53 protein-coding genes (1 of these 53 running past the window's edge) are annotated in these 57671 nt (G+C 43.8%); 22 read left to right on the plus strand and 31 right to left on the minus strand.

What is annotated here, in order from left to right; translation table 11 throughout:
* Positions 1-135 precede the first annotated feature (135 nt).
* On the minus strand, positions 136-1101 hold the full coding sequence (gene cysK, locus LHL20_RS13055; RefSeq protein ID WP_226433611.1) for a cysteine synthase A: 966 nt from the start codon (positions 1099-1101) through the stop codon (positions 136-138).
* 214 nt (positions 1102-1315) lie between these two features.
* On the opposite strand from cysK, the gene LHL20_RS13060 reads away from it, so the two are divergent.
* Genes LHL20_RS13060 through LHL20_RS13070 form a run of 3 tightly spaced genes read left to right on the plus strand, consistent with a single transcriptional unit; the run spans position 1316 to position 4058 of the window.
* A complete protein-coding gene (locus LHL20_RS13060) occupies positions 1316-2152 on the plus strand; it encodes an AAA family ATPase (protein ID WP_025255415.1) in 837 nt (278 codons plus the stop codon).
* Positions 2152-3333, plus strand: coding sequence for a vWA domain-containing protein (locus tag LHL20_RS13065; RefSeq protein WP_226433612.1), 1182 nt, complete (start codon positions 2152-2154; stop codon positions 3331-3333). The genes LHL20_RS13060 and LHL20_RS13065 overlap by 1 nt, the downstream gene beginning before the upstream one ends.
* Positions 3330-4058: a nucleotidyltransferase family protein gene (locus LHL20_RS13070; RefSeq protein WP_226433613.1), complete on the plus strand. Its 729-nt coding sequence runs from the start codon at positions 3330-3332 to the stop codon at positions 4056-4058. Before LHL20_RS13065 ends, LHL20_RS13070 begins: the two co-directional genes overlap by 4 nt.
* 65 nt (positions 4059-4123) lie before the next feature.
* On the opposite strand, the gene LHL20_RS13075 is transcribed toward LHL20_RS13070, so the two are convergent.
* The 9 genes from LHL20_RS13075 to cmoA all read right to left on the minus strand — a co-directional run bounded on the left by LHL20_RS13075 (position 4124) and on the right by cmoA (position 14314).
* A complete protein-coding gene (locus tag LHL20_RS13075; RefSeq protein WP_226433614.1) occupies positions 4124-5488 on the minus strand; it encodes an MATE family efflux transporter in 1365 nt (454 codons plus the stop codon).
* Positions 5489-5599: 111 nt separating this feature from the next.
* Positions 5600-6814: a molybdopterin molybdotransferase MoeA gene (gene moeA, locus LHL20_RS13080; protein ID WP_226433615.1), complete on the minus strand. Its 1215-nt coding sequence runs from the start codon at positions 6812-6814 to the stop codon at positions 5600-5602.
* Positions 6815-7008: 194 nt separating this feature from the next.
* Entirely contained in the window at positions 7009-7674 is a 666-nt protein-coding gene (locus LHL20_RS13085) for a phosphoglycolate phosphatase (RefSeq protein ID WP_226433616.1), read from the minus strand.
* A gap of 120 nt (positions 7675-7794) precedes the next feature.
* A complete protein-coding gene (locus tag LHL20_RS13090) occupies positions 7795-9549 on the minus strand; it encodes a sugar phosphorylase (protein WP_226433617.1) in 1755 nt (584 codons plus the stop codon).
* A gap of 5 nt (positions 9550-9554) precedes the next feature.
* Positions 9555-10778 carry a glycosyl transferase gene (locus LHL20_RS13095; RefSeq protein ID WP_226433618.1) on the minus strand — a complete coding sequence of 408 codons (1224 nt, stop codon included), beginning with the start codon at positions 10776-10778 and terminating at the stop codon, positions 9555-9557.
* Between the two features lie 12 nt (positions 10779-10790).
* Positions 10791-11600, minus strand: coding sequence for an HAD-IIB family hydrolase (locus LHL20_RS13100; protein ID WP_226433619.1), 810 nt, complete (start codon positions 11598-11600; stop codon positions 10791-10793).
* The gene (locus LHL20_RS21310; protein WP_226433620.1) at positions 11597-12469 is read right to left on the minus strand and encodes a kinase; all 873 of its coding nucleotides are present in this window, start codon (positions 12467-12469) and stop codon (positions 11597-11599) included. The genes LHL20_RS13100 and LHL20_RS21310 overlap by 4 nt, the downstream gene beginning before the upstream one ends.
* A 94-nt stretch (positions 12470-12563) precedes the next feature.
* A complete protein-coding gene (gene cmoB / locus LHL20_RS13110; RefSeq protein WP_226433621.1) occupies positions 12564-13562 on the minus strand; it encodes a tRNA 5-methoxyuridine(34)/uridine 5-oxyacetic acid(34) synthase CmoB in 999 nt (332 codons plus the stop codon).
* A gap of 20 nt (positions 13563-13582) precedes the next feature.
* On the minus strand, positions 13583-14314 hold the full coding sequence (gene cmoA / locus LHL20_RS13115) for a carboxy-S-adenosyl-L-methionine synthase CmoA (protein WP_226433622.1): 732 nt from the start codon (positions 14312-14314) through the stop codon (positions 13583-13585).
* Between the two features lie 171 nt (positions 14315-14485).
* Here cmoA and LHL20_RS13120 point away from each other — a divergent pair, with 171 nt between their 5' ends.
* On the plus strand, positions 14486-15121 hold the full coding sequence (locus LHL20_RS13120; RefSeq protein ID WP_226433623.1) for a response regulator: 636 nt from the start codon (positions 14486-14488) through the stop codon (positions 15119-15121).
* Positions 15122-15251: 130 nt separating this feature from the next.
* Here the strand turns inward: LHL20_RS13120 and fadE are convergent, their stop codons facing one another.
* The 4 genes from fadE to purM form a co-directional block, all read right to left on the minus strand.
* Positions 15252-17717, minus strand: a complete 2466-nt coding sequence (gene fadE / locus LHL20_RS13125; RefSeq protein WP_226433624.1) for an acyl-CoA dehydrogenase FadE — start codon at positions 17715-17717, stop codon at positions 15252-15254.
* 373 nt (positions 17718-18090) lie between these two features.
* Positions 18091-18834, minus strand: a complete 744-nt coding sequence (locus LHL20_RS13130) for a DUF3108 domain-containing protein (protein ID WP_159624746.1) — start codon at positions 18832-18834, stop codon at positions 18091-18093.
* Positions 18794-19444 carry a phosphoribosylglycinamide formyltransferase gene (purN, locus tag LHL20_RS13135; protein ID WP_159624744.1) on the minus strand — a complete coding sequence of 217 codons (651 nt, stop codon included), beginning with the start codon at positions 19442-19444 and terminating at the stop codon, positions 18794-18796. The genes LHL20_RS13130 and purN overlap by 41 nt, the downstream gene beginning before the upstream one ends.
* Entirely contained in the window at positions 19441-20481 is a 1041-nt protein-coding gene (gene purM / locus LHL20_RS13140; protein WP_159624742.1) for a phosphoribosylformylglycinamidine cyclo-ligase, read from the minus strand. The genes purN and purM overlap by 4 nt, the downstream gene beginning before the upstream one ends.
* A 334-nt stretch (positions 20482-20815) precedes the next feature.
* On the opposite strand from purM, the gene LHL20_RS13145 reads away from it, so the two are divergent.
* Together LHL20_RS13145 and hda are read left to right on the plus strand one after the other, a co-directional pair.
* Positions 20816-22258, plus strand: a complete 1443-nt coding sequence (locus LHL20_RS13145; RefSeq protein ID WP_226433625.1) for a DUF2066 domain-containing protein — start codon at positions 20816-20818, stop codon at positions 22256-22258.
* Between the two features lie 6 nt (positions 22259-22264).
* Positions 22265-23002: a DnaA regulatory inactivator Hda gene (gene hda, locus LHL20_RS13150; RefSeq protein ID WP_226433626.1), complete on the plus strand. Its 738-nt coding sequence runs from the start codon at positions 22265-22267 to the stop codon at positions 23000-23002.
* 17 nt (positions 23003-23019) lie between these two features.
* Here the strand turns inward: hda and LHL20_RS13155 are convergent, their stop codons facing one another.
* Genes LHL20_RS13155 through arsC form a run of 4 tightly spaced genes read right to left on the minus strand, consistent with a single transcriptional unit; the run spans position 23020 to position 26350 of the window.
* Entirely contained in the window at positions 23020-24966 is a 1947-nt protein-coding gene (locus tag LHL20_RS13155) for a hypothetical protein (RefSeq protein WP_226433627.1), read from the minus strand.
* Between the two features lie 10 nt (positions 24967-24976).
* Positions 24977-25396: a DUF2069 domain-containing protein gene (locus LHL20_RS13160; RefSeq protein ID WP_226433628.1), complete on the minus strand. Its 420-nt coding sequence runs from the start codon at positions 25394-25396 to the stop codon at positions 24977-24979.
* 1 nt (position 25397) lies between these two features.
* The gene (gene wrbA / locus LHL20_RS13165) at positions 25398-25997 is read right to left on the minus strand and encodes an NAD(P)H:quinone oxidoreductase (protein ID WP_226433629.1); all 600 of its coding nucleotides are present in this window, start codon (positions 25995-25997) and stop codon (positions 25398-25400) included.
* Positions 25997-26350, minus strand: a complete 354-nt coding sequence (gene arsC / locus LHL20_RS13170) for an arsenate reductase (glutaredoxin) (protein WP_159624731.1) — start codon at positions 26348-26350, stop codon at positions 25997-25999. The genes wrbA and arsC overlap by 1 nt, the downstream gene beginning before the upstream one ends.
* A gap of 183 nt (positions 26351-26533) precedes the next feature.
* Between arsC and LHL20_RS13175 the strand changes: the two genes are divergently transcribed.
* Entirely contained in the window at positions 26534-27058 is a 525-nt protein-coding gene (locus LHL20_RS13175; RefSeq protein ID WP_226433630.1) for a TlpA disulfide reductase family protein, read from the plus strand.
* Between the two features lie 8 nt (positions 27059-27066).
* On the opposite strand, the gene LHL20_RS13180 is transcribed toward LHL20_RS13175, so the two are convergent.
* Complete coding sequence (locus tag LHL20_RS13180) at positions 27067-28530, minus strand: M48 family metalloprotease (protein WP_226433631.1); 1464 nt, start codon at positions 28528-28530, stop codon at positions 27067-27069.
* A gap of 301 nt (positions 28531-28831) precedes the next feature.
* Here LHL20_RS13180 and LHL20_RS13185 point away from each other — a divergent pair, with 301 nt between their 5' ends.
* Entirely contained in the window at positions 28832-29908 is a 1077-nt protein-coding gene (locus LHL20_RS13185; RefSeq protein WP_159624725.1) for an AI-2E family transporter, read from the plus strand.
* A 46-nt stretch (positions 29909-29954) separates the two neighbouring features.
* Here the strand turns inward: LHL20_RS13185 and LHL20_RS13190 are convergent, their stop codons facing one another.
* A complete protein-coding gene (locus tag LHL20_RS13190; RefSeq protein WP_226433632.1) occupies positions 29955-30863 on the minus strand; it encodes a LysR family transcriptional regulator in 909 nt (302 codons plus the stop codon).
* Between the two features lie 100 nt (positions 30864-30963).
* Between LHL20_RS13190 and LHL20_RS13195 the strand changes: the two genes are divergently transcribed.
* Entirely contained in the window at positions 30964-31686 is a 723-nt protein-coding gene (locus LHL20_RS13195; RefSeq protein WP_226433633.1) for a CPBP family intramembrane glutamic endopeptidase, read from the plus strand.
* Between the two features lie 42 nt (positions 31687-31728).
* Here LHL20_RS13195 and LHL20_RS13200 read toward each other — a convergent pair whose 3' ends face one another.
* The 3 genes from LHL20_RS13200 to LHL20_RS13210 all read right to left on the minus strand — a co-directional run bounded on the left by LHL20_RS13200 (position 31729) and on the right by LHL20_RS13210 (position 33195).
* Positions 31729-32010 (minus strand): hypothetical protein, encoded by a 282-nt coding sequence (locus tag LHL20_RS13200; protein WP_202265582.1) that lies wholly within the window; start codon positions 32008-32010, stop codon positions 31729-31731.
* Between the two features lie 179 nt (positions 32011-32189).
* Entirely contained in the window at positions 32190-32654 is a 465-nt protein-coding gene (gene bcp, locus LHL20_RS13205; protein WP_226433634.1) for a thioredoxin-dependent thiol peroxidase, read from the minus strand.
* A complete protein-coding gene (locus LHL20_RS13210; RefSeq protein WP_159624717.1) occupies positions 32632-33195 on the minus strand; it encodes a glycine cleavage system protein R in 564 nt (187 codons plus the stop codon). Before LHL20_RS13210 ends, bcp begins: the two co-directional genes overlap by 23 nt.
* A 448-nt stretch (positions 33196-33643) precedes the next feature.
* On the opposite strand from LHL20_RS13210, the gene dapA reads away from it, so the two are divergent.
* From dapA to LHL20_RS13235, 5 genes are all read left to right on the plus strand, one after another.
* A complete protein-coding gene (gene dapA / locus LHL20_RS13215) occupies positions 33644-34528 on the plus strand; it encodes a 4-hydroxy-tetrahydrodipicolinate synthase (protein ID WP_159624715.1) in 885 nt (294 codons plus the stop codon).
* A 12-nt stretch (positions 34529-34540) separates the two neighbouring features.
* Complete coding sequence (bamC, locus tag LHL20_RS13220; RefSeq protein ID WP_202265588.1) at positions 34541-35644, plus strand: outer membrane protein assembly factor BamC; 1104 nt, start codon at positions 34541-34543, stop codon at positions 35642-35644.
* A gap of 12 nt (positions 35645-35656) precedes the next feature.
* Positions 35657-36370 (plus strand): phosphoribosylaminoimidazolesuccinocarboxamide synthase, encoded by a 714-nt coding sequence (gene purC, locus LHL20_RS13225; protein WP_202265590.1) that lies wholly within the window; start codon positions 35657-35659, stop codon positions 36368-36370.
* Positions 36371-36482: 112 nt separating this feature from the next.
* Complete coding sequence (locus LHL20_RS13230) at positions 36483-37370, plus strand: DMT family transporter (RefSeq protein ID WP_226433635.1); 888 nt, start codon at positions 36483-36485, stop codon at positions 37368-37370.
* Positions 37371-37496: 126 nt separating this feature from the next.
* Positions 37497-39842, plus strand: coding sequence for a sensor domain-containing phosphodiesterase (locus LHL20_RS13235; protein ID WP_226433636.1), 2346 nt, complete (start codon positions 37497-37499; stop codon positions 39840-39842).
* 111 nt (positions 39843-39953) lie between these two features.
* Here the strand turns inward: LHL20_RS13235 and LHL20_RS13240 are convergent, their stop codons facing one another.
* The 3 genes from LHL20_RS13240 to LHL20_RS13250 all read right to left on the minus strand — a co-directional run bounded on the left by LHL20_RS13240 (position 39954) and on the right by LHL20_RS13250 (position 42668).
* Positions 39954-41048, minus strand: coding sequence for an NADH:flavin oxidoreductase (locus tag LHL20_RS13240; RefSeq protein ID WP_226433637.1), 1095 nt, complete (start codon positions 41046-41048; stop codon positions 39954-39956).
* 103 nt (positions 41049-41151) lie between these two features.
* The gene (locus LHL20_RS13245) at positions 41152-41466 is read right to left on the minus strand and encodes a hypothetical protein (RefSeq protein ID WP_226433638.1); all 315 of its coding nucleotides are present in this window, start codon (positions 41464-41466) and stop codon (positions 41152-41154) included.
* 80 nt (positions 41467-41546) lie between these two features.
* On the minus strand, positions 41547-42668 hold the full coding sequence (locus LHL20_RS13250; RefSeq protein ID WP_226433639.1) for an alkane 1-monooxygenase: 1122 nt from the start codon (positions 42666-42668) through the stop codon (positions 41547-41549).
* A 154-nt stretch (positions 42669-42822) separates the two neighbouring features.
* Between LHL20_RS13250 and LHL20_RS13255 the strand changes: the two genes are divergently transcribed.
* Entirely contained in the window at positions 42823-43863 is a 1041-nt protein-coding gene (locus LHL20_RS13255; RefSeq protein WP_226433640.1) for a helix-turn-helix transcriptional regulator, read from the plus strand.
* A gap of 101 nt (positions 43864-43964) precedes the next feature.
* Here LHL20_RS13255 and LHL20_RS13260 read toward each other — a convergent pair whose 3' ends face one another.
* Entirely contained in the window at positions 43965-44714 is a 750-nt protein-coding gene (locus LHL20_RS13260) for an SDR family NAD(P)-dependent oxidoreductase (protein WP_226433641.1), read from the minus strand.
* Positions 44715-44807: 93 nt separating this feature from the next.
* Here LHL20_RS13260 and LHL20_RS13265 point away from each other — a divergent pair, with 93 nt between their 5' ends.
* Positions 44808-45740, plus strand: a complete 933-nt coding sequence (locus LHL20_RS13265; RefSeq protein ID WP_226433642.1) for a LysR family transcriptional regulator — start codon at positions 44808-44810, stop codon at positions 45738-45740.
* A 75-nt stretch (positions 45741-45815) separates the two neighbouring features.
* Complete coding sequence (locus tag LHL20_RS13270; protein ID WP_159624696.1) at positions 45816-46058, plus strand: DUF2164 domain-containing protein; 243 nt, start codon at positions 45816-45818, stop codon at positions 46056-46058.
* A 4-nt stretch (positions 46059-46062) separates the two neighbouring features.
* Here LHL20_RS13270 and yfaE read toward each other — a convergent pair whose 3' ends face one another.
* From yfaE to ubiG, 4 genes are all read right to left on the minus strand, one after another.
* Positions 46063-46335: a class I ribonucleotide reductase maintenance protein YfaE gene (yfaE, locus tag LHL20_RS13275; RefSeq protein ID WP_202265610.1), complete on the minus strand. Its 273-nt coding sequence runs from the start codon at positions 46333-46335 to the stop codon at positions 46063-46065.
* Between the two features lie 12 nt (positions 46336-46347).
* On the minus strand, positions 46348-47478 hold the full coding sequence (gene nrdB, locus LHL20_RS13280) for a class Ia ribonucleoside-diphosphate reductase subunit beta (RefSeq protein WP_159624692.1): 1131 nt from the start codon (positions 47476-47478) through the stop codon (positions 46348-46350).
* A 122-nt stretch (positions 47479-47600) separates the two neighbouring features.
* A complete protein-coding gene (nrdA, locus tag LHL20_RS13285; RefSeq protein ID WP_226433643.1) occupies positions 47601-49922 on the minus strand; it encodes a class 1a ribonucleoside-diphosphate reductase subunit alpha in 2322 nt (773 codons plus the stop codon).
* Positions 49923-50525: 603 nt separating this feature from the next.
* Positions 50526-51230: a bifunctional 2-polyprenyl-6-hydroxyphenol methylase/3-demethylubiquinol 3-O-methyltransferase UbiG gene (ubiG, locus tag LHL20_RS13290; RefSeq protein WP_159624688.1), complete on the minus strand. Its 705-nt coding sequence runs from the start codon at positions 51228-51230 to the stop codon at positions 50526-50528.
* 304 nt (positions 51231-51534) lie between these two features.
* Here ubiG and gyrA point away from each other — a divergent pair, with 304 nt between their 5' ends.
* The 5 genes from gyrA to rpsA all read left to right on the plus strand — a co-directional run.
* Complete coding sequence (gyrA, locus tag LHL20_RS13295; RefSeq protein ID WP_159624686.1) at positions 51535-54249, plus strand: DNA topoisomerase (ATP-hydrolyzing) subunit A; 2715 nt, start codon at positions 51535-51537, stop codon at positions 54247-54249.
* Positions 54250-54345: 96 nt separating this feature from the next.
* Complete coding sequence (gene serC, locus LHL20_RS13300; RefSeq protein ID WP_226433644.1) at positions 54346-55431, plus strand: 3-phosphoserine/phosphohydroxythreonine transaminase; 1086 nt, start codon at positions 54346-54348, stop codon at positions 55429-55431.
* Between the two features lies 1 nt (position 55432).
* Positions 55433-56716 carry a 3-phosphoshikimate 1-carboxyvinyltransferase gene (aroA, locus tag LHL20_RS13305; RefSeq protein WP_226433645.1) on the plus strand — a complete coding sequence of 428 codons (1284 nt, stop codon included), beginning with the start codon at positions 55433-55435 and terminating at the stop codon, positions 56714-56716.
* 156 nt (positions 56717-56872) lie between these two features.
* Entirely contained in the window at positions 56873-57544 is a 672-nt protein-coding gene (gene cmk / locus LHL20_RS13310) for a (d)CMP kinase (protein ID WP_159624682.1), read from the plus strand.
* 120 nt (positions 57545-57664) lie between these two features.
* Positions 57665-57671 carry the start of a 30S ribosomal protein S1 gene (gene rpsA, locus LHL20_RS13315; protein ID WP_159624680.1) on the plus strand. Its footprint extends 1664 nt past the window's final position, so the window shows 7 of its 1671 coding nt (coding positions 1-7); its start codon is at positions 57665-57667; its stop codon lies beyond the right edge, outside the window.

Consider the following 57671-nt stretch of genomic DNA (forward strand, 5'->3'; position numbering starts at 1 on the left):
CGAGAGGATAGGTTATATCCACGATGTGTTAAACCCAAACCAAGTAAGTACCCCGCCAAAAAGAAAAATGCCAGTCAGCTTAACTGACTGGCATTAGGCCTAAGCCTCGTTTTTCAATGTAATCAGAATAGGTGCTTATTGCACTTCTTCTTGCTCGTCGAACGCGCCAGCGAACAGTGGGCTACTTAGGTAACGCTCTGTACCACTTGCTAGAAGTACTACAACAACCTTATCTTTGTTTTCTGGTCGCTCAGCAAAACGCTTAGCGGCAACTACCGCTGCACCAGATGAAATACCCGCAAGAATACCTTCGTCGGTCATTAGCTTGCGCGCCATGTCCATACATTCTTCGTTGGTAACTTGCTCAACTTCGTCGATTAAATCTAGGTCTAGGTTGCCAGGAATAAAGCCTGCACCAATACCTTGAATTTTGTGCGGGCCAGGAGTTAGTTCTTCACCCGCAAGCGCCTGCGTAATAACTGGTGAGTCAGTAGGCTCAACCGCAACAGAAGTAATTGCCTTACCTTTGGTGTTTTTAAGGTAACGGCTAACACCAGTAATTGTGCCGCCTGTACCTACACCTGCTACAAACGCGTCTACTTTACCATCTGTGTCTTCCCAAATTTCTGGGCCAGTGGTTTTTTCGTGAATAGCTGGGTTTGCCGGGTTATCAAACTGCTGCAGCAGCACGTATTTGTCTGGGTCAGAGTTCACAATTTCTTGTGCTGCCGCTACTGCACCTTTCATACCTTTTGGTGCTTCAGTAAGTACTAGGTTTGCACCTAGCGCTTTAAGTAGTTTACGGCGCTCAAGGCTCATGCTGCTAGGCATGGTAAGCGTTAGCTTGTATCCACGCGATGCAGCAACAAACGCAAGAGCAATACCTGTGTTACCACTGGTAGGCTCTACAATTTCTTTACCTTCAGTAAGGACACCGCGCTTTTCCGCGTCCCAAATCATGTTGGCACCAATACGGCACTTAACGCTGAAGCTTGGGTTGCGCGATTCAATTTTCGCGTACACATTACCTGATGTAACGCGATTAAGTTTAACGAGTGGCGTACGGCCAATCGATAGGGAATTATCTTCAAATACGTTCATTTTCAATCCTTACCTCGTTCCTTAATTTCTAGGAAACCCCGTTCTGTCGTGATCTGTACGACCTTTTTAATAGTTAATAATTCATAGCGTGAATTAGGGGATTTCGTCATACCCCTATATCATTGGCCCCAAACGCAAAAATGCAAAGTGTTTTTTAGCTATATGTTATTGTTAAAATACATGAAGACGAAGAATTATACGGAGTACAACATCCATGGCTTTTAGTGGCACGTCTAATTACATCGCAACCAAAGACTTACAATTAGCGGTTAATGCCGCCATTACGCTAGAGCGCCCGCTGTTAATTAAGGGCGAGCCAGGCACAGGTAAAACCATGTTGGCCGAGGAACTGGCTGAAAGTTTAGGCACCGAGCTTATTCAATGGCACATTAAGTCAACCACCAAAGCGCAGCAGGGTTTGTACGAATATGACGCCGTATCGCGTTTGCGCGACTCGCAGCTTGGTGATGATCGTGTGCACGACATTGGCAACTACATTGTTAAAGGTAAACTTTGGGAGGCGTTTAGTGCAGAAAAGCGCCCGGTACTATTGATAGATGAAATAGACAAAGCTGATATCGAGTTTCCAAACGATTTGTTACTAGAGCTCGATAAAATGGAGTTCTTTGTGTATGAAACACAAGAGCGCGTTGTGGCAAAGCAGCGTCCTATTGTTATTATTACGTCGAACAATGAAAAAGAACTGCCTGATGCATTTTTGCGCCGCTGTTTCTTCCATTATATTCAGTTCCCGAACCCTGACGAAATGCAGGAAATTGTGAATGTGCATTTCCCTGATTTAAAGAAAAAGCTGCTTGATGAAGCGTTAAAAGCGTTTTTTGAAATTCGTGACGTACCTGGACTTAAGAAAAAGCCATCTACCTCTGAGCTTATCGACTGGCTGAAGCTGTTAGTTGCAGAAGATATTCCACCTGAAGCGCTACATTCGAAAGACGGTAAAGCAGCTATTCCGCCGCTTTACGGTGCACTGCTGAAAAACGAACAAGACATTCACTTGTTTGAAAAACTGGTCTTTATGGCGCGCCGCTAATGCTTATTCAGTTCTTTTTCACGCTACGAAAGTATCAGGTTAAAACCACGCTTCGCGAGTTACTTGATTTACTCAGAGCTCTGGAAAAGCATGTGGTGTACGCCGATATTGAGTCGTTCTATAGCCTAGCGCGTACCATTATGGTGAAAGACGAAACCCAGTACGATAAGTTCGATAGGGCGTTCGCTGAGTACTTTGAAGGGGTAGAGTCGGTTGATTTGTTTGGTAAAGACATTCCAGAAGAATGGCTTCGCAAAGAAATAGAGAAAAATCTAAGCCCCGAAGAGCGCGAGGCGCTTCGTAAAGCTGGCGGCCTTGAAGAGTTAATGGAAACCTTGAAAAAACGCTTGGAAGAACAGGAAAAGCGTCATCAAGGTGGAAATAAATGGGTTGGTACGGGCGGTACATCGCCGTTTGGCGCCTATGGTGATAACCCAGAAGGCGTGCGTATTGGCCAAAAAGGCAATAGAAAGTTCTCTGCGGTTAAGGTGTGGGATAAGCGCGAGTTTAAAAACTTAAGTTCTGACGTTGAGCTGGGTACGCGTAACATTAAAATAGCTCTGCGCAAGCTTAGAAAGTTTGCGCGCACTGGTGCCAGCGAGCAGCTTGATGTGCCAACCACCATTGGTGAAACAGCGAAAAAGGGCGGTTTGCTAGATATTCATATGGCGCCAGAACGCCATAACGCGGTAAAGGTGTTGATGTTTTTTGATGTGGGCGGCTCTATGGACCCTCACGTAAAAAGCACCCAAGAATTGTTTTCTGCCGTACAGTCAGAGTTTAAATACTTAGAGTATTTTTATTTTCACAACTGTGTGTATGAAGAGGTATGGAAAGACAACCTGCGCCGCAACAAAGAGCGCATTCCTATTTGGGATATCATTCATCGCTACGGTAAAGACTACAAAGTGATTTTTGTTGGCGATGCCACCATGGGGCCGTATGAAATTACCTACCCAGGCGGCAGTGTAGAGCACTGGAATGAAGAGCCGGGCAGCGTTTGGCTGCAACGTTTGCTTAATCACTTCAATAACGCGGTATGGCTAAACCCGCAGGCTGAAAACTATTGGCCGTATTATTCGTCTATTAAGATCATTCGTGAAATCATGGAAGACAGAATGTACGGTTTAACCTTAGAAGGGTTAACCGACGCTATTAAAGGGTTAAGTCGCAGCCGATGAGCTATCGATTAGGCTGTATTTTACTGGCAGGCGGGCAAAGTGCCCGCTTTGGCGGTAACAAGCTAGTGTCGGTTCACCCAGTGTCTAACAAACCGTTAGTGGCGCATAGTGCCCAGCAGCTAGTTGAACTGCCCAGTGTGACAAATTCCCACGCCACCCTCGCAACACACACAGACGCGATCCATTACTTACCTCAATCTGTCGTAGTCACGGGCAAATGGGATCTTAGCGTGCGTGAAGCATTAGCGCATGTACCCGTTAGCCTTGTCACCAATAGCCTATGGCAAGAGGGCATAGCGTCAAGTATTCGCGAGGGCGTTAAACACCTTTTAGGCAACGCATCACCAAGACTTGAAGCTGGCAAGGTAAATCCCAGCCATATACTCATTACCCTTGCAGACTTACCTCGTTTGACGGCACACGATTTAGCCAATTTGGTCGCGGCTTCTTGTGCTAATCCAACGCATCTTGTGTGTAGTGAATGGTGTGATGATGGGAGTGGCAATAGCGCTTTTAAGGCAAAGCCAGAGACGAAGACAAAGCTTACGGTTCCTGCCATATTCCCTGCGACAGCATTTAAAGCATTATTGGCCTTAACGGGCGATGTAGGTGCAAAGCCTGTTATCAAAGACTATGAAAAAGAAGGGAAGGTTACTGCGGTGTCTATACCTAATGCGCAATTTGATATAGACACCCCTCAAGACTGGACGCCGCTGGCAGATTAATCTGCGTGTAGCGACGCTTCTAGGTTATTTTAGCGCTGTGCACACGCGTTGTGGCAATACCGATACTAAGCGCGCAACGTCGCACCGGGGCGCTGAATATAAAGCAAACGTGCGCCCAACATCACAGCCGCTGCACTTAGCCCTACGATAAACCCAATCCAGAAGCCGGCTGCTGCCATGGGCTCAGCAGTCACCCAGTTGGTTCTGCCTAAGATCACGCCCGTGGGTAAGCCAATTAACCAGTACGATACAAACGTAATGATAAACATTGCTGTGGTGTCTTTATAACCACGAAGCGCATTGGCTGAAATAACCTGCACAGCGTCAGACAGCTGAAACAGTGCTGCGTAAATCAGGAGCGCATTAGCTAGGGTATATACGGCTTCATCACTGGTATAAAGGCCAATAATAAAGCCCTTTGCTAATAAGGTGAACGTAGCGGTGCACGCTGCAGTGCAAAAGCCAATTAAAATAGCCGTACGTGCTGCTATTTTGGCTTGTCGCCCGTTATTTTGACCTATGCGATAACCAATACGAATTGCTGCTGCCATACCAATGCTCATTGGGAACATAAACATTAACGCCGAGAAGTTAAGTGCTACCTGGTGCGCGGCTACTGTATTAGCGCCAAATGGGGCCAGCAGCAGTGCCACTAATGAAAATAGCGTTACTTCAAACAAAATGGTCATGGCAATGGGTAAGCCCATTTTAAACGTACGGTTTATGGTAGTGAAATTAGGTTTATATACCTTGCCAAATAGGTTGTACTTTTTAAGAGCAGGGGCAAAACGCACGTACACAAATGTTGCAATAAGCATGGTGTAAATAACGATGGCGGTGGCCACTCCACAACCTGCGCCACCCATTGCGGGTATTGGCCCTGCACCGTAAATAAACATGTAGTTGCCTACAACGTTAGCCAGCAAACCAATAACAGTAATAGTCATGGTGGGTTTAGTTTTACCCAAACCTTCACAATAGTTACGTAGCCACTGGTATAGCGCAAAGCCAGGCATGGCCAGAAGCACATAGATAACGTAGTCTACAGTAATGGTATAAAGCTCTGGTGCCATGGGAAATAGCGCTACTACGCTTTTGGTAAACGGTAATAAAGCGGTAACCACTACACCCACAAAAAATACTAAGTAGCCAGCCTGCTGCGACGCATCGGCAATACCTTCTATGTTCTTGTTACCTTGCAAGCGCGAGATAATGGGCGGTAAAGCCAGCGCTATACCTTGAATAAAGCACAATAGCGGTACTGTAATGCTAAAACCAAGGGCAACGGCAGCCATGTCGGTTGCGCTGTAACGCCCCGCCATAATGGTATCGCTTACGCCCATAAGCATTTGTGTAATTTGCGCAACCAATAATGGCCATGCCAGTTTTAATATATCTCTACCTTCCAGTAGGAAGCGTTTCTTGTTCACGAGTGTGTAGTCTCAAATAGTCGCCGTGTGCACACAATGTACTGCAGCACGCTTTTAAGTTTGTATGCCGCCGCGAGCGTTGAAACGCAGCCGCTGCAGCTAATTCGTTGTTTATAGGTGAAAGGGCATCACCGGTACGCTGTCGCCTTTGTTCAGAGTGGCAATATCTTCGTGGATCACCATTAAACAATTGGCCGAGGTAATTGACGTCATTACACCAGAGCTCTGCGATTTAAACGGTGTCACTTCCCATTCGCCTTTTGTGTTTTTCACCATGGTTGCGCGTTGAAAATCTCGTCGACCAGCGCGGCGTTTTACCTCTCGGGTAATGCTAGCGTTGATGTAAAGCGGTTCGTAGTTGCCGTTTTGCCCCTGAAGCTTTTTAATTACGGGCACTACTAGCAGCTTTGCCGTAACAAATGACGACACAGGGTTACCAGGTAAACCGCAAAATAGCGTGTTGCCAATCTTCCCAAGGGCAAATGGCTTACCGGGTTTAACCGCTATTTTCCAAAAATCAATGTTGCCTAGTTCGCTTATAATGTCTTTTACATAGTCAGCATCGCCAACCGATACGCCGCCACTACTTACCATTACATCTACTTTGGTGCTAGCTTCTGTGAAAAGCGCGCGTAGTGAGGCTTCGTCATCTTCAACAATACCAAAATCGATAATATCCACGTTTTCGTTTCGCAAAATACTGCTTACGCCCACGCGGTTCGACTCGTAAATTTGTGTGCTGGCGCGCTCGCTGCCAGGGTGTGCCAATTCAGACCCTGTAGCAACAACACCAACGCGAAGTTTACGATACACGGTAACGTCGCTTTTGCCTTGCGAAGACAATAACATAAGGTGCTCTGCGCACAGCTGCGTGCCTTGTTTTACTAGCACATCGCCAACGGCAATATCATTGGCTTTTTTACGAATATTCTCACCAGAGGAGGGCACTTTCGCAATGCAAACTTTGTCTTTGCCACCGTCGGTGTTTTCAATCATTACCACGGCGTCGGCCTGTGGTGGCAAAGGAGCGCCAGTCATTATTTTAAACGCATAGCCCGCTTGTAGTGGGGTGCTTGCCTCCATGCCCGCAGTAATCACACCTTGCACGTTAAGAGGCATTTCGCCGTCAAGCAATGCGGTATTAACGGCGTATCCGTCCATAGCGGAATTGTCCCAAGGCGGTACGTCTACAGTGGCCACAACATCATCGGCCAGTATGCGGTTGGTGGCATCAAAAATACTCACTTGTTCAGTCTCGCTAATAGGCGCAGCGGCATCGAGTGCTTTAGACAACGCTTCTTCTAACGAAAGCCATTTAGATGACATACCAACCACCTTATAAACTGTTGTTCTGTATATTAATGAACAGCGGATGTTACAGAAAAACCAACGTTATACCAAAGATTAATGTTGGTTTTAACCGGGGTTTTGTGAAACCGCGTGAAAGGATGGAAAGTTGATTACCCGTTTTGACAGTCACTTTGTGCTGTTGGAAGGGGCATCACGGCTATTTTAGTCTTTTATAACGTCAACAACTGGGTAAAACAATCAAACACCCAGTCGGGTTCATGAATGGCAATATCTTCGCCGTAGTTGTAACCATAGGTTAACCCTACACATCTCATATTAGCGGCCTTGGCGGCCTGTATATCGTTTTTTGAATCGCCCACCATAATGCACGCTTCAGTATTCACGTTAAGGGTATCGCTAACGTATAACAAGGGCAGGGGAGATGGCTTTTTCTCATGTAAAGCGTCGCCGCCAACCGTAACCGAAAACATGTCATTTAATGAATATGCGTTAAGAATTGGTGGAATAAACTCCTCGGGTTTATTCGTTACCAGCGCAAGGTTGTACTGCTTGCGCTTAAGCGTTGCTAGTGTGTCGAATACCCCTTTGTACAAATTGGAGTACTGGCATACCAATGCGCGGTAATGCACTAAAAACTTATCAAGCGCCGCGTCTACTAGTGCATTACTTTGGCCGTGGGAAATGCTCGTACTTCCACTTAAACCCCGCTCAACCAGCATTCGCGCACCATTACCAACCCAATGTCTTATTGTGGTTTCAGGGTACGTCGGTAAGCCCATGTCATGAAGCGTAGCGTTTAGTGCGTGAGCGAGGTCGGGTACCGAGTCTACTAAAGTACCGTCAAGGTCAAAGATAAATGTGGAAATATTGTGCATTACTGCCCTGTGCGTTGATGGAACTTCGAAAAGTACTATACCGCAGCTTCCCTTCCGCGGTCAGTGTTTGGTTATGCGTAGGCTTTTCGTTTACTAGCGCAAGTACTACTTACGTACTATTTACTCAAAGTCTTGGTTACTTATCCAAAGCGTTTGGTAAGGCTTCATTTGCAAACTGCCACTTGCTAACGCAATTTCATCTCGAGAGATAAGATCAATCCAGTTATCGGTGCCAATTAAGTTAATATCTGACAACAATACGGTTTGGTCTTCATCGCTAATGTTACTTATGCAGAACACGCTTTGTTTTCTGTCTAGGCTTTGTCGCCAGTAACCAAATAGCTGTGTGCCTAACTGCAACGTAAACTGTGTAGCGTTAGGGTGAAACGCCGGTTGTGCTTTTCTAATGCGAATAAGCTGCGACAAACGGGTTAATACTTTGTGATGCTGCGAGAACGGCGAATCAAGTAGTGCTTCTAGTTCTTTTAAGTCCCAGCGACGTCGGTTTATAGAACGATTTTGCCCCGTATTAGCAACTTTCTCATAGTCGTTTGAAGTACCCAACAAACTGTGAATGTAAAGCCCTGGGATCCCTTCCATACCCAGCATGATGGCATGAGCACAAATAAAGCGGTCTACTTGATGTTTATCTGGGCCCTTGGTGGTGCCTTGAAGTGCATCGAACAAGGTAATGTTTATTTCATAAGGCTTTTGCTGACCGTGATCAGACGCACGCCATGAAATTTTACCCCCAAAGTGCTGCATGGTATGCACCAACTCAGATATTTCTTCTTCACTTAGCAAACCCTCAGCAGGTCTAAGCCCAATACCATCATGCGAAGCAATAAAGTTGAAATACGCAGTACCATTTTGTGCAGGAGGCATGCTCATCATCCAGCTTTTCAAATACGTGCAGTCACCTGTTACCAAGGTATTTACCAATAGTGGCGGTAATGAAAAATTATAAATGGCGTGCGCTTCATTGGCGTTACCAAAATAGGTTAGGTTCTCGCGGTTGGGAATATTGGTTTCAGTAATAATAATGATTGAAGGGTCGACATGTTCAATCAAAGTGCGCAGTAAGCGAATAACTTCGTGCGTTTGCGGCAAGTTAATGCAATTCGTGCCCACAATTTTCCATAAAAAGGCGACGGCATCCAGTCGAAACAACTTTGAGCCTTTGTCTATGTATAGACGAATGATATCAACAAAAGCCAGTAGAACCTTGGGGTTTCTAAAGTCAAAATCTACCTGGTCGTGACTAAACGTACACCAAACGTACTTAGTTCCATTAGCCGTTTCGGTTTCACGCAATAATGGCGATACCCGTGGTCGGGTTACCATCGACAAATCATCAGTCGGATCCGCCGTAAAAAAGTAGTCAGAACCCGGCCCTTCACCTTTAATAAAATTATCAAACCACACGCTTCTTGCTGAACAGTGATTTATCACAAGGTCAGCCATTAGCCCGTAGTCTTTGGCAATATCTTCAACGTCGTCCCACGAACCAAGCGCTTCATTAACTGTCGAGTAATCTATAACCGAAAAGCCATCGTCAGAGCTATACGGAAAGAACGGCAGTATATGCACGTTATTTATCGTATTCTTGCAGTAGCGATGTAGAAAGCGGTTAAGCGTCACAAGCGGGCGCTCGTCATCATCTATCACGCTGTCACCATAGGTGATCATCACGATGTCTTCCTCATCCCAATAATTGTGATGAGATTGAGGCGAGGCAATATCGGCATCTGACTTGATGCCGATAGTATTCATTAAATTGGTCGCTAATGTCTCGTACGAGACATCAAGCGCAACATCGGCATAAATACTTTCAAGATGGTGTTTTACTTTGTCATGGAGAAGGTCCCATGCCATATTACTTACTCCATAAATTCTGCAGTATCAGCTTCAACCGCCTCTAAAAGACGCTCTAAAATATCGGGTACAGCACTGGTTACGCGGTTCCAGCTTGGTATAAACGGTGTTTCCATGGGGTTTTCTAAAAAGTTTTGACCCGCTTTCATAATGTTGCTGGCAAACATTTCTACCGCTTTTTCTTCGCTGTGAATGTCAAGGCTAAGCCCGTTCATGACGGCGTCGTTGTGATAGGTTTCAATAAAGTCTAGCGCAATGCGGAAATAGGTTGCTTTAATCGAGCGAAACATTTCATTACTGAAAGTATAGCCTTGTGTAGCCAACTTTCTGAAAATGGCTTTGGTAATGTCGATAGACATTTTCGATAAGCCGCCTTGGTCGTTGTTAAGCGATAAATCTTGATGCTTGTGGTCGTAAATGTCACAAATATCTGCCTGACACAGTCTGTTGTGAGAATAGTTGCGGTGCATTTCAGACAGTACGCCAATTTCCAAACCCCAGTCGCTTGGAATGCGAATATCATTAAGCACGTCGCGTCTAAACGAGAATTCTCCCGCTAGTGGATAGCGAAAGCTGTCCATAAACTCAAGGTACTCGTTGTCGCCCATTATGCGTTTAAGTGCACGTAGTAGAGGCGTTACTAATAAACGAGAAACACGGCCGTTAATTTTGCCATTAGCGACACGCGCGTAATAGCCTTTACAGAATTCATAGTTAAACTGCGGGTTGGCCACTGGGTAGATGAGGCGGGCAAGTAAATCTTTCTCGTAAGTCACGATATCACAGTCATGCAGTGCAACCGATTCTGCACGATTCGACGCCAGTACATAGCCCATGCAGTACCATACGTTACGCCCTTTACCCAACTCTTTAGGCGCTAGACCTTGTGCTTGAAGTTCTTCGTCAAGTGCTTTAAGCCTAGGGCCATCGTTCCATAATATGCGGTGGTGCTGTGGTAGTTTTCCAAAGAATTTAAGCGCGTGTTTGTATTGTTCTTGATTGGCTCTATCTAAACCAATAACAATTTCAGACAAGTATGGCACTTCGGTGAGTTCATTAACGATATGCGGAAGCGCTTCGCCTTCGAGTTCTGAAAATAATGAGGGCAAAATCAGCGCCATAGGGCGTTTTTGCGAGAATTGAAGAAGCTCTGCTTCGAGTTCTTCGGTAGGACGTCGAGCCAAATTATGTAACGTTGTCACCACACCATTTTGATAAAAATCAGCCATGTGTCCTCCTGATCAAAGGGATAAAAATTGAGTAAGCATTTCGTTCCAGCCTTCAGGGCCAGTTAGGGTGCTGGTATATACCTCTTCTTTTTGTACTTCGGGTGGAGGATTTACCGGTGATAATATTCTTATAGGGGTATGCGCTGCCTCTAACATCGCCACGTCGTTCTTACCGTCACCAAGGGCTACTGTGTTCACTTTGGTCACGTGCTGTTTTTGGTATTCACTGGCAAGCCACTTAAGCGCTTGACCTTTGTCACAGTTGCCTGAGACGTGAATGAATCGGCCACCTTCTAGTGGGAAGGCGCCTCTGTCTTTAACCGCTTTTAAAAAGCGCTGCTTTTCATCATCGCTTCCTAGCCACAAAATGGGTTCACCAAATTGCCGTTTAGCTGCAAGCGACGCGGAGTGTTCGTCAAGGTCAGTACATTCTTGAATTTCATCTAGCGACATTTTTGAAAATTGTTTGTACTTACCATCAAAGTCGCTGCCCATTTTCTCAAGCAACTTAATCCAGTAATTCTTATTAGAGATAAAGGCTTTACACCAATAGCCATCTACCCACACGGTGCCACTAGGCTTTTGCTTAAAAAAGCCATGAGGAATAAAAATCGCAGCACCATTTTCGATAATAAAGGGGCCATCCAATCCTATCCGCTCTCGCAATGGCTCCAATTCAGCAAAGGTTTTGCTGGTAGTGGGTATTACGGGAATGTCTTTTTGTTTTAATGCCGCTAAAGCCGGTTTCGCCGCCTCAAAAGAGTAGGTATGGTGGTCTAACAGCGTGCCGTCCATATCGGTGAAAACAAGCGTTTTCGTCATTGTTTTACATCCTGTTCTGTTATCGTTCTTGTTGAATCTAATATAAAAACCGTATCGCATCTGTCGGGCAAGCAATCAAGTGCGTGCTCTGTAATGCGTTGATAGTGTTGCACAAAGTTTGCCACTTCTTCGTCACTCATAATACCAGCGCCTTCGCCTTGTACAGAAGCGGCTAGTTTGTGTTCTTGCTCTAAACGCCATTGGTAAACACAATCAAACGAGGGCGCTTTCAGCATTACGCTATAGTTGATCTTGTTAAACAGCGCTTGGTATTCACCTGCTAATTCAGTATTGACAAAAGATCGCCAAATACCAAGTGGATCGTCTACTTCTTCAAGATGATTAATCGGGCGCTTAACATCATCAGCAGATTGTGCAGGTACACCAACACACCAGCCTTCAAGAATAACGAAGTCCGGTGATTCGCTTACCACAGGCCACTGCGCTTTGGGCTGCGGATTGTCAGTTGCTTTATTAAACCGGGGGAGGGCAGTGGGCTGACCACTCTCGAGTTGTCGAAGTGTAGTGAGCGCCAAAGTTGTGTCGTGTGTGCCAGGTACTCCGCGAGTCTTCAGCAATGGATGTACCTTTATAGCCAGCGCGTTACGCTGTGATTGGTCAAGATAGAAGTCATCGATAGACAAAGACACAACGCGTTTGCCATGTACTGACGTTAAAAAGGCTTCAATAAAGCTGGTTAATGTGGATTTTCCAGAGCCTTGGCATCCATTGATGCCCACAACGAAAGGTTTTGATGCACCTTCTTGGTGCTTGAGTAGCCGTTCACATAATGGAGTGAACCATTTTTGTGCAATCTCTGCATAGCTACTTGGCAATTGATGTGTTGCTAGAAAGCCATGTATGTCCATGTTGTCACCCTAATCAATGCAGATTACTTACACTTTAGCAGATTAGGGTTACAACATTTATGCCAACACAGAGTAGTTGGCTCAGGAAAGGTAATTACTTCTTGTTGGCTACAATAACGGCTCGTTGTGGTGCAGGGTAGCCTTCAATGGTGCGGGTAATATCTTCCGGATCGAGAAAATCTTTCAAAGATTGCGTGTCCATCCAAGGCGTTGAGCGTTGCTCGTCTAATGTCGTGTGATTCACATCTACCACGCGAATATTTTCAAAGCCTAGGCGTGATAGCCAAACGGAAAGTGCCGCAGTGCTAGGTAAAAACCAGACATTACGCATTTGAGCGTAACGCTCGCCCGCCATCAGTACGGTATTTTCATCGCCGTCCACCACTAGCGTTTCAAGCACCAACTCGCCGCCTTTGCGAAGTTGGTCTTTAAGCTGTGTTAAAAACGCCATAGGGTCTTTTCTGTGATACAGCACGCCCATAGAGAATACGGTATCGAAAGCCTTCAGCGGCTGCATGTCTTCAATGCCCATAGGAAGAAAATGGATATTGTTTGTGGCAACATTTTCGTTTTGTATGAAATGCTTTATGGCGTGAAACTGAATGAAGAATAGCTGCGTTGGGTCGACGCCAATAACGCGAGAGGCACCTTCGCCCAGCATGCGCCACATGTGATATCCACTTCCGCAGCCCACGTCTAATACGTGACGGTTTTCTAGTGGCGCTATGTGAGGTACAACACGGTCCCACTTCCAGTCCGAGCGCCATTCTGTGTCAATGTGAATACCGTGCACATGATATGGACCTTTTCTCCACGGCATAAATTGTTTTAATAAGCCTTCAATTTGTTTTTGCGTATAGGTATCAACGTCTTTTTCGCTTCCTACAGTCACAGTATTTTTCAAATCGATGGTGCTGCAGGCGGGATTGGGCAATTTATTGAGTAACCTACACCACTTATCAAATTCACCGTGTTTGCCATTGCGCTGCCATTCGTCCATTAATGCAGGGAGTGTTTGTAGCCAGTGGGAAAGTGGGCTATCTAATAACGATTTGTAGCAGTCGTTAAACCAAATGTTTTCTAGTTTACTCATGTTGTTCCTAGTATGTCGGCTTAAGCTTTAACCGCAATTAAAGACGTGAAGTTGTAGCATTTGTACCACATTACCACATCGCTGAAGCCTGCATTTTTTAAGCGAGTTTCATGTTCTTCGAATGTGTCGGTTAGCATCACTTTTTCCAACGCCGCACGTTTTTGACTCACTTCTAACTCGCTATAACCGTTGTCGCGCTTGAACTGGTGATGCAAGTCGATAAGCAGCTCGTTTCCTCTTAGGGTAGGGTGTCGAATTTTCTCTGATAGCACTAAAATACCACCAGGGTTCAACCCCTCATATATCTTAGATAATAGCGCTGCGCGATCGGCAGGAGGTATAAACTGTAGTGTGAAATTCATCACCACCATTGATGCATTTGTAATCTCGACCTCTTGGGCATATGCTTGCTCAATGGTTATAGGGTTAGTCAGTGTAAATGCTTGCACAACACGTTTACAACGCTCAACCATTGCTGTACTACTATCGACGCCTATGATGTTAAATGTTTTGTCTTGTGTTGCTCTTGCTATAGACAAACTCGCAGCCCCTAAAGAGCACCCTAAGTCGTATACATTAGAATTATCGCTTACCGCGCTTTTGGCCAGTTCACCGATAGTGTGAATAATCGTTTCATATCCCGGTACAGAACGTTGGATCATATCGGGAAACACATCTACCACAGACTCGTCAAATTTAAAGTCGGCTACTTTACTGAGCGGGTTTGCATAAATGTTGTCGTGCTTCTTCACAATAGGCCTTCATTTCGTGATTTTGGGCGCAATTTTAACGTTTGAATTGAAAATGCCAATCTAAAACACCAATTTTCTTGAAATTTAGTCTATTTTTAAGGTTTAGGGCTTTTCGTTACTAAACGAAAGTATTAATCTATCAACAAATACAATAAGGAAGCAGTAACGCTAATGACGAGAATTCTAGTAGCAGACGATCACCCATTGTTTCGCGAAGCTTTAAGCGGCGCGTTAGAACCCTACTTTGAAAATTCGCAAATTATCGAGGCAGGAAGTCTTGAATCAGCACTTGAAAAATTAAATGAATTCGATGGCGTCGAACTGGTTCTTCTTGATTTAAATATGCCTGGTGGAGAGTACTTTAACGGCCTAATTACACTTCGAGAGCAATACCCTGATATTCCCGTTGGCGTAATTTCAGGTAGTGATAGCGTTGAAGTTGTTGCTCAGGTCATGAGTCTTGGTGCACAGGGTTTCATACCTAAAGTATCTGCAACGCGCGAAATAGCGCAAGCTATTGTCGATATGATAGCAGGTAAAAAATGGCTCCCAGAGGGAATGGAAGAAGAACTCGATAAAGTTGATGACGAACTAAAGGTCCTACTTCAGCGATTCCGCGAACTAACCCCTAAGCAAATTCAAGTATTGTCGTATTTACGTGCAGGTCTGATGAATAAGCAAATTGCACATGAAATGAATGTTACCGAAGCAACTATTAAGGCACATATAAGCGCCATACTGCGTAAACTAGAAATCAATACCCGAACTCAGGCAGTTCTATTAATGGATAAACTTCAGCTTAGCTAGTACTTCTAAACTGTTAAAAAAAACCGGAGGTCTACTCCGGTTTTTTTTATGTCAGATTAGCCGACTTAACAAATAAGAAAGGCCGCATTAAGCGGCCTTTTTAGTTAGAAACGTGTAATGGTCAACGCGCTTACGCTGCCTTGCCACCACGTTTTTTAGTCGATGCACTAGACGAGTTTATCTTTGCTACCAATTCTTCGTGGTCGAAATCGTCAACGTTGATGGTACGTAAACGACCTGCTTCAGTTTTACGCAGCAGATTCGCTTCGTCTTCGTTGATAACGCCTTCTGCAAGCGCTTCATCAGCAAGCTTTTCAAGTTGCGTGAATGGCAACTTAGCTTTCTTATGCTTACAAATACGCTCGAAAATGGGCTCGCTCGCCAAAACGTCATCAAGCGTCTGCTCAAGGTCACCCATTAAGCTGCCTTCTTCACGAGTTAAGTACTGACCATAGCCTAAACGGCTACGTGCAGAGCAAGGCGTTTGTAGCATTTGCGCAATGGCGTGCTCTGTTTTATCAGATGGCTTGCCAACACGACGGCCAAATGGAATAACCATAGCGCGCATAACGACTGCAATGGCTTTATTCGGGAAGTTCGCCAAGAAGTCATCAATAGCAGTTTCTATATCGTGAAGGGTAGTTTGCATTGCCCAGTGAAGAAGCGGTAAGTCTTCTTTAAGGCGACCTTCTTCGTCAAAACGCTTAAGTGTAGTACTTCCTAAGTAAAGGCCACTTAGAATATCGCCTAAACGCGCAGATAAGCGTTCACGGCGTTTTAAATCACCGCCAAGTACACCCATTGATACGTCAGTAAGCAATGCTAAGTTTGCACTATAACCCTGTAGAAGCTTGTAGTAGCGAGCTGTTTCATCAGTAAACGGTGCACTGCTAAACGCGCCGTTAGTTAACGAGAACCAGATGCTGCGTACAGTGTTCGCTACGGCAAAACCAATATGACCAAATACCGCTTTATCAAAGGCTTTTAGCGCTTCTTTTCTGTCTTCAATTGAAGCTGCTTCGATTTCCTTTAGAACAAACGGGTGACAGCGCATTGCGCCTTGACCAAAGATCATCATGTTTCGCGTAAGGATATTTGCACCTTCAACGGTAATAGAAACAGGCACACCTTGATAACCACGACCAAGGTAGTTATTTGGCCCAAGCATTACGCCTTTACCACCGTGAACATCCATTGCATCGTTGATAACTTGACGCATTTTTTCAGTTAGGTGGTATTTACAGATTGCCGAAATTACCGAAGGTTTTTCGCCAAGGTCAACACCAACGGTTGAAAAGCGCGTCACACCATCCATCAAGTAAGCGTTACCGCCGATGCGAGCCAGCATTTCTTCAACCCCTTCCATATGACCTACAGGCATACGGAATTGACGACGAATACGAGCATACGCACCAGTTGCAAGTGATACCGACTTAGCGCCACCTGCTGCTGATGAAGGAAGGGTTATACAACGACCCACTGACAAACACTCTACAAGCATACGCCAGCCGCGACCCGCCATTTTCGGACCACCGATGATATAGTCGATAGGCACAAAGATATCTTCACCCTTAATCGGACCGTTTTGGAATGGCGTATTAAGTGGGAAGTGACGGCGGCCAATTTCCAAACCTTTGGTGTCACGCGGAATAAGGGCGCACGTAATACCTGGCTCTTTATTGTCGCTAAGAAGACCGTCTGGATCTTGAAGCTTAAATGCGAGTCCAATAACCGTCGCAACTGGCGCAAGAGTGATGTAGCGCTTGTTGAACGTAAGGCGCATACCCAATACTTCTTCACCGTTGAATTCGCCTTTGCAAACCACACCCACGTCAGGGATCGCTCCTGCATCTGAACCTGCTTCAGGGCCGGTAAGCGCGAAACAAGGAATTTCTTCGCCAGCCGCGAGGCGCGGTAAATAGTGGTCTTGTTGCTCTTTGGTACCGTAGTGCTGAAGTAGTTCACCTGGGCCTAATGAGTTAGGAACACCAACAGTGCTCGATAATACAGCGCTGACACCGGCCAATTTTTGTAGTACACGAGATTGCGCATAGGCAGAAAACTCTAAACCACCGTATTGCTTCTTAATGATCATAGCGAAGAACTTATGATCTTTTAGATACTGCCAAATCTCAGGAGGTAGATCGGCATCTTTGTGATTGATTTGCCACTCGTCTACCATAGAGCATACCGTGTCACACGGACCGTCTAGAAACGCTTGTTCTTCAGCAGTCAAACGCCCTTTAGGGATGCGGTGTAGCTTATCCCAGTCTGGCTTACCGCTGAAAATATCACCGTCCCACCATACAGTACCAGCATCAATAGCTTCTTGTTCTGTGCTCGACATTTCAGGCATAACTTTGCGATAGAACGCAAGTAGTTTAGTTGAAATGTATTGCTGTCTGATGTTCGATAGCGTGAAAGGAAGTGTTAATGCCAGGTATACCACCCAGCCTAAAAGGCCGATATCGCCAAAGAGGGTGCCTAAAATCATGACACCTGCGCCCATGGCAACTGCCGTTACCAAGCTGGTGCGTTTATAGCTAGCAACCGCTAGTGTCAAAACCACCAGTAAAAACCATATAAAATCTGCCATACTTCACTCCTGAAAGGCGTTGAACATTATACAGGTCGCTGCTCAATTGGGGTGAGCACTTCACAATGCACCAGTGCAAATTGAGGTCAGACCAGCATGCTGTAAACCTATTATTTAATAGGGCAAAGATCAAGATTTTTACATGAATATTGTATTAATAACTGCTTAAATAATAGGGTGCACCTATTAGTATAGCTGTTGCTTATAGATCGCTATTCAACATGCAGATAAATAGCGGTATTTGAAAGGAATTTAATATTTGTGGATGGCAACATTAATGCACAACATAAACGCACTATTGTTATGCTTAAAACAAACTGCCGAGTTTAACAAGATGTTAAACTCGGCAGAGTCAATACGATACCAAAAGTGACTACAGCTCAGTGAATGACTTAAGCTTTATGTCACCTTGTTCATCGCCTTCTTTAAACTGTTGTAAACGCACAAGTGCATAGTTTAAAGAAGGAGCAAACCATGCAAACGTCTCACGTTTTTTTGAGTCTCGAATAAGCTTCACCTTCACTGCCTCAATCTTGCCATAGGGCAGGGACAGTGTTTCATTATCTACAACTTCAACGCCGTAATGACGCAACTCACCGCGGTAGTTTACGAAGTCATAAGAGAGTGAAGTTTTTCCTTCTGCCAGCTGCTTAGCAAGGTCTAGACGGTATATTTGATTATCAAACTCACCGTTCCAATCAAAAGTATTGCCATTTTCGACATTAATTTTACCGTTACCCTGATGACTAAACGTGACTTTTAATGCTTTATCTGGCCCAGTACCAGAACGATCGTAAAAGTACTGTGATGGCACAACAGTGTTATCATTTACAGTAAAAATCGAGTGTTCACTGCGTTTATCAGACAGGAAAAACTTAGATACCTTTGACGTATATAGCAGCGAATACTGATTGTTACCTAATTTAGATAACTCTATGCTGGCTTCGCCAACATCATCGTCCCATTTATACGCGGTATACGTTGCCTTGTAGGGCGTAAGCGACAGAGTGTCGCTTTGGGAATCTTGTGCCATTGCTGACAAAGACAGTGTCAGCAATGTGCAACTTACAAGCCCTTTACTCGCTCGCATAACCAGATTCTGGAAGTTCTTGATCATCTAAAACAGCCTTATTGTTTCGCATCTTAAGTCGACCCGCGCTGTACCAAGATAGCACAAGTGGATAAATGCGGCGCTCCTGCTCTTGAACACGCTCGGCTAAATCGCTTGCCGTATCATCTTCAAACACCGGTACTCGGCTTTGAATAATGACAGGGCCACCATCTAACTCGGGTGTTACAAAATGAACGCTAACACCGTGTTCAGTGTCTGAGTTATCAATAGCGCGCTGATGCGTATTCAACCCTTTGTACTTTGGCAACAAAGATGGATGAATGTTCACTAATTTTCCAGAAAAATAGTTTACAAACTCAGGTGTTAAAATACGCATGAAGCCTGCAAGCACAACACAATCGGCACCAAATGCGTCGATTTGTGCTTTCAAGGCGTTATCGTAATCGATGCGGTCTTCATATTGCGTATGATCAATACATACTGCTTCAATGCCCGCTTCTTTTGCACGCTCTAAACCGTAGGCATTTGGACGATTACTGATCACACCACTAATTTGTGCATTCAAACGGTGTGCTTTTATTTCATCAATAATGGCTTGTAAATTACTGCCGTTACCCGAAATTAGTACACATAACTTAGTCACAGCTTCACTCACGCGTTGATCTCTACTTGCTCTTCGCCGTCTTTGGCTTCAATGTCACCAATTACCCACGCGTTTTCGCCGTGCTGTTTAAGTATAGACAACGCGTTGTCTACATCTGCTTCGTCAACAACAATAACAAGGCCAACACCACAGTTAAAAGTACGGTACATTTCGTGGCGCGTTACGTTACCGTTCTCTTGCAACCAAGAGAAAATAGCTGGCCATTCCCATGTAGATTCGTCAATAACGACTTTGGCATCTTCAGGTAGTACGCGAGGGATATTTTCCCAGAAACCACCGCCAGTGATGTGAGAGATTGCGCTAACTTCTACTTCTTCTAATAGTGCTAACACCGACTTGACGTAAATACGCGTTGGTTCAAGCAACTGGTCAATAATTGGTTTGTCATTAAGGTTATCATTAACGTTAGCACCGCTTACCTCAATGATTTTACGAACCAATGAATAGCCATTTGAATGCGGACCAGATGAACCTAATGCAATGAGCTTTTGGCCAGGCTTAACATTTGTGCCATCGATAACCTTGTCAGCTTCAACAACACCCACACAGAAGCCGGCTATGTCATAGTCGCCGTCATGGTACATTCCAGGCATTTCAGCTGTTTCACCACCAATCAATGCACAGCCTGCTTGTTCACAACCAGCACCAATACCAGTTACCACTGATGCTGCAACATCAACGTCAAGCTTGCCCGTGGCGTAATAATCAAGGAAGAACAAAGGTTCGGCGCCTTGAACAATCAGGTCGTTTACGCACATTGCAACAAGGTCGATTCCCACACCATCATGACGGTTGGCGTCCATTGCAACTCTTAGTTTTGTACCAACACCATCGGTGCCAGATACAAGAAGCGGCTTTTTATATTTAGTAGGGAGCTCGCATAACGCACCAAAGCCTCCTAAATTACCTTTCACCTCGGGGCGGTGTGTTTTTTTGGTAACAGATTTAATACGTTCAACAAGTTGATTTCCTGCGTCGATATCTACGCCTGCATCTTTGTAACTTAAAGAGGTTTTATTTTCGCTCACGTTTGGGCCCTGGAACTAAGAGGTAGAAAAACGCGGATTCTACCAGTAAGTAGACACAAGTCCAATTTGTCACAGGGTTTTTATGGTCTTTTTTTTGCAGAAGTTTTTCTAGGTTTTGCCTATTTAAAACAGATGTTGACCAAAAGGTTAGTGCTAAATTGCTGGTATCGAAAAACAATGTGTCACAATCTTTTTCATTTTAAGGATGAAATTAGCCCCAATATAAAAGAGAATAGAAATTTGAAGCGTATTAGCCTTGTGTAACGTAATGATGAAGTTAAATTCATAAGGTGTTAAAGGTAACGGTTTGGTTTTAAAAACGAATGGAGATTGGATGTTAACAATGGTTAAGCGCAACGCTAGTCATTATGTTAGTCGCGTATTTAGGGGCGCAAGGATCGCAGGTGTGTGTGCATTGTTGACGTTAAACGCTGTGCCCAGTGTTTTCGCTGCACAACGTGTCATTGTCAATGAAGCGCACATTGAAGTAAGCGACCAAAGCCAACGCACACAACAAGCCGCATTAAAGGAAGCGCTTAAACAGGTGTTCGTAAAAATGTCTGGAAGCACAGTGGTTCTCGACAATGCAGGCGTAAAAGCGGCACTGCGTACACCCCAAGCGATGTTACGTTCTTATCGTTTCGACTTTGACGGCAATCGCACATATTACGTTGCCGAATTTGATAACACTAAGCTAACAGAGCTGCTTCAGCGTGAAATGTTACCGCTGTGGGGAGACCGTCGCCCAGAAACTATTGTCTGGATAGCGCAGGATGTATCTGATGAAGATAAACGCATTATTCTTGAAGAATCTTCACAATCAGAACTTACTCTCACGTTAAAGCAGACAGCAAAAGAACGCGGCATTCCACTTAGCTTGCCGTTAATGGATCTCACCGACAATGTGAATATCACTACATATGACGTGTGGGGGCGATTTGTTGAACCTTTGCAAACGGCCTCAGTGCGTTATGGCATTGATAACATCATTGGTGCACGGGTGTATAAGAACGATCCTACTGTAATACCCGAGTTACCAGAAACCGTTGTTGCTTCTGGTACGGTCGACTCGTTAGAGGACGTGCTCGACAGTGAACCTGCGCGTATGTCTGATAACAATGTTGAACGTGATACGCCAGAGGGTGTTACCAACAGCAATAGCGATATCAGTGCCGACAGCGACGTAATAAGTGCCGACAGCGATGTTATTAGCGCCGACAGCGACGTCATGAAGGAAACTGAAGTAGGCGACAATGCAGCGTTGGGTATGGCTGAGACGAATGCTAATACACAAACTCAACCGCTGGCCCCATTTACAATGGATGAATTTACTCACTATGCGAAACGTGCAGACGAGGGTGATTTTGCATTGGATTGGGTGTTTATAGGTGGCGGCAAAGTGAGTTATGGCAGTATCTATGGCGACACACCTGAATTACTTGCCAGTGAACTTGTCGATGCGTATTCAAATTATCTATCCTCTTTGTATGCCGTTGTGGGTATAGATGCCTCTAAGCGCGAAGTGCTAACCGTGTCTATCGCAAATGTAGGAACCATTGGCAGTTATGCGAGTGTTAAAGCCTATCTAAACAGTTTGAGTGTTATCGAAAGCGCGACATTAATTGAGCAATCAGGCACGGTAGCGACTTTTGCGCTCACATTAGTAGGTACGGTTGACGACCTATTAAATAGTGTTCGACTTGAGACGAAATTGCGGCCAGTCACTGATGCACATGGCGAATCAGTGGAAGGGCACAGCTTTTACTGGAGTAATTAGAAAAGCATGCAATTACCTTTGCCAGTGACACTGCCCATCGACGAAAACTTTGATAGTTTCGTCAATGTAGGCAATGAAGAAGTGGTGGCGCTACTTGAGAACATCGTTATAGCGCTCCCTGACTGGCGTCATGCACAAGGGCTAGGGCATTTGTCCACACTCAAACTTCCCCTAGTTACTTTGCTCGGTGCGTCGGCTATCGGTAAAAGTCATTTGTTGTTTGCTACGTGCCATCAACTCGCTGAAAAATCAGTTAATCACTTGTATCTTAACATGAATGATTTTCAGGCTTGGTCTTACGATATTTTCGAAGGGCTCGAGAATTTATCAGTACTTGCCCTTGATAATGTCCATGCCATTGCGGGTGATGAAAGATGGGAAGAAGCACTCTTTGACCTGTTAAATCGCGTGAGTGAAACACAGCATACGCTGGTAATATGTACCAGTCATTTAGGACCATCAAACCCTGCATTTACACTGCCAGATCTGCGTTCTAGGCTAGCGTGGGGTGTTATTTACCACGTTAATCAACTTGATGATGCAGGGCGTGAAGAAGCCGTGCGACTAAGAGCGGCCGAAAGAGGGCTTAAACTGTCAAATCAAGCGCTACAATTTTTGCTGAATCACAGTGAGCGCGACTTAAAGAGCCTAATGGCCTTATTGGCAAGATTAGATACACGCTCGTTGCAAGAACAAAAACGTTTGTCAGTGGCAATGGTTAAACGTGAACTAGGCCTTATTTAACCCTTTATTAGAAGTGCTTACTGATATTTGCCGTTATCAATGCGTCTTATCATTTCTAATTCATCACTTACCGTAAGTGTGTTCGCTCTGTCTTGTTGATTGTGAGATGCGTTACTCTCAACAACATCAGACTTGTTATTTGATGACACACCAAACGACACGGTCTCACGCCATGATCTATCAGTTGGAAGCATAATAGGAGAGGGTAGGCTCGCTTGAATGTCAGGTACATTGAGATTGGGCAGTATGCGGCTCACTGCGTAGTCTACTCTCGGTTTTACGTTTTCGTCACTTACCCGGTTACGCTGACCCCATGTAATGGTAAAGCTACCATCATCAATACGCTCTTGAGCAAATAATCCAAGGTCGGCGCTGACACCCAACCGATACAACATCATGAACCGCTCAAAGAGGGTGGCGATGTCTTCGCGCTCAGTATAGTAAGAATAAAACGATACTGCGCCGTCAGTTTCGAACCAATTGGCTATCTGTAAAGCGGTGTAATTACGCTGCGCTGCTGTGGCTGTTTGGCCTCCATAGCGAACTTGGGCAACAGCATGTAGTTGCGATGAGGTGAGTGGCAACGCATTAGATAGCGATGTAGAAATCGGTGCGGCATCATTGTAAGCGGAAAGTGGGCTCTCGCTAGGGGCTAGGTTGTCCCATTCTGTGTAATCAAAGAAGTCATTGGCGTGACCAAGTTCGTGATATAACAGCCACGTCAGTGCCGCTTCAACTTCACTATTACTTCGAGAGAGTCTATCAGCAGCGTTAAAACTTGTTAAAATGGGAAAGTAATACTCTCCCTCTTTTGTATAACGCCAACTACTCGTAAAATCTAAGTCGCTACCAAATCCGCTGCGATAATCTGGGCGTGTATTGATGGTGTCGCGTTCTTGCGGTGTGCGCCAAAAGTTGTTTGCGTCTAAATAAATTGCCCCAGTAGCAACCCAATAGTAAGAAGGTCTAATATCGTAAGATATAACTACTGCCGTTGTTGCTCTAAGCAGTTTAAGCATGTCGTCTTTGCTTTGCGATGTTTCTAAAAAACGTTTAAACGCATCACCCATCCAAGGATGCGACACATAGGTTCTATCTAAAATATCATCAACAGAAGGAGACTCTGTTTCTTGACCAATAAGCGGGAGAGTTGAGAAACGACAGCTACTTTTTACTTGGTTATTGTAAACGCATTGGCTAAGTGCTGATGCATAAGGGCTATCAGGCCTGTACGGTTGCATATGGCTGCTTACCGTTTCATTCGTGTCGTTATCGACAAAGAAACCGTCAAGGTCAACATCAACGTTTTTGACTACCACTGAGGCACTATCACTGAGTTGGGTCCCGTTTGATAATGTTAGGGTCGCGTTTATGGTAATAATACTGTCTGCACTAACACGCGGTGCTTGAAAATAGATGTTATGGCTTATATCACCGTCATCGAATGAAAACCCGTTAACTTGTGGTCCGCGAGTTTGTGTCCAATCAATGGCGGTAACGGTAAGACCGTTAAGGTTTTGGGTATTTACTGATAAAGATACACGGCCGCCTTCAGTGGCTTCATGACCTAGGCGTAACACCGCCAAAGGTTCATTCGAATTGGTTACTGATAATGTAAGTACATCATCTAACCGGCGTCCATCGTCTAAGGTTAATTCAACACTTACTACGTAGTCGCCTGCACGTTGTGCGTCAAAACCTACAGCTTGGGTATGTGCACCGAGCGGCGGTGAATCTAGGTTTGTTACTTGCCAGGCAATAGCAGTAATCTGTCGCCCTGATGGGGCTACTACAGCAAAATCGACACTATCACCGACGCGAGCATCAGTTGGGCCATCTATAGTAATGCCTGTCGGTGAGTCTGTTACAGGTGGAGAAGCTGGCGAATCTGAACCCGAGCCACCACATGCGGCGATAAAAACAAGTCCAAACCCCGCAGCAAGGTAAATACGCCAGCTCTTCATAACTCTACCTCTATTGTTGGCCCTCAAAGTAGGCTTTCTCTTCTTTCATTTCTTCTTTGAGTTTCTTGAGTCCTAAACCAAGTTCTCTGCCGCGCTTACGTGCAAAAGCGCTACAGCCCACAAACATACCTGTGCACAAAATAATCTCTATGATCGCATACCAAAATTCGGCGGGAACAGCGTAGGCAACAGTGCACCCGTGAATAAGATAAAACAAAACGACAAAGTTTGCCCATGCGTGTGTGTAGGGTTTACCTTTAAGCACGCCCCAATATGGGAGCAGTAGCGGTAGTATGTAAAACAGAGCAATAAAAATAGGTGAATAGGTGTGCTCCTTGGTAAAAGTAAATTGCCACAATGTTATCCAAACGATAAGTAATGTGTGACTAACTAATGCGAGATAGCGAAAGAAACGCGTATCGGGTGCCATATTATTTCTCCGAGGGTGCTTGTTGGCTAAGTACTTTTGCAAAGCGCGCTAGCCGTTTGCCTTGTGCCATACACAACGCTTTTTCGTCGTCGCTCAATTGTTGCGGGTTGGCAAAATCATGGTGTGCCACATGACTAACGCCGTAAGGGCTGCCACCTGTCGTTGTACTGTGTAGTTCGGGTTCACTATAAGGTAAACCACACACTACCATGCCATGGTGAATTAGCGGTAGCATCATAGATAACAGCGTAGATTCTTGACCACCGTGCATCGATGATGATGACGTAAATACACATGCTGGCTTATCAATTAGCGCGCCTTTAAGCCACAAACTGCTTGTTGAGTCGAGAAAGTGCTTCATTGGCGCGGCCATATTACCAAACCGAGTTGGACTCCCCAATGCTAATGCGCTGCATTGTTCCAACTCTTGTAGTGTCACTGTTGCAACGGGTGAGCGATCATCGTCTTCGCTTGGGTTTAAGCTTGGCACAGTACGTACAATAACAGGCACATCAAGCGCGCTCACGCCTTGTGCTATGGCGTCGGCAAGGCGCTTTGTACTGCCATTTCGACTGTAGTAAAGCACGAGAACAGGTGACATTATAAAATATCCAGTACTGATTCTGGTGGGCGGCCAATTCTGGCGGCATCGCCATTAATTACAATAGGTCGTTCGATGAGCTTTGGTGTTGTTGCCATCGCCGCAAACAGCTGCTGGTCAGTCACGTTACTATCACCTAAATTGGCCGCTTTGTACTCGTCTTCTTTGGTACGCATCATCTGGCGAACTGATTCAAGATTAAGTTTTTTAAATATGTCCTTAATTTCCGACTCCGATAAGGGGGCTTTGAGGTACTCAACGATAACGGGCGTGACGCCTTTTTCTTCTAGTAGCGCAAGGGTTTGTCTGCTTTTGGAGCATCGCGGGTTATGAATAATAGAAACATCTGTCATGGTTATTCTCATCGTTAGTCTTGTTTAACACGTTGATTTGTTAAGTTGTTGATTTAGTCAACCTTGATGCCACATAGTATACCTATATTTAAATAGTTGTTTTTGACTAAATGCATCTGGCAATATGAAAGAAATGAGTGAAGCGATGTGTCGTCATCTCGAAATGAATACAAGGGTGTATGAGTGAATAAATTGGTTAGAAAGCTCGGTATGTTGGCACTTTTACTTTGTGCTGGCGTTGCTGGGGTCGCGAGCTATCAGCTCTTAATCGCGCCGCAACAAAATAAAATACAGCATGACTTTCGTATTCTAAGTGGTCAAAAATACACATGGGGCGATTTAACCGAACACTGGGTCGTTATTAATTACTTTGCTCCTTGGTGCGCACCATGTTTACGAGAAATGCCGGAATTAAACGCGTTTAATAGACAATTGCCAGAGAATACGCTTTTGTTCGCAATTAATTACGATAGAAAGAGTGAGAGCGACCTTAGCGAGATGGCAGAGAAGTTCAATATTCATATCCCTATCATCGTTGCAGAGGATAGTACCGTTTTACCTATGCAAAAGCCTTCTTACCTGCCAGCAACATTTATTATTGGGCCTGATGGAAAAGTAGCAGACACGATAATGGGAGAGGTAACATCGAAGGAAATAAAACGCCGCCTTACAGAAATGCAAAGCGGCGTTGTCACCATAAGCAAGTAACGCGCATATTACAGACGTTGTAAGCGTTCTTCTTGATCCCTAAATTGCTTTATGCGCGCTCGAATGCGTTGTTTTTGTAGGTGGTCATCACCGGCAAAGTTATAGGCATACTGCAATTCGTCTACCGCACGATTATAGGCACCGTAAAGGGCGTAGACCTCCGCTTTGCTTTGATGCATCTGAGAAAAGCGTTTGGCTTTTTGATACGCTTCACTCATTAATTGATGGGCAATTTGATAGTCTTTTTTCACTAATAGAAAATCTTTAAGTAACTCTATTGCGGCATCATATTTCTGAGCACTAATAAGTGCATTAGCCTGATTTAACGCCAGTACTTGATTTCGAGGGTTATGCGTAACATGAGGCTCAAGCATTTGAACAGCTTTAAGCGGCTCGCCAAGTGAGATATAGATATCTGTCATCGCGTCTAGATAAAACAGATTACTGGGATCATTGGCGAGTAGTTTCACCATAATGTCTTGCGCTTTTTCGGTTTCTTCAGCACGCAGGTAGGCCAGTGCCAGACCATACATACTGGCTTCTTTGCTGCGCTGAACCTTTTGTTCAACGGATGCTTGAAAATATTCAACGGCGTAATCGGCATCAAATGAATAGCGTGCTTTGATACGTGCTTTCGCTAGCTCAAACTGCTTATTTATCGGTAAGTTGCGGCGCGGATAATCGTCAGCACGATTTCTTGCATCAGCAATACGCGTTTCGGTTAATGGGTGAGTGAGCAGGCGTGCAGGTGGTCTTGAAACCATGCGGTACTCTTCCGCCATTGTTGAGAAAAAGCTTGCTGCGGCTCTTGGATCAAATCCCGCCCGTGCCAGCATGGTAATTCCAATTCTGTCGGCCTCTTGCTCATTGGTGCGCGTATAGTCAATCTGCAGTTGAGCAGACGCCGCTGAGCCAGCTTGCATTGCGGCAATACCCGCTTCTGGATTTGCCATTGCTATCAAGATACCGCCAATCATAGACGCAATTGCCAAAGGTGATGAGCGTTGTTGCGCTTGCATTCGTCGCGCAATATGGCGCTGGGTTACGTGTGAAATTTCGTGAGCAAGTACAGATGCTAGCTCGCTTTCGTTTTCCGCTCGACGCATTAAACCCGTGTGTACGCCAATGTGACCACCAAAAAATGCAAACGCATTAATAGCATCATTGTTTACCCAGAAAAACTCAAAGGGAAATTTAGCATTCTCGGCATGCACTACAAGGCGGTTGCCCAAGTCTTGCAAATACTCATCAAGTACAGGGTCTGAAATAAGGGGGCTTTGACCGCGCATTTGACGCATTACCGCATCTCCAACGATCATTTCCTTATCAAGCGATATAGCATCAGATGCTACAACACCTATTTCTGGGAGTGCATTTTTATTGCTGTAATTGGCGTCTTGCGCTATGGCCGTTAGGCTTGCAGTAAGCGCAAAAGAAAGGGCAACCAGAGATGTTGAAATCTTTTTTATCATGAACCTACAAATTCTGAACACGTTATTTTGCTAACTACTTAGAGCGCTAAGTTGTTAAACAGTTTCAATTTTTATCGTTTCTTTTGTGCATTTACTCGTGATTAACACAGTTATACCACTATCAGACCTATTTAGTAACACGCTCATCGACAATTTACGTGAGATTTACCGCGTCAAAACAGACTTTGAATAACATCATACCAGTTTGATTTTCAAAGATTCTTACACTCTTCGTATTGCTATCAACTAGCGCAATAAACTATGATGCCTGTCCTATTCTTTGGTTTATCTAGGCGACATTATGATTAGCGTTTTTGGTCGATGGTACCGACGCAAATTTTCCGATCCTGATGCAGCAATGCTGCTAATACTGATCCTTTTCACCACTGCAATTTTATTGCTGTGGGGCGAACTAATCATGCCAGTACTGGTAGCGGCAGTCATTGCCTATCTGCTCGACTGGCCGGTGACACGACTGGTCAATATAGGTGTAAGCCGCACTTTATCTTGTGCCGTTGTATTGATGGGCTTTATCACCCTAACGATATTCACCCTCATAGGTCTAGTGCCGATTATTTCAAAGCAAAGCGTAAATCTTATTCAGGAAACACCATTAATATGGCAAAAAGCACAGGAATGGATCTTAACCTTACCTGATAAATATCCTGACTATGTGCAGGTTTATCAAATTCATCAAATGATGGAAGGTCTGAATGATAAATTGGTAGAGGTGGGTGAGACATTGATCTCTGCGTCTTTTAGCAATATCGCAAATTTGGCAGCGCTATTGGTATACGTGATTTTAGTGCCTCTCATGGTTTTCTTTATGCTGAAGGATAAACTGTTTTTCCTCGACAGTATTTCACGCCTTCTACCCAAAGAACGTCGCCTTATTACGCAAGTTGGCCATGAGATGAATTCTCAGATTGCCAATTATATCCGTGGAAAGGTTATTGAAATCATCATTGTAGGCGTGGTGAGTTGTGTCACCTTTGTCTTAATGGACTTACGATACGCCATATTGCTGGGTGTGTTGGTAGGGTTTTCGGTATTAATTCCCTATATCGGCGCCGCGGTTGTCACCATTCCTGTAGCGGTAGTGGCTATGTTTCAGTGGGGGATAACCCCAGAGTTTTGGTATTTGATGATAGCCTACGGCATCATTCAGGCCCTTGATGGTAATTTATTGGTACCATTATTATTTTCAGAAGCGGTAAGCTTACACCCGCTTTACATCATCATCGCCGTTTTGGTATTTGGTGGATTGTGGGGGTTCTGGGGTGTATTTTTTGCCATTCCATTGGCAACGCTTGTTAAAGCCGTGGTCACTGCTTGGTCGAGTAACCCTGTTGTGGTCACTGAACCGGTAGAATCATAACGGCAACGGAATAAAAAAGGGGCAATGAGCCCCTTTTTTAGTGGTGTTAAGCGTTTGCCCATATATCCCGCTTAGCTAAGAAAAAGTCAATGAATGCTTTCACTTTTGGCTGATGGTGCCTTACGTTGTGATAATAAATAAAGACTTTCGCTTCTTGCCACCAATAATCCTCTAGTACTGGAATAAGTTGCTTTGCCTTAACGGCATCGTCGATTTGTTTAACATCGTCACCGGCATTAACTAAACCAAGCCCTGCTATGGCTAACTCTACCATTCCAGTTACGCTGGCAACGCGTTGGTTCAGCGTACAGTAAATAGGGCTCCCACGCTCTTGCAGCACTAATACGTTTGATGGCTGATTATGAAGGTAACCTACAATGTCGTGTGAGTCTAAATCATCAGGGTGAGACGGTAGGCCACGTTTTGCAATGTAATGTGGTGAGGCATAAACGCCATAGCGTGAAGTCCACAAATCTCTGCGTTTTAGGTTAGGGCATTGCTCGCCTAAATACTCGCCTATCCCCCAAAAAATATCGTAATCGTCTTCTGCAATATCAATAAGCGATTCTTTGACATCAAGCTCGACATTTATATTGGGGTATGTATCGAGGAATAGTGGTAACCAAGGAACGATTGTCTCGTCACACAACATCGGTGATTGAAACAATACCCGAAGTGTTCCACTTACAGTGCCTGATACTTCGTCAAGCCAGTTAAGCAATGATGCTTGGCTTTGCGCTAGTTTCTCTGCTTCATTTTTAAACTTGTAGCCAAACTCTGTTAGCGCTATACGTCGTCCAGTGCGGATAAACAAAGGATGCCCGACGCGTTCTTCTAACGATCGCATTTGTTTACTTAGGGCCATTGCGGATAAGGATTTTTTGTCCGCGGCCTTTGATATTCCACCCAGTTTAGCTACCAGCAAAAAAGAATCGATGAGCTCAATCTTTATCATAGTAAACTTTTAGTTTAGTTATCATAAAATAGAATATTATTTATTTAATATGATTGGTCAATATCATAGGCAACGATTACCCATTTAGGCGAACTACACTATGATGTTTATCGAAGTACTCTTGTTATTGTGTTTTGCATTATTACCAGCCATTGAACTTATTGATTCAGGGAGCACGAAGCAAAGAATAACAACCGGCAAAATAACCAAGGTGCGGGCTTATCAAGAAACGATACTACTATTGCTTGTGCCCACCTCGTTGCTTTTCACTTTAATGGCTCTCGGTGACGTATCGGCGCATGAGTTGGGATTGGTCATAGATTTTAACGTATCGCAATGCCTTGCTTTTTTAGGGGTAGTAGTGATCGTTGGTTATCTATTAATAAGTTTTCGTAGCGTGGTTGATAATGAGAGGGAACTAGCCAAAATTGCGAAACAACTCAACGGGTTCCACTATTTACTTCCAAGTAATGTAAATGAAGCAAGATGGTTTATCGGTGGTGTCTCTGTGTGTGCAGGTGTTTGTGAGGAACTACTTTTTAGAGGCTATCTATTGCACGCGTTGGATGAATATATTGGTTTACCTTTATCAGTCGTAGTATCGAGTGCTTTATTTGGCTTGTGCCATGTCTATCAAGGTTGGAACAATGTATTGCGGACAGCGCTTGTCGGCGCGGTATTGTCGATAATTTACCTTTTAAGTGGCTCTCTTTATGTGGTTATTATCCTGCATTTCTTACAAGATGCGTACGTAGGGCTCTTATATTTTATTACGCAAAGAAAACACGCTGATAATTACAGTTCGAGTTATTCTAGCCGGTAAAAAAAGCGGTAAAATAGAGCGCCGATATCACTGCGCGTCGCACTATCTACATGTTTCCTTGATGATGCGTTTTTGTGTTTCCATGTCTTCCTTATTTTCTTTCGATTGCGCTACAACAAGGTCGACTTTCGCGTTATTACATTTTTCAGATAGTGTTTTGCTCATCAGATAGTTTTGGTCGCGTTGTTGCTGTACAACACCGCGCAGGCCGTTATATTCAGTTCTATTCTCTGGCGCTCTGTCTTCTTGGTAAGCGGGAGCCTGAGCACTAGTGCAGCCAGTAATAGCAAGAACTAAAAAATAGAGATAATGGGGTTTGAACATAGCTTTCAAATGCAACAATTGTTGTTTCAAAAATTAAATCGAATAGCAATGTTAACCAAGTTGTTTTGATTAATTAAACCGATAGTACAAAAGGTGAAACGAAAACGTGAGCTTTGGAGCGTAGGTAAAAAAAAGCCCCTTCAAACGAGGGGCTTTTAATACATAGTGCTTAGAATTATTTAGCTATTCAAGTAGTCTAAAACAACAATGTGGTGTTCTTTCGTTTTAAATTTATTAAAGACATGTTCAATGTCACCGTTCTCGTCAATCAAAAACGTTAAACGGTGAATCCCGTCATATTCCTTACCCATGAACTTTTTAGGGCCCCATACGCCAAACGCATCTGCAACAGCATGGTCTTCATCGGAAAGTAGCGTAAAGTTTAAGCTCTCTTTTTCGATAAATTTAGGCAGTCGTTTTACGGCATCAGGGCTTATCCCTAAAACCACGACATTTTTCGAAGTCAACTCATTGTTGATATCGCGTAAGCCCTGCGCTTGAACTGTGCACCCTGGTGTCATTGCTTTTGGGTAAAAATAAACGAGCACTTTTTTTCCTGCAAAATCTGCTAGCGAAACCGTTTCGTCATTTTGGTTTTGCAATGAGAATTGTGGTGCTTTATCACCAGCCTGTAACGTTTTCATTAGGATCCTTTTTCTGTTTATCGACAACTTTACCTGTGACATTTAACGTAGCAAACAGGGCCATTAGATCAGATTCTAAGGCATCTAAGTTATCCGATGCGGGTAAAGACACCACAAATTTGCATCGCATGTTGTCTTTGCCAGTCACTTTATCTTTAAATGTGCGCTGTCTAAACGCGCTAATCATGGCATGGCGCTCGGCAAAAAAGCCCGTAACAGACTTAATCAAGCCTGCTGCATCTTCGCCGCTAAACTCTACATTAAATAAGTGTTCTAAATTTTGTTTTTCGTGATGGCTCGTGCGCTTCATCATCGACAACAGATCAAGTCGCTGAAACAACGCTGGCAGTATACATTCTGCCTTTGTAATCGCACTTTGTGTTCCCTCGATTATCATTGTAAGCGAGAACTCGCGTCCGTAAATTGCCTGTCGGCTATCGAGAATATTACATTGCGCCTCAGAAACCGTGCTGGCTATTTCGCTGAGAATGCCACTCTTGTCTGTTCCCAGAATAGTGACAATAAGTTGGTGTTTTGACATCTAGTATTCTTCAAGCTCAAAGGCACAATGGCCGGTGCTGTTTTAAAAGCGTGTAAATTGTCAGATATCCACCTAACATCGGCGACTGGCATAGTCTGTGTTTTTATTTAAAAGCACGGTGTAGCGCCAATCGTTTTTTGACAAATTGCACACGAAAAATTTATACGTTGGTTGGTTTAACAAGCTGCCGATAGCAAATTCGCTATAAAATCACCATGACTTGTTATACCTACAAAATGAGCTTCAGTTAACAAGGGGATGAAATTTATACAACACCAGTTAAATTCCCTAACTAGCAAGATGTTAGCACAGAGTTTTTTTATAAGTCAGTGCCTTTTTCAACGCTTTGAATAAGATATTGTCAAATACTTGTCATTTTACGTACGCTATCACTTGTGTTTAAGCACTGACGTATTTAACATGTGCGCTCACATTTTGCGGAGAGATTATGTTTACTGGTAGTTACGTAGCACTCGTCACGCCGATGTTTCAAAACGGCGATATTGATTACAAGTCTCTGGAGAAACTTGTAAAGTTTCATGTTGAGCAGGGTACCCACGGCATTGTATCTGTTGGGACAACTGGCGAATCTGCGACACTTCCTTTTGATGAACACGTAAATGTGGTTAAAGAAACGGTGGCGATGGCCTCTGGTGCAATTCCGGTAATTGCAGGAAGTGGTGCTAATTCTACCGCTGAAGCGATTTTTCTTACTGAACAGTTAGGTTCGGTAGGTATTGATGGCTTTCTAAGTGTAGTGCCTTATTACAATAAGCCACAACAAGCCGGAATGATAGCGCACTTTAACGCTATTGCAGATGCAAGCGATCTTCCCGTTCTTCTATATAACGTCCCAGGCAGAACTGTTGCCGATATGCTGCCAGAAACTGTTGCAGAACTGGCAAACCACAAAAATATAGTGGGCCTTAAAGACGCAACAGGCAGTATTGCTCGCCTTAAAGAAACACAACCTCTTGTTCCCGACGATTTCGTGCTACTAAGTGGCGACGATGGCACAAGCGCAGAATTTATGTGTGAAGGTGGACATGGGGTCATTTCCGTTACGGCTAATATAGTGCCGAAGGCGATTGCACAAATGTGTGAAGCTGCACTTAATAAAGATTTTGATAAATGCCGCGATATTGACAGCACGATTTCGTTGCTTCATAGCGAGCTATTTATCGAGCCAAATCCAGTAATGCCCAAATGGGCATTATATAAAATGGGCATGATGGAAAGCGCAGTTATGCGATTACCTATGGTTTTACCGGAACTATCAAGCCAAAAACGTATCGAAGAACTACTAAAAAAATACGCATTGATTTCTGGTTAATAAGGAACACAGATGAATAGAACGCTGGCTATAGCAAGTTCAGTGGCGATGGTTGCACTTGCAGGTTGTTCAAGCCAAACAGATAGAAAGACCGCGTCGGGTAGCTATGAATATTTAAAAACTCAAGAACAAAAAGTTTTACAGGTACCTGCCGATTTAGATTCTCCTAATTTTTCTGATGAATTCGCTTTACCACCATTAGGTAAAGACGCTGATGCCACGCTTGTTGGTAAAACACTAGCAGTTCAGTCTCCTGCTTTGGTGTTGCCGTTAGTGACAGGATCTCATGTCGAAGAAGGTAAAAACTCTGCAACAATTTGGTTTGACCAAGTTGACGACAGCCAGCCGCTAAGTCAGGCTATTTGGAATTCACTTTTAAGTTTTCTCGATGAAGAAGGCATTGGTGTTGACAGCTTCAGCCCAGAAGAAAAACTACTGATCACAGACTGGATGATCATTACCAAAGAAATTGATGGTCCTTGGTATAGCTTTATTGACGAAGAAAGTGAAATTGGACGTCGATTCGAATTTAGTCTAGACGTTAAACCACATGGGCGCAGTGCTGCACTTACGGTAAAGCTCAAAGACTACATGCAAACACTAGGCAACGACGTTGTTGCAGATGTGTCTTCAATGCAAGAGCGTCGTGAAGAAGTTGAAGTACTAAACCAAGTTATCGGTCACTACGAATATCAAATCCAGTTGGCTGAAACTCGCCGAATTGCAAGAATTCGTCAGGGTATCAACACCGAAATGGGCTTTAACGCCGATGGTGATGCAGCGTATGTCGTTGACGCCAAATATGATGTCGTTTGGCCTAGAATGCTGTTGGTGCTAAGAAAGCTTGGTTTTGACGTTAAAGATTTAGATAAATCTAACGGCCTGTTGTTTGTGACCTATAATGGTGATCAAGGCAGCTGGTGGGACGGTTTATTTTCAGGCGATAAAAAGCTACTTAAGAAAGGCGATTATCGTTTGAAAGTTGCTCAAGCTGGTGCAGAGCGCACTTCAGTAACTTTCATGAACAATGAAAGTGTACCGTTTGAAGCAAATCAGGTTTCCGACCTTTACAGTGCATTTGCTGAGGTCATGTCAGAAGATAACCTTGATATATAACTGAGACTGAGAATGGAAAAACGCGATGAGCTTTACCGCGGTAAAGCAAAAACTGTTTATTACACTGATGATAGCGACAAGCTAATTCTACACTTTCGCAACGATACGTCGGCGTTTGATGGTGAGAAGATTGAGCAGCTTGAGCGTAAGGGTGAAGTAAACAACAAGTTTAATCACTTTATTATGACTAAGCTTGAAGAGGCAGGCATTGCAACGCAAGTTGAAGCGCTTGTTTCTGATACTGAGTCTTTGGTTAAGAAGCTCGACATGATCCCAGTTGAGTGTGTAGTGAGAAACTTGTCTGCTGGTTCACTTGTCCGCAGACTTGGTGTGGAAGAAGGCAAAGAGCTTAACCCACCTATTTTCGAGTTTTTCCTCAAAAACGATGCACTTCATGATCCTATGGTCAATGACTATCATATTTTGTCATTTGGTTGGGCAACTGAAGCACAAATTGCTGAAATGAAGGCATTGACGTTTAAAGTAAACAGTGTGCTTAAGCAGTTGTTTGATGATGCAGGTATGCTTCTTGTTGACTATAAACTTGAGTTTGGCGTTGATAAAGATGGCAATATTGTACTCGGCGATGAATTCACGCCAGACGGCTGTCGTTTGTGGGACAAAGAAACCCGTAAGAAAATGGATAAAGACCGTTTTAGACAGGGGTTAGGTTCAGTCGTTGAAACCTACATTGAAGTGGCAGAGCGCTTAGGGCTTTCGCTTTAACGGCTGCGCAAATAGTCGAATTGAAAAGAGGACCATAGCGGTCCTCTTTTTGTTTCTACAATTATTTCCATTTAATCATGTGTGACATCAAATCGTGATTTAAGGCTTAATTTTGTATAAAACATTGTGGCTGGTTTCGTTAGCGATGTTGGCCTTTGCGGCTAACTCACTTTTGTGCAGAATGGCATTGAGTAATACGACTATTGATCCAAGCTTATTCACTGTGATCAGGCTAACCAGTGGCGCAATATCACTTCTACTATTGTCACTGCTAACGCTAACTCGCGATCCTAGTAAAAATAAAATCAGCACGCTTTTTAGTGCACTTAAAAAAAACGCCAGTTATCGAGGCGGTATCGCGCTATTTTTATATGCAGTCTGTTTTTCTTTTGCCTATATCGGTATGTCTACAGGCAGTGGTGCTTTATTGCTTTTCGGTTCTGTACAAATTACCATGATAGGTTTCGGATTTATTAACGGCGAGCGGTTTTCCTTTGTTCAGTGGGGAGGGTTTTTACTGGCTTTTTCGGGGTTGATAGTATTGATGTTGCCCTCGTCAGTGGCACCTTCCATATTTTCTGCTGCGCTAATGATTATCTCCGGTATAGCCTGGGGCATGTATTCGATTATGGGTAAACAAAGCCAATCAGCACTCTTAAGCACCAGTGGAAATTTTGTATATGCCAGCATTCTTTGCCTACCATTTTCACTGAGCGTTGTCGTTTTTTATCCGAATAGTTTTACATGGGATGAGACAGGCGTTGCGTTGGCTATGATGTCTGGTGTTATTGCATCAGCATGTGGTTACGCTATTTGGTATAGCGCATTGCCACTGCTCAAAGCGACCACGGCTGCAACAGTACAATTGAGTGTGCCGATCATAGCCACAGCGATGGGCTGGTTATTCCTCGCAGAGTTATTATCCATTCAAATTGTAATTGCTTCTACCATGACATTGTTAGGCATTTATTTGGTGATAAAGCGTCAGAATCGCTATTGATATTGCAACTTGGGTAAGCTAAATATTTAAATTTTTTTGTAATATGACGTAAAGTTTATATAGTTACACAGAGTGTTTTTAAAAGCGGTACGCGTTGTACTCGTTGAGACAGCTTGAGGTACAACCTTGATCATTCCCCCTAAACTTGCCAATGAGTTGGAAAGGCTAGAAGCCCTGAATCGTCTTAACGTGCTTGATACTGAACGTGAAGAGCGATTTGATAGAATAACACGCCTTACGACGCAATTACTTCAGTGCAAGTTTGCAACTATATCCTTGATAGATGCGGATCGTCAGTGGTTTAAGTCGACGGTAAATGTCGACATGGAAGAAACGCCTAGAGAGCAGGCATTTTGTGCGCACACAATTGCAGAATCACACTATCTCGTAGTATCAGATACATTAAAAGATAAACGTTTTGCTAATAACCCCTTTGTAACTGACGAACCAAAAGTTCGTTTCTACGCAGGGGTGAATATCATGATTGAAGGTTTGCCTGTTGGAACCCTATGTGTTTTTGATAGTACGCCTAAGACTTTTAATAAAGACCAAATCAAACAACTTGCTGATTTAGGCAAAATAGTAGAATCCGAATTACAGCGAGAAAATCAACAAAAACTCATAAAGCAAGTAAAGCAATATCAAGCCACCGCCGAGGAGTCTCAAAAGCTTGCTAGGGTAAGAAGCACCATATTGGAAAAGATCGTTACCTCTAAATCGCTTGAATCTGTCTTAGCGGAAATTGTGGCTGCAATCGAAAAAGAATACAAAGGCCAGATGTGCAGTATTCTTCTTCTTGAAGGTAATCGTTTAGTTATGGGGGCTGCACCCTCATTACCTGATTTCTACAACGACGCCATTGATGGGGTTGAGATAGGACCCGGGGTTGGTTCGTGCGGCAATACGGCATTTACTAACGCACTAACCGTTGTTGAAGATATTGCGACACATCCTTACTGGTCGGCATGGTCAGAACTGGCTAAACGGGCAAATCTTGGGTCCTGTTGGTCTCAGCCAATTCGAGGGGCCGACAACAGTGTTTTAGGCACGTTCGCGATATACCATTGTTCATCATCCAAACCAAGTGCTGATGCTCTTGTTCTCATTGAGCAATTCGCGCATATAGCCAGTATTGCAATTGAAAGGGAAAGAGCGAACCAATTAATTTGGCACCAAGCTAACTTCGATGTGCTTACATCTCTGCCAAATCGCAATTTGATGGAAGAGCAATTAAAGCATCTGCTCTCACAAGCTAAACGAGACAAAACGAAAGTTGCGGTACTTTTCTTAGATTTAGATAATTTTAAAGACGTAAATGACACTCTCGGCCATGATGTAGGTGATATGTTACTGATTGAGTGTGCTGTACGTATTCAAAATTGTATACGACAAGAAGATACTGCCTCGAGGCTAGGCGGCGACGAATTTGTAATCTTACTCGGTGGTATAACCCGTTCGCGTGATTTAGATAACATTATCCAAAAACTGCTTAAAGAAATATCAGAACCTTATGTTCTGCAACAACGGCATATTCATACCAGTGTGAGTATTGGTGTTACCTTGTATCCAGATGATGGTGACGATGTAACAGCGTTACTCAAAAACGCTGACCAAGCCATGTATGGCGCTAAGGCTCAAGGAAAAAACAGTCATCAATTTTACTCAAAGGAAATGCAAGAGTCGGCATTGAAACGGTTGTCGTATAAAAATGATTTACGCAATGCGCTAAATAACTGTGAGTTCTATATTGAGTATCAACCTATTATCGATATTCAATCAAATCGACTGTCTAAAGCAGAGGCATTGTTAAGATGGCAGCACCCAGATAGAGGTTTGATAAGACCTGACGAATTTATACCGGTTGCAGAAGAGTCAGGCACTATTATTGAAATTAGCAATTGGGTATTTGATCAAGTTTGCCAAGATGCCATCAAGTGGCGGGAATCGCTGTGCCCTGATTTACAGTTAAGTATTAATACCTCACCAAATCACTATTTTCATCGTGACCCCAATATTATGGATTGGTTACTGAAGCTTTTGGACAATGAGTTATCACCCAACGCTGTATCACTTGAAATCACCGAAAACTTACTCATGGATGCTAATTCTCAGGTCACCAAAAAATTGTTCCAATTCCGCCAAGCAGGCGTCAGTATTGCGCTAGACGACTTCGGTACTGGCTTTTCTTCAATATCGTACCTTAAAAAATTTCCAACTGATTATATAAAGATTGATCGAAGCTTTGTGCATTCTATGACAGAGGTAAGCAACGACAAAGTGTTGTGTGAAGCTATCATCGTTATGGCGAAAAAACTGGGGATACAGGTAGTCGCTGAAGGAATAGAAACGCAAGAGCAATTAGAGATCTTAAAATCGATGGGTTGTGACTACGGTCAAGGATACTTTTTCGCAAAGCCATTATCTAAGTCCGATTTTGAAGCACTGTTGATCAAGCACCACGAAAAGGGCTAAGGAAAAAAGGCTCAGAATAAAGCGGGGGTAATGGATGACTTCCATAAGCCCCGCTGAACGTTTTTTATCAAAATAACCGTACGGTAATAAGGAAGGCCATACGAACTTATACTAGGATAGTGACGCTAAGGCCTTTCCAGAATATTGCTCAAGTTCATCCATACGATTTTCTTTTATTTTGTTAGCCCAGTTAGGATCTTGAAGCAACGCTCTGCCAACCGCGACTAAATCAAACTCACCAGCGCCAAGTCGCTCCAGTAAGTCATCAACAGAGCGCGTGCTGGAATCTTGGCCCTTAAATGCACCGAAGAAGTCATCATTAAGACCAACCGAACCGACAGTTATTGTCGGTTTGCCTGTGAGTTTTTTAGTCCAGCCAGCAAGGTTTAATTCACTGCCTTCAAATTCATTTTCCCAATAACGGCGCTGCGAGCAATGGAAAATGTCCACGCCAGCGTCACTTAGTGGGAGCAAAAATTGCTCAAGTTCTTGTGGCGTGTGGGCAAGACGTGCTGTGTAGTCTTGTTGCTTCCACTGTGAATAGCGAAGAATAATTGGGAAGTCGGGTGATGTAGCTGCACGAATGGCTTTAATGATTTCAACGGCGAAACGACTACGGTTTTCCATGTTACCGCCCCAACCGTCAGTGCGCTGATTAGTGCCTTCCCAAAAAAACTGGTCAATCAGGTAACCATGCGCGCCGTGTATTTCAACGCCATCCATTCCTATAGCTTGAGCATCAGAGGCCGCTTGTGCAAACGCCTCTATGACCGCTTCAATATGCGCTACAGTCATCGGTTCTGCACCTTGCTTACCGGGTTTAAATAGTCCCGAAGGTCCTGCACTAGGTAGTTCAGGAAAAGGCGCCTTTTCTGCTACTCGTGCCATTCCCACATGCCATAGTTGAGGCATGATCTTCCCATTTTCACTGTGTACCTTTTCAACCACATGTTTCCAACCAGCGAGAGCTTGTTCACCGTGAAATTGTGGGATGTTAGCGTCCATTGTCGCGACGTTGTCATTTACCGTAGTACCTTCGGTAATAATTAGGCCGGTACCACCTTGTGCGCGTCTTTGATAGTAATCAGCAACGTCGTTAGTTGGAATACCATTAGGTGAAAATTGGCGGGTCATCGGCGCCATTACAATGCGATTACTTAAGGTTAATTTTTCGCTTGTATAGGGTGTAAAAAGGGGAGTGGTCATTACTATTCCTTAAACCAGTCAGTTGCTTAGTTGCAAGAAATAGTAATCTCACCCAATAGTAAGTCAATTTCGAATTAGTGATAGTGCCTTATAAGCGAATGGTTTAGTCGAGTATTTCAACTATTTCACGGGTCGCCTGAATAAGCCTGACAACACGATCTTCTACTTGAACGGTTATCACGCCTTTTCTATCAACTGGCACGACGACGCGAGAATGTTCATAAACTCTGGTTTCCATTACATTGCCGACAGCGAGCTTCTTTTGCCATCCCGGGGGTAATTCACCAGTACGTTGAAGCTTTTTCTCCAAACCCGGTGGAAGTGATTTATCCTTGTCGCCATTTTTGGCAAAAACTGAAGGAGAAATCACAAGTACACTGCTCACTGTTACAAAGGCAATTAAATTTCGGTATTTCATAGAGAACTTCCTCGTTTTTTGTCTCTATAACCTTATGCTATATCCAGGCCAACACTATTTCATGACCTTCTGTATTGAAATCATTTGAATCGCTTAGCAATAATTTCTTTCTCTCTATCACTTGCAAAGTGTTCATCCCAATGGGCCAATTTCTTTTCCATTATTCGAAACCAAAGCGGGGGAATAAGTGCGAGCACCATGGTTGATATGTACCCGCTTACCATTTGGGGAGAGTCTTGCAGGGCTTTTAGTTTCTCAAATGGCACTGCGCCTTGTGCATGATGATGACTGTGTCTCGGCAGATTAAACATAGTCCAACAACTGATGCGTCGATTTGAATTCCATGAGTGCCTTGGTCTAACAGGCTGGCGCGGGCAACGGACGAGTCCGTAATGTTCCATATAATTTACTATTTCAAGTGTAAATTTTGTACTAATACCAAGGGCAACAAATATTGCGATGCCGTTAACACCAGCGATGCTAAATGCCACCAAGGCTAGAAAGGCGCTCATTAGCCAACCCCTTATACATTTATTGTGTAGACTGAATTTCGGCAACTTACTTCGCTTTAACCGTTTACATTCGATGTGCCAGCCCGCTTGCTGGGTACCCATGAAGGCAATGATGAAATGGGTATAAACATCACGACCACGAGGTGCAGTAGCAGGATCATCTTGCGTTGCAACTTTTACATGGTGGTTATAGACATGCTCGATTGAAAAGTTAGCGTCGAAACTAAAAGCAAGCAGCCATCGTCCAATGCACACCGCCACAGGATTGCCAACACGGTGAACTAACTCATGGGCGACAACCGTTGCTACTCCACCTAGCATAAGTGCTAAAAAAGGAATTGCTACGATAGTTTGCATTGTGGTTGCCTGCGGCGTGAAAGCGTTGATGTCGATATTGAACTGCGCATACAGTAAATGGGGAAGTGGGGCGTTAGGCGTTGATACAAGCGCTAGTGCTGTAGCTAAAATGCAACAAGATAGAGGAAGGGCACTATAAAGCATGACTTTCAGTAACCCTCCATTAAGCAATGGAGGCTCAGATAAGTCATCGCCCAAGAACGCATCGCCTAATACGTAAAATGCAATATATACAACAAAGCCTAGGTAAATGGCGTTGCCGCCAAACCAAATAGCAATCAGGCCAAACAGGACAGCGAAGTAAAAGTTAAAGAATTTAAAATAATGCAGCATGACAACCATCCATACAGAAACAGAGTATAGGAGTTTGCCTTAAATTAGTTGTGCCAAAGAGTGCGTAAATTGACAAAGGGGAATCATTTATTGCCAAGGTGCTTACAGTAATTTAACATTTTTACGTGATCCACTGTGACGACAATGTGTAAGCATGGGCAGCAACCAAGAAATTACAGGTAATGATGTAAGCAGTGTGCCTACATTTTATATTATGCAACTTGAAAAAGTGCTCGCGCGTAAGGGTGTGGCATTGGCATCTTGTTTAGATGAGCAGGGGCTTTGCTATGAACAGTTCAAGCAAGCCGGTGCGAAGATGGCTGCTGAACACTTTATAACACTGGTTAATACACTTGTTGAAGGCCTCGGCATAAAAAGACCAGGTGTACTATTAGGAGAAGCGTTACAGTTAATCCATCACGGCCCCTTTGGGCTTGCCATAATGAATAGCCCAACTGTAATCGATATTATTTCGCTGTTTGAACGCTTTATTGCAATGCGAGTGCCCGGACTGGAACTACACATTATTGAGAAGCAAAACGATATAGTCGTAACCGTGCACGACCTATATTGGCGCGAACATGTGCATCAATTTTTTATAGATGCACTTACCTCAGCATTGCTCAATTTACATAGTAGCCTTGTTAGCGAGGGGAACAGCCCAGTAATATCCCGAGTAGTTTTTGATTATTCAACGGAAAAAAGTGGTTGTAAGAGCCATCGTCAATATCTGCACTCAGAGCGTAGTACACACATTGAAAGGCTGTATGACCAACCTTATTGTGCGATTGTATTGGACAAATCAAAGGCCCATCAGCCACTCGTTAATAGTGACAGAGTAAGTTTTGATTATGCCGTAAAACTTTGTGAAATGGAGTACGAAGCGCTGGTAGTAGACAATGCTAGTGAAAAACTTCGGTATTTTTTACGGCAGCATAATGCGACGATACCTTCACTTGAGAGCGCTGCCGATGCGCTCTGTATAAGCAAGAGAACCTTGCATAGGCAATTGGAAAAAGAGAACACAAGCTTTCGAAAAGAACGGGAAAAAACGCTGATGCGCAAAGCCTTGGACTTGTTGTTTGTAAAGCGGCTAAGTGTAAAACAAACTGCGTATCAATTGGGCTATACCGAGCCTACAAATTTCCGTCGCGCATTTGTCAATTACTACGGGCGACCGCCATCTGCTTATTAAATGTAAGGGCCTTAAATAGTATGCGTAGTAAGAGCGTCTGGTCTTCAAACCACATGATTTTATAAACCAATATAGAAGACCAGAGAATGGGCATTGCTATCCTATACGTTCATCCATCCACCATCGACAACGAGATCTGCGGCCGTCATATAAGAAGACTCATCACTTGCTAAGAAACGTGCGGCATTCGCAATTTCTTGCATAGTGCCTGGTCTCTGTAACGGCGCCTGTGAAGCCACCATGCCTACAAAGCCCTCAAAATCATCAGACGCGATGTTAGTGTTTTCTGCAAAGTTTGTTCTAACGATACCTGGACTTAACGTGTTTACTCGAATTCCTTTTGGCGCCAGTTCGGACGCAAGTGTACGGCTAAGCGAACGCACTGCCGCTTTCGTTGCGAAGTATAAACTGCCCGTAGCCACACCTTTCTCATGCACGGCTGACCCGGTAAGTATGATACTGCTGCCATTTTTTAATAGCGGTAGCAATTTCTGTACGGTAAAAAATACGCCTTTTACATTAATATCAAACTGTTTGTCGTAGCTAGCTTCGTCAATATTTTCGATAGGTGAAAAAACACCAAGCCCAGCGTTTGCAAAAAGAATGTCTATTTGCCCGAAACGCATCGCGGTTTCATTCTTAAGAGTTTCAAGGTCGTCAAAATTCGTGACGTCACCTTGAACGCCAACAGCTCGAGGGCCAAGTTTTGACACTGCTTCATCCAACGTAGTTTGATTTCTTCCGAACAAGACCACACGTGCACCTTGCTCAATAAACAGTGTTGCTGCGGCTAGTCCAATACCACTATTACCACCCGTAATTACTGCTACTTTGTCGTTTAGTGTTGTCATTTCAAATCTCCAATTGATGTTAAATACCTAAGCGGTATTGATATCCTAGTAACGCCAGGTTAATGTTTGAAATGAATTAACAGTATAAGTGTTATGCATAATATGAATTTAAATGCATTTGACCTAAACTTGCTACGTGTCTTTGATGCAGTGATGCGTTACAGAAACGTTTCGAAAGCAGCAGACGCACTGTACCTTTCCCAACCTGCAGCAAGTCATGCACTGAGTAGGTTAAGGCATGCATTGAACGACGAATTATTTGTGAAAAGCCCAAATGGTATGAAGCCAACGTCTAGAGCGTTGGACATCGCACCTGCGGTGAGCAAAGCGTTAGCTGAGCTCTCGCAAGCATTAGCGCCTGCGACATTTGATCCAAGTACTTCTGAGGCGACGGTTCGTTTAGCAACGCACGATTATTTTGTTGCACTTGTTATGCCTAAGCTTGCCCATTACCTCAGTTTACATGCGCCCAATATGTCTATAACAACAAGACCTATGGAAGGAAGAGCGATAGAACTGCTTGATGATCAGCAAATTGATGTTGCGATTAGTGCATTTGGTGATTTGCCTGAGCGAATTAAAAAAGTCACCTTAATTGAAGACGATTATGTGTGTGTAATGAGGGGAGGCCACCCACTTTCACACTTTGATGAGTTAACGCTACAACGTTACGTGGAAAGTCGTCATTTGTTAATCAGTCCGAAAGGGGATGCACGTGGCTTTGTCGACGATATGTTAATGTCACTGGGACTTAAAAGGCACGTGGCATTAATTGTTAACCAGTTTTCTCCAGCACCAGATATTGTTTCTTCATCTGATTTACTTGTAACGTTACCACGGCATATCGCAAAGAAGTATGAGAGCAAGTACGACTTGGCCATCGTTGAGCTTCCTTTTGAATCTAATGTGGATTACACAAAAACTCACGCGATTTTTAATAAAAAACTTGGACAATCTGCGCCCATGACGTGGTTTGTTGATACGCTAAGTGAATTATGTGAAGGGCTGTTTCTCGACAATGGTTAGCATGAATGCACTAATACAAAAATTCTGTTGAAGCCAAGTAGTCAGCAGAAAACGTTTAATTTTAAAGGAAAGAATATGAGCGACATTACATTTAGTAGCGAAGAAAAATCTGCGTTAATTGATAAATTACAGCGGTACTTTGATAATGAACTGGGGGTTGAGCTTGGACAATTTGACGGTGAATTTCTTCTTGAATTTATAGCAAAAGAAATGGGCGGCGTGTTTTACAACAGTGGGTTACGCGATGCCAGAGCAGTGTTTGAAGCGCGTCTCGAATCGATAGATGAAGATTTGTATGCCATAGAAAAAGAGGTGTAGTCGCTTACAAAGGCACTTTTATCTTAAGTGGTGATTTGGCTATGCAACAGCAGGGAAGTATTTCGTCGTCATCAATAAACGCAAGCGGGTCTGTAGTATATTCTACCTCTCCCTCCAAAAGCTTTGTTCTACAAGCACCACAAAAGCCCTCACGGCAATGGTAGTGAATATGAACATCACTTGCTTCTAAAGCGCTTAAAATTGTTTTATCGACAGGGGCGTCAATAGGCCCCACATCGACTACATCGATGCGAAGCCTCGTTTTTTCACTACTCATTAAGCTGTAAGATTACAGCTCAAAATCAGCGAAATCGTCTTCGCTTACTGCAGAGTCTATTTGACCAACTAAGTAGGAACTAATCTCAGACTCTTGAGGAGCAACTTGCACATTGTCTGAGTTCAGATAGTTATTCATCCACGGGAGTGGGTTACTGCTAATGTCAAACGGTGCATCAAGGCCAATTGCTGTCATGCGCTGGTTGGCAATGTACTCTACGTACTGACACAGAATTTCTTTGTTTAACCCTATCATTGAGCCGTTTTGGAACAAATAATCAGCCCATTGCTTTTCTTGTTCTACCGCGTTCATAAAGATTGCGCGCGCTTCGTCTTTACACTCTTCGGCGATTTGTGCCATTTCTGGATCATCTTTACCTTTCGCCCATAAATTAAGAATGTGCTGTGTAGATGAAAGGTGAAGGTTCTCGTCTCGTGCAATCAAACGAATGATCTTTGAGTTACCTTCCATTAGCTTGCGCTCTGCAAATGCAAAGGTACACGCAAATGACACATAAAAGCGAATAGCTTCTAACGCGTTCACGGAATTCATGCACAAATAAAGCTTTTTCTTTAATTCGTACATGTTAACAGTGTAAGCAGTGCCGTTTACAGTGTGAACGCCTTCGCCTTGTGTTTGCCAAAGCTGCGTAGCAAAAATAAGGTCGTCGTAGTATTTTGAAATGTCAGCCGCGCGGCGTTTAATTTCTTCGTTAACCACGATATCTTCAAAAATCTCACTAGGATCAGAGAACAGGTTGCGCAGAATGTGTGTGTACGAACGAGAGTGAATTGTCTCGAAGAACGACCATGTTTCTACCCATGTCTCTAATTCTGGTAATGAGATGATAGGTAGAAAAGCAATGTTAGGACTGCGACCTTGTACAGAATCTAGCAGCGTTTGGTATTTCAAATTTGAAATGAAGATATGCTTCTCTGGGTCGGTTAACTTTTGAAAGTCAACGCGATCGCGCGAAACGTCTACTTCTTCTGGACGCCAAAAGAAGCTTATTTGTTTCTCAATAAGTTTCTCGAAAATGGCATGCTTTTGTTGGTCGTAGCGCGCAACGTTTACGGGGTTACCGAAAAACATTGGCTCAACCAATGGATTTGTACTTTGCTGATTAAACGTAGTGTATTTCATGATGGCCTAACTAAAAACTTAATGATTAACGCGTATTATTATTTGTGTTCTTGCTGCGAAACTTTAGATGGCAAGTTGGCATTACTGCCGTGCTTGCCATCTAACAGGTAGTGCATTGTAATTTATATTTTACACGCACCGCCTGCACAATCATCGTCTTCCTCTACTACCACTTCTTCCTGACGTGGCATAGGTACATTGGCTTTAGCATCAAGTGCCGATGTGTCAGACGCGCCGTCGCGAGTGTTATGGTAGTAAAGCGTTTTAACACCCAGTTTGTACGTTGTAAGAAGGTCTTTAAGAAGAAGCTTCATTGGCACCTTATTACCTTCGTAACGACTTGGGTCATAGTTTGTGTTAGCAGAAATAGTTTGGTCAATGAACTTCTGCATAATACCAACCAGTTGTAGGTAACCATCATTTGATGGAATGTCCCACAGTAGTTCGTACTGATCTTTAAGCGTTTCGTACTCAGGTACAACTTGCTTAAGTACGCCGTCTTTACTTGACTTAATGCTGATGAAACCACGTGGTGGCTCTATACCGTTTGTCGCATTAGAAATCTGTGACGATGTTTCAGACGGCATAAGTGCAGACAACGTAGAGTTACGTAAGCCGTGTGTTTTAACGTCTTCACGAAGCGCGTCCCAATCGTAATGAAGTGGCTCATTACACACGCTATCAAGGTCTTTCTTGTAGCTGTCGATTGGCATAATGCCTTGCGAGTACGTTGTTTCGTTAAACTTAGGACACGCACCTTTTTCTTTAGCAAGATTGTTTGATGCTTTGAGTAGGTAATACTGCATTGCTTCAAACGTGCGGTGAACCAGACCATTTGCACTGTGATCAGAGTATTTCACACCGTTTTTGGCTAGGTAGTACGCGAAATTAATTACGCCTACGCCTAATGTACGTCTGCCCATTGTTGCGTTATATGCAGCTGGAACAGGATAGTCTTGATAATCTAATAGGTTATCAAGTGCACGTACCGCAAGGTCTGCTAGTTCTTCGAATTCGTCTAACGATTCGATAGCACCTAAGTTGAATGCTGATAGCGTACACAGTGCAATTTCACCGTTTTCATCGTTAACATGCTGAAGTGGCTTAGTAGGTAGTGCAATTTCAAGACAAAGGTTACTTTGACGAACTGGGGCAACCTCTGGGTTGAACGGGCTGTGCGTATTACAGTGGTCAACGTTTTGGAGATAAATGCGACCTGTGCTAGCACGCTCTTGCATAAACAAGCTGAACAGTTCCATTGCTTTAATTTGCTTTTTACGAATGCTGTCGTCGTTTTCGTATTTAACGTAAAGCTCTTCGAACTTATCTTGATCAGCGAAGAACGCATCGTACAGGCCTGGTACGTCTGATGGGCTAAACAATGAAATGTAGCCGTCTTTCATCATGCGCTGATACATGAGTTTGTTGAACTGAACACCATAATCTAGGTGACGTACACGGTTTTCTTCAACACCACGGTTGTTCTTGAGTACCAGTAGTGATTCAACTTCCATATGCCAAATCGGGTAGAACAAGGTAGCAGCGCCACCACGAACACCGCCCTGAGAGCAGCTTTTAACCGCTGTTTGGAAGTACTTATAAAAAGGAATACAGCCAGTATGGAAGGCTTCACCACCACGGATAGGGCTGCCTAGCGCACGAATGCGACCTGCGTTAACTCCGATACCTGCACGCTGGCTTACGTATTTTACAATAGCACTTGCAGTTGCATTAATTGAGTCAAGGCTGTCACCTGTCTCAATCAATACGCATGAGCTGAACTGACGAGTAGGGGTACGAACACCCGCCATGATAGGCGTTGGTAGTGACAATTTGAATGTTGATGCAGCATCGTAAAAACGGCGAATGTAGTCCATACGTACGTCTTTATCATAATTTGCAAACAAACATGCTGCTACAAGAATGTAAAGGAACTGAGCACTCTCATAGATCTCGCCAGTAACGCGGTTTTGAACAAGGTATTTACCTTCCAGCTGTTTAACCGCTGCATAGCTGAAGTTCATATCACGCCAATGATCGATATACGTATCCATCTCAGCAAATTCTTCAGCAGTGTAATCTTCTAACAAATGTTTGTCGTATTTGCCGGCATCAACCATTTTGGCAACATGAGCGAAAAGCGCTGGTGGCTCGAACTGTCCATAGGCTTTTTTACGTAGATGGAAAATCGCAAGGCGAGCCGCTAAATATTGGTAATCAGGCGCATCAGTAGAGATAAGATCTGCGGCAGACTTAATTAGCGTTTCGTGGATTTCACTGGTGTTGATACCGTCAAAGAACTGAATTTGTGCTTTTATTTCAACTTGTGAAACAGAAACATTATTTAGTCCTTTTGCCGCCCATGTGACAACTTTGTGGATTTTCTCTAAGTCGATGGACTCTTTTTCACCGTTTCGTTTGGTGACAAATAAGTTATTGTTCATGTTACTGGCCGTATGTCTGTTAGCGCTTGATGCGTGGGCTATGCTGCCCATTATCATTTATAATTAATTTTTTAATGCACATGCTGTTTGTCTGGTTTTTACAGATCTAACAAAAGCACACACAAAAGCGGCCTAGACTAATACCAAATAAAGATATGAAGTAGAGACTGCTTATATATTTCTTGTATTGCTTGTTTATTTCAGCGGAGTCGAATGGCGCATCTCTGCGCGATCTGTTTTGATCCCGTTAATTGATCTTGGGATCTCGTGCTGAACTAAACACAAGATAGTGAGGTTTTGCCTCGATTGCAACCCAATATCTGGTGGTATTTCAAGCACTCAAACTGGCATGAAATTTACGTTAGTAACAACTAACTTTTTAGCGTTCTACAAGCGTAAAATATCGGGAATGCAAGCGTTTTTGCTAAACTGATTTCGAAAAAAATTAATTTATTCTTAGAAACTCGTTTTTATAAAAACACGATATATGGTGTTTAAAATATCACCACGACCCAATATGTTGTGTTAATTTATTTTAAATACACTGTATATAGTAAGTGCACAGCAATGTGCATCTACTATTATTTGTACCCTTGTATACGTCTAATCTTGTGCAACGGTATACAGTAAGTAGTTTACGTCTACATTGTTGGCAGAAAGATAAAAACCTTGAGAGATCGGATCCATATGAAGCCCTGTCATATCGCGAGGCAAAAGACCTGCCTGATCTGTCATCGCCATAAGCTCTGATGGTTTAATAAATTTGCTGTGTTCGTGGGTGCCTTTAGGGACGAGTTTAAGAATATATTCTGCACCAAGGATCCCCATTAAATAAGACTTCAGGTTTCTATTGAGTGTAGAAAAGAACACATGACCACCTGGCCTAACTAACTTTGCGCAAGCCATAACAACAGAAGCGGGGTCGGGCACGTGTTCTAGCATTTCCATACAGGTGACAACATCAAATTTACCAGCATTATCCTGCGCGAACTGTTCAGCAGTTGAACAAACGTAATCTACTTTTATTCCCGATTCTAAACCATGAAGCTTAGCGACCTCTAATGACGCCTCAGCCATATCAAGACCTGTTACGGTAGCACCCGCTTTAGCCATTGATTCGGCAAGGATACCGCCACCACAACCAATATCGATAACCTGTTTACCAAACAAACCCTCACTGTGCTGATTGATGAAATCAAGTCGAAGCGGGTTAATTAAATGAAGCGGTTTAAATTCGCCTTCGGGATCCCACCAGCGCGAGGCGAGCTCAGAAAATTTATTAATCTCTTGTTGGTCCACGTTTGTCATAGGTAAAACAATCCTTAACTTCTCTTTTAATAACATATCGCAATTTGGCGGCGTGTTTTACTGTTTTTAGTGATAAAACCGCTTTTTCTGTATCTGTCTGAACGAAAAATAATCGCTTGCCTTTTTGTTAATTAATAAGCGTAATTAAGCGCTACATAATTCTGTCATCAAGTGGTACACTCGAAGCAACATTATGACCCACATAATAATAACCATGCGCGCCCAAGAGCCGCTTTCACAATTGCTGTAAAGTGGCTGCAATGGATAACGCAGAACAAACTAAGATAAAGGGATTAAGCAGTTTATGTCTGATAACGCTAAAGAAATCCTCCCCGTTAACATTGAGGAAGAGTTAAAAAACTCGTACCTCGATTACGCGATGAGCGTTATTGTCGGGCGAGCATTGCCTGATGTAAGAGATGGCTTGAAGCCAGTGCACCGTCGTGTGCTGTTCGCAATGAACGAACTGAAAAACGACTTTAACAAGCCGTATAAAAAGTCTGCCCGTGTGGTAGGTGATGTTATCGGTAAATACCACCCTCATGGTGATTCTGCTGTTTACGACACTATTGTTCGTATGGCGCAGCCTTTCTCACTGCGTTACATGCTTGTAGATGGACAGGGTAACTTTGGTTCAGTTGATGGTGATTCGGCGGCTGCAATGCGTTACACCGAAGTACGCATGGCAAAAATCGCTCATGAACTGCTAGCCGATCTCGACAAAGAAACTGTTGATTTTGTGCCAAACTATGACGGCACAGAACATATCCCAGAAGTATTGCCTACTAAGGTGCCAAACCTATTAGTAAATGGTTCATCTGGTATTGCGGTTGGTATGGCGACAAATATTCCGCCTCACAACCTGACTGAAGTTATCAATGGCTGTGTTGCGCTTATTCAAGATCCATCTATCACTATTGATGACTTGATGACGTATATTCCAGGTCCAGATTTCCCGACAGCAGCGATGATCAGCGGCCGTAAAGGTATTGAAGATGCATACCGCACAGGTCGCGGTAAAATTTATCTTCGTGCTAAAGCAGAAATTGAAACTGACAATAATGGCAAAGAAACCATTGTTGTAAACGAAATTCCTTACCAGGTTAACAAAGCGCGTCTTATTGAAAAAATTGCTGAACTGGTAAAAGAAAAGCGTATCGAAGGCGTTTCTGCACTGCGCGACGAGTCTGATAAAGACGGTATGCGTATTGTTATTGAAGTCAAACGCAACGAATCTGCCGAAGTATTACTTAACCATTTATATGCCAATACACAGTTGCAAACGGTATTCGGCATCAACATGGTAGCGCTAGATAATGGTCAGCCTAAGGTATTCAACCTAAAAGAAACGCTAGAATGCTTTATTCTTCACCGTCGTGAAGTGGTTACTCGCCGTACTGTGTTTGAATTGCGCAAAGCCCGTGACCGTGCACACATCTTAGAAGGTCTTGCAATTGCACTTGCTAATATCGACCCAATTATCGAGTTGATTAAAGCATCGCAAAGTCCAGCAGACGCGAAGAAATCGCTTGTTGCACAGGGTTGGGATTTAGGTGACGTAGCGCAAATGCTAGAGCGTGCTGGCGATGATGCAGCGCGTCCTGATTGGCTAATGCCTGAATTTGGTATTCGCGACGGCAAGTACTACCTTACGGAGCAACAAGCACAAGCTATTCTTGATCTACGCCTGCACAAACTAACTGGCTTAGAACATGAAAAGATCTTAGAAGAATATAAGCAACTTCTAGAAATCATCGCTGAACTACTTCATATCCTTAACAGCCCTGAGCGTTTGATGGAAGTAATTCAAGAAGAACTTGAAAAAGTTCGCGATGAATTTGGTGATGAACGTCGCACAGAAATTACTGCTGCAAGCCACGATATTGATATTGAAGATCTTATCGAACAAGAAGATGTAGTGGTTACACTGTCTCGCGAAGGTTATGTTAAGTATCAGAAATTAACTGATTACGAAGCACAGCGTCGCGGTGGTCGCGGTAAGTCGGCGACTAAGATGAAAGATGAAGATTTCATCGAGCGATTACTTGTTGCAAATACGCACGACCACATTTTGTGTTTCTCTACACGCGGTCGTTTGTATTGGTTAAAAGTATATCAGTTGCCGTTTGCAAGCAGAAATGCGCGCGGACGCCCAATCGTAAACATTCTTCCGCTTGAAGAAAACGAACGTATTACTGCTATTCTTCCAATCAAAGAGTTTGAAGAAGGTAAGTTCGTACTGATGGCTACGGCTAACGGTACCGTGAAGAAAACAGATCTAAGCCTATATTCACGCCCACGTTCAAGCGGTATTATTGCGGTTAATCTGAACGAAGGCGATGAACTGATTGGCGTGGACATCACCCATGGTGACGACGACATTATGTTGTTCTCTGACGCCGGTAAAGTGGTTCGCTTTAATGAAAAGCTTCGCGATAGCGAAACTGGCGAAGTGAAGCGCGATCCTGAAACAGGTGAAGAGCTTCAAGCGCTACGCCCAATGGGCAGAACGGCAACCGGTGTGCGTGGTATTAAGCTTCAAGACGGTCAGAAAGTGGTTTCTCTTATCGTACCGAAAGGCGATGGCCCAATCTTAACGGCCACAGAAAACGGTTTTGGTAAACGTACGCCGCTAGAAGACTACCCAGCTAAAAGTCGTGCAACGCAAGGTGTAGTATCGATTAAGGTGTCTGAGCGTAATGGTAAAGTTGTTGGCGCTGTGCAAGTAGATGAAAGCAACGAAATCATGCTTATCAGTGACCAGGGTACACTTGTACGTACCCGCGTAAGCGAAGTATCGGTTGTAGGTCGTAATACCCAAGGTGTTCGTTTGATACGTACCGTTGAAGGTGAACATGTAGTTGGTCTACAGCGCATCGAGGAAGTTGAAGAGTTACAAGAGCTTGATGAAGACGGTAACCCAATTATTTCTGAAGATGCACCTGAACAAGCAGAAACTGCTGTTCAAGAGCAAGAAAACACCGCACAAGATGGTGACAGCTCAACGACAGAAGAGTAGGGGTAACGCGCGGCGTTAACGTTTCGCGCATTATCAGTGTTCTTTCAAACAAGCGGCTTCAGCCGCTTGTTATTTTTATAGGTGTTGAAAAACGCAATGAAAGAGGTTTTTAACTTTTGCGCGGGCCCTGCAATGCTTCCAAAGGAAGTGATGCAAAAAGCCCAAGCTGAATTCACAAACTGGCGCGAACTAGGCTGCTCTGTAATGGAAGTAAGCCATCGTGGTAAAGACTTCATTGAAATAGCGGCAAAGGCGGAGCAAGATCTTCGTGACCTATTGTCAGTGCCATCTAATTATCACGTACTGTTCACGCATGGTGGCGGTCGTGGTCAATTTGCTGCTGTGCCGCTAAACCTTTCCAGTACAAGCGACACTAGCTTACATTTAGTGAGTGGCTCTTGGTCAAAAGGCGCAGTTGAAGAAGCTGAGAAGTACAACAACGCAGTGGTAGTAGGTAATGTTACCGACAAAGATGGTCTGCAGTATGTTGCTAATCCTTCACTAAGCGATATTGACCAAACCGCAGCCTATTATCATTTTTGCCCCAATGAAACTGTAGACGGTATTGCCTTTGATTGGCTACCTGAAGCAGGCAATGTACCGTTAGTGTCTGATATGTCATCTACCATACTATCGCAACCTATTGATGTGGCGAAACACGGTGTTATTTACGCAGGTGCGCAAAAAAACATAGGGCCTAGTGGTTTATCGGTGGTTATTGTTCGCGACGATCTGGTAGGCAAAGCACGTAAGGAAACACCGTCTATTTTCGACTATGCGCTAGCGGCAAAATCTGACTCTATGTACAACACGCCACCAACATTTTCGTGGTATTTGGCCGGCCTTGTCTTTGAATGGCTAAAAGACATGGGCGGTGTAGACGCAATGGCCAAACGCAACAGCGAAAAAGCGGCGTTGCTGTATTCAGCCATTGATAGCTCTGACTTTTATTCAAGTAAAGTTCACCCAGACAATCGTTCGAAAATGAATGTGCCTTTCCATTTGGCAGATCCTGAGCTCGATAAGTTATTTTTAGCGCAATCTCAAGATGCTGGCTTACTCGCGCTAAAAGGACATCGTTCGGTAGGGGGCATGCGTGCCAGTATTTATAATGCAATGCCAATTGAAGGCATTGTGGCGCTAGTTGAATTTATGCGCGAATTTGAAAGAGTGAATGGATAAAATGGAGCAGTTAACATTAGACCCGATTGCAAAGGTATCGGGAGAGGTCAATGTACCTGGCTCAAAAAGTTTGTCTAATCGTGCATTGTTGCTTGCAGCACTGGCGGAAGGACAAACTGAACTGACGAACCTGTTAGACAGTGATGACATTTCGCATATGCTAAACGCCCTGACCAAGCTTGGCGTTAGTTATGAGCTTAACGAAGATAAAACCCGTTGTGTTGTGCAGGGCAATAATGGTGCGTTTAGTGTTGCCGAGCCTCTAGAACTATTTTTGGGTAACGCAGGCACAGCGATGCGACCTTTATGTGCGGCACTTGCAGCAAGTAATGTTGATACCGTACTTACTGGCGAACCGCGCATGGAAGAACGCCCGATTGGGGATTTGGTTGACGCACTACGCGAGGCCAATGCCGATATTACTTATTTGAAGAACGATGGTTTTCCACCACTTCAAATAAAAGGTAAAACGCTAAGCGGCGGCGAAATGTCAGTTGACGGAAGTGTTTCAAGCCAGTTTCTTACAGCATTGCTCATGGCAGCGCCACTTTTTGCCGGTGATGTGGTTATTCGTATCAAAGGCGAACTTGTCTCTAAACCTTATATTGATATCACATTAGATACTATGGCTAAATTCGGTGTGTCGGTAGATAACGATAGCTACCAGACATTTACCATCTCGGGCGATGCAAAGTACGTTGCGCCCGGTAAATTTATGGTTGAAGGTGACGCATCATCCGCATCGTACTTCCTTGCAGCTGGTGCAATTAAAGGTGGTACAGTACGCGTAACCGGAATAGGCCAAAATAGCATTCAAGGCGACATCCGTTTTGCTGATGTACTTGAAGCCATGGGGGCGAAAGTAGAGTGGCACGACGAATACGTTGAAGTGACGGGAGCACCGCTTAAAGGGGTTAATATGGACATGAACCATATTCCAGATGCGGCCATGACCATTGCCACAACAGCCTTGTTTGCAGAAGGTCCAACGACCATGACAAACATCTACAACTGGCGCGTTAAAGAAACTGACCGACTAAATGCCATGGCGACAGAACTTCAAAAGTTAGGCGCAAAGGTTGAAGAAGGACATGACTATATAACTGTGTGGCCTACTGATAAACTTAAGCATGCAGAAATTGACACGTACAATGACCATCGAATTGCTATGTGCTTCTCGTTAGTAGCACTAAGTGACACACCGGTGACTATCAATGATCCAGGTTGCACACGCAAAACATTCCCCGATTATTTCTCGCGCTTTAAAACACTTTATGCATCTTAATATGCTCGATGGACGTTTAATTTAAGTCCATTTGGTCTTTTGATCTGTGTCAGAAATAATTAAAAGTAGAATGCCGCCTTTTTCAGGTGGCATTGCTTATCTTGAAGTAAAGCGTATAATTGCGCGCGATTTTTGTAATTAGATGATGGAGCAGGTATGCATTCCACACCCGTAGTCACGGTTGACGGTCCTAGTGGTGCTGGTAAGGGTACGTTAAGTAGCTTATTAGCAAAGAAATTAGGGTGGCACTTTTTAGATAGCGGAGCAATATACCGCGTACTAGCAGTTGCCGCACTACACCACGACCTTCCGTGTGATGATGAAGAATGTGTTGTTCCTCTTGCAACCGGTCTTGATGTGAGTTTTGAGACGAATGAAGAAGCAACGCGCATCATTTTAGAAGGTGAAGATGTCACTGATGATATTCGCACTGAAGATGTGGGCGCAGTGGCTTCAAAAGTAGCAGCACTACCTAGAGTGCGTGAAGCACTGCTTCGTAGGCAGCGTGCATTTCAACAAGACCCTGGTTTAGTGGCAGATGGTCGCGACATGGGTACGGTTGTTTTCCCAGATGCGCCGGTTAAGATTTTTCTTACCGCTAGCGCTGAAGCCCGTGCTGAGCGTCGCTATAGCCAGTTGAAAGCTAAGGGCATGGATGTTAATATTGCGCGCCTTTTAACCGATATCAAGGCAAGAGACGAGCGTGATACACAACGCGCGGTTGCCCCTTTGGTACCGGCACAAGATGCTGTAATTATTGATTCAACGGACTTGGATATTGACCAAGTCTTTGAAAAAGCGATGGATATTATTTCCTCACGCCTTTAACAGACGAGAGCTGATCGCATCCAAAGCAGTGTTGCTACAGGAAGTGGCGACTAATTTTAATAACCCCACGTTATCCGGATTAGAAGCGTGGATATCAACTTAAAAGTTTATTTGAGACTTATGACTG

The sequence above is a fragment of the Alteromonas sp. McT4-15 genome, assembly GCF_020515205.1.
GTDB lineage: Bacteria > Pseudomonadota > Gammaproteobacteria > Enterobacterales > Alteromonadaceae > Alteromonas.

Excerpts from the sequence above, each read along its gene's own strand:
- cysK (WP_226433611.1), bottom strand. The coding sequence starts at position 1,101 with ATGAACGTATTTGAAGATAATTCCCTATCGATTGGCCGTACGCCACTC.
- LHL20_RS13060 (WP_025255415.1), top strand. The coding sequence starts at position 1,316 with ATGGCTTTTAGTGGCACGTCTAATTACATCGCAACCAAAGACTTACAA.
- LHL20_RS13065 (WP_226433612.1), top strand. The coding sequence starts at position 2,152 with ATGCTTATTCAGTTCTTTTTCACGCTACGAAAGTATCAGGTTAAAACC.
- LHL20_RS13070 (WP_226433613.1), top strand. The coding sequence starts at position 3,330 with ATGAGCTATCGATTAGGCTGTATTTTACTGGCAGGCGGGCAAAGTGCC.
- moeA (WP_226433615.1), bottom strand. The coding sequence starts at position 6,814 with ATGTCATCTAAATGGCTTTCGTTAGAAGAAGCGTTGTCTAAAGCACTC.
- LHL20_RS13085 (WP_226433616.1), bottom strand. The coding sequence starts at position 7,674 with ATGCACAATATTTCCACATTTATCTTTGACCTTGACGGTACTTTAGTA.
- LHL20_RS13090 (WP_226433617.1), bottom strand. The coding sequence starts at position 9,549 with ATGGCATGGGACCTTCTCCATGACAAAGTAAAACACCATCTTGAAAGT.
- LHL20_RS13095 (WP_226433618.1), bottom strand. The coding sequence starts at position 10,778 with ATGGCTGATTTTTATCAAAATGGTGTGGTGACAACGTTACATAATTTG.
- LHL20_RS13100 (WP_226433619.1), bottom strand. The coding sequence starts at position 11,600 with ATGACGAAAACGCTTGTTTTCACCGATATGGACGGCACGCTGTTAGAC.
- LHL20_RS21310 (WP_226433620.1), bottom strand. The coding sequence starts at position 12,469 with ATGGACATACATGGCTTTCTAGCAACACATCAATTGCCAAGTAGCTAT.
- cmoB (WP_226433621.1), bottom strand. The coding sequence starts at position 13,562 with ATGAGTAAACTAGAAAACATTTGGTTTAACGACTGCTACAAATCGTTA.
- LHL20_RS13120 (WP_226433623.1), top strand. The coding sequence starts at position 14,486 with ATGACGAGAATTCTAGTAGCAGACGATCACCCATTGTTTCGCGAAGCT.
- fadE (WP_226433624.1), bottom strand. The coding sequence starts at position 17,717 with ATGGCAGATTTTATATGGTTTTTACTGGTGGTTTTGACACTAGCGGTT.
- LHL20_RS13130 (WP_159624746.1), bottom strand. The coding sequence starts at position 18,834 with ATGATCAAGAACTTCCAGAATCTGGTTATGCGAGCGAGTAAAGGGCTT.
- LHL20_RS13145 (WP_226433625.1), top strand. The coding sequence starts at position 20,816 with ATGTTAACAATGGTTAAGCGCAACGCTAGTCATTATGTTAGTCGCGTA.
- hda (WP_226433626.1), top strand. The coding sequence starts at position 22,265 with ATGCAATTACCTTTGCCAGTGACACTGCCCATCGACGAAAACTTTGAT.
- LHL20_RS13155 (WP_226433627.1), bottom strand. The coding sequence starts at position 24,966 with ATGAAGAGCTGGCGTATTTACCTTGCTGCGGGGTTTGGACTTGTTTTT.
- LHL20_RS13160 (WP_226433628.1), bottom strand. The coding sequence starts at position 25,396 with ATGGCACCCGATACGCGTTTCTTTCGCTATCTCGCATTAGTTAGTCAC.
- wrbA (WP_226433629.1), bottom strand. The coding sequence starts at position 25,997 with ATGTCACCTGTTCTCGTGCTTTACTACAGTCGAAATGGCAGTACAAAG.
- arsC (WP_159624731.1), bottom strand. The coding sequence starts at position 26,350 with ATGACAGATGTTTCTATTATTCATAACCCGCGATGCTCCAAAAGCAGA.
- LHL20_RS13180 (WP_226433631.1), bottom strand. The coding sequence starts at position 28,530 with ATGATAAAAAAGATTTCAACATCTCTGGTTGCCCTTTCTTTTGCGCTT.
- LHL20_RS13185 (WP_159624725.1), top strand. The coding sequence starts at position 28,832 with ATGATTAGCGTTTTTGGTCGATGGTACCGACGCAAATTTTCCGATCCT.
- LHL20_RS13190 (WP_226433632.1), bottom strand. The coding sequence starts at position 30,863 with ATGATAAAGATTGAGCTCATCGATTCTTTTTTGCTGGTAGCTAAACTG.
- LHL20_RS13195 (WP_226433633.1), top strand. The coding sequence starts at position 30,964 with ATGATGTTTATCGAAGTACTCTTGTTATTGTGTTTTGCATTATTACCA.
- LHL20_RS13200 (WP_202265582.1), bottom strand. The coding sequence starts at position 32,010 with ATGTTCAAACCCCATTATCTCTATTTTTTAGTTCTTGCTATTACTGGC.
- bcp (WP_226433634.1), bottom strand. The coding sequence starts at position 32,654 with ATGAAAACGTTACAGGCTGGTGATAAAGCACCACAATTCTCATTGCAA.
- LHL20_RS13210 (WP_159624717.1), bottom strand. The coding sequence starts at position 33,195 with ATGTCAAAACACCAACTTATTGTCACTATTCTGGGAACAGACAAGAGT.
- dapA (WP_159624715.1), top strand. The coding sequence starts at position 33,644 with ATGTTTACTGGTAGTTACGTAGCACTCGTCACGCCGATGTTTCAAAAC.
- bamC (WP_202265588.1), top strand. The coding sequence starts at position 34,541 with ATGAATAGAACGCTGGCTATAGCAAGTTCAGTGGCGATGGTTGCACTT.
- purC (WP_202265590.1), top strand. The coding sequence starts at position 35,657 with ATGGAAAAACGCGATGAGCTTTACCGCGGTAAAGCAAAAACTGTTTAT.
- LHL20_RS13240 (WP_226433637.1), bottom strand. The coding sequence starts at position 41,048 with ATGACCACTCCCCTTTTTACACCCTATACAAGCGAAAAATTAACCTTA.
- LHL20_RS13245 (WP_226433638.1), bottom strand. The coding sequence starts at position 41,466 with ATGAAATACCGAAATTTAATTGCCTTTGTAACAGTGAGCAGTGTACTT.
- LHL20_RS13250 (WP_226433639.1), bottom strand. The coding sequence starts at position 42,668 with ATGCTGCATTATTTTAAATTCTTTAACTTTTACTTCGCTGTCCTGTTT.
- LHL20_RS13255 (WP_226433640.1), top strand. The coding sequence starts at position 42,823 with ATGGGCAGCAACCAAGAAATTACAGGTAATGATGTAAGCAGTGTGCCT.
- LHL20_RS13260 (WP_226433641.1), bottom strand. The coding sequence starts at position 44,714 with ATGACAACACTAAACGACAAAGTAGCAGTAATTACGGGTGGTAATAGT.
- LHL20_RS13265 (WP_226433642.1), top strand. The coding sequence starts at position 44,808 with ATGCATAATATGAATTTAAATGCATTTGACCTAAACTTGCTACGTGTC.
- LHL20_RS13270 (WP_159624696.1), top strand. The coding sequence starts at position 45,816 with ATGAGCGACATTACATTTAGTAGCGAAGAAAAATCTGCGTTAATTGAT.
- yfaE (WP_202265610.1), bottom strand. The coding sequence starts at position 46,335 with ATGAGTAGTGAAAAAACGAGGCTTCGCATCGATGTAGTCGATGTGGGG.
- nrdB (WP_159624692.1), bottom strand. The coding sequence starts at position 47,478 with ATGAAATACACTACGTTTAATCAGCAAAGTACAAATCCATTGGTTGAG.
- nrdA (WP_226433643.1), bottom strand. The coding sequence starts at position 49,922 with ATGAACAATAACTTATTTGTCACCAAACGAAACGGTGAAAAAGAGTCC.
- ubiG (WP_159624688.1), bottom strand. The coding sequence starts at position 51,230 with ATGACAAACGTGGACCAACAAGAGATTAATAAATTTTCTGAGCTCGCC.
- gyrA (WP_159624686.1), top strand. The coding sequence starts at position 51,535 with ATGTCTGATAACGCTAAAGAAATCCTCCCCGTTAACATTGAGGAAGAG.
- serC (WP_226433644.1), top strand. The coding sequence starts at position 54,346 with ATGAAAGAGGTTTTTAACTTTTGCGCGGGCCCTGCAATGCTTCCAAAG.
- aroA (WP_226433645.1), top strand. The coding sequence starts at position 55,433 with ATGGAGCAGTTAACATTAGACCCGATTGCAAAGGTATCGGGAGAGGTC.
- cmk (WP_159624682.1), top strand. The coding sequence starts at position 56,873 with ATGCATTCCACACCCGTAGTCACGGTTGACGGTCCTAGTGGTGCTGGT.